We start from the raw sequence: 57671 nt of genomic DNA, 5'->3' as shown, positions 1-57671 counted from the left end.
GAAAGACAGCGGAACGCCGAGGATCGATTTTCTGACGCGCGAATACCCGCCGACGATCTACGGCGGCGCCGGCGTGCACGCCGAGGAACTGTCGAAGGCGCTGGCCGAGCGGATCGACGTGACGGTCCGCGCGTTCGACGGCCCCCGGCTGGCCGTCGACATTCCGCAGATTCCCGCCGAGGACCCCGCCGGCAGCCTGCGCGTCGTCGGCTATGACGTGCCCGAGGACTTCGCCGACGACAACACGGCGACGAAGACGTTCGCCGTCGACCTGCAGATGGCCGACGACGTCGACGGCGACCTCGTCCACGCCCACACCTGGTACACGTGCCTGGCCGGCCGACTGGCCCAGCAACTGCACGACGTGCCGCTCGTCGTCACCGCGCATTCGATCGAGCCGCAGCGACCGTGGAAGCGCGACCAGCTCGGCGGCGGCTACGAACTGAGCATGTGGGCCGAACGCGAGGCGTTCGAGCACGCCGACCGCATCATCGCCGTCTCCGACGTCATGCGCCGCGGCATCCTCGAGGCCTATCCGGCCGTCGATCCCGAACGCGTCGTCGTCATCCACAACGGCATCACGATCTCCGACTTCACGACGCCCGACGACGACGATCCGGGCTGGGACGTCTTCGACCGCCACGACATCGACCGGGACATGCCGACCGTGCTGTACGTCGGCAGGATGTCGCGCCAGAAGGGCCTGCCGTACCTGCTGGCGGCGCTGCGCTCGGTCAGCTCGGGCGTGCAGGTTGTGCTGTGCGGGGCGGCGCCGGACGCGCCGGAAGCGGCCCGCGACGTGCGCGAGTCGATCAAGCTGCTGCAGAAGGAACGCGGCAACGTCGTCTGGATCGACGAGGTGCCGCCGACCGACGAGCTCAACGCGCTCGAGCACGGCTGCGACGTCTTCGTCGCGCCGAGCCTGTACGAGCCGCTCGCCGTCGGCGTGCTCGAGGCGATGGCCTGCGGGCTGCCCGTCGTCGCCACGCAGGTCGGCAGCATTCCGGAAATCGTCGTCGACGGCGAGACCGGCTTCGTCGTGCCGATCGGCCAGCGCCTCGACGGCAGCTGCGAACCGGCCGACGCCGACACGTTCGTCACCGACCTGGCCACGGCGATCAACCGCATGGTCGAGAATCCGGCCCGGGCCGAGGCCATGGGCATTGCCGGCTACCAGCGCGCCCGCGACCATTTCAGCTGGGAACGCATTGCCGACCAGACCATCCAGGTCTACGAGGAAGTCATCGCCGAACACCGCGGCCTGTGAACCGGAAGAATCGTCCCTTCTACGTTGTGGTCGCCGCAAGCCGCGGGCATGCCCGATGTCGCTAGACTGACGGCATGAACGAAGACAAGGCAGCGGCGACGATTCCCGCGCTGCGGTTCTCCGGCGTCGAATTCCGGCGCCAGCGCCGCACCATCCTGACCGACGTGAACCTCGAGATCCAACCGGGGGAGAAGTGGGTGCTGTTCGGCCCCAACGGCATCGGCAAGTCGACGCTCGTGCAGATGATGGCCACGCGCGCGTTCCCGTCCGACGGCACCGTCGACATCCTCGGCCACCGGCTCGGCAAGGTGAACGTCTTCTCCTACCGCCACCGCATCGGCCTGGGCTCGGCCGAACTGCTGCGCGCGCTGCCCGACGTCGAGGATCCGCTCGACGCCGTCGTCACGGCGCTGACGGCGACGACTGGCCGATGGAAGGACACGTATGGCGACGACGACTACGACGCCGCCCGCGCACTGATGCGCCGGTTCGGCATCGCCTACCTCGAGGGACGCCAGATGTGGCGGCTGTCCGAAGGCGAACGCACGCGCGTGATGATCTGCCGCGCGCTGATGGCCGACCCCGACCTGCTCGTCCTCGACGAGCCGACGACCGGCCTCGACCTCGGCGGCCGCGAGATCGCGCTCAAGGCGCTGGCCGGGATCGGCGCCGAACATTCGGCGCGCGCCGTCGTCCTCGTCACGCACCGGCTCGAGGAAATCCCCGCCGGATTCGACCATGTCGCGATCATGGGACGGCTGTCCGGATCGGAAACGGACGCCGTCGCCGGCCGCGACCCGGCTCCCGGCACGATTCTCTATGCCGGCGACGCGGCAACGGGCTTCACGTCGGAACGACTGTCCGCCGTCTTCGGCCTGCCGCTGACCGTCGAGCATCGCAACGGCCGCTGGAGCGCCTTCGCGAACTGAACCGGCGACGTGCGATATAGTGGGGAAGGTTTGATTCACCGATGTGAAGCGATTCCGGCAGCGCCGGCGAGGGAGGTTCCATGCATCGCGGTCCGTTCAAGGCGGGGGAGAAGGTCCAGTTCACCGACCGGCGGTCGAACAAGATCACCGACCAGCTGGTGCCCGGAGGCCATACGCAGACGGCGCACGGCCTCATCCTCCACGACGACGTCATCGGCGCGGTCGAGGGATCGGTCGTCACGACGGTGACGGCGAAGCGCGAGGCGCAGTTCAACCCCGCCCATCCCGAACGCGACGCGAACAAGCCGTGGAAGGCGGCGCGAGCGATCGGCGGATGGGAATTCTGCGCCATGCGGCCGCGACTGGCCGACTACGTGCTGTCGATGCCGCGCGGCGCGCAGATCATGTATCCGAAGGACATCGCCCAGGTCATCCAGCTCGGCGACATCCGCACCGGCATGCGCGTGCTCGAATCCGGCGCCGGCTCCGGCGCGATGAGCATGAACCTGCTCGACGCCGTCGAGGGCCTTGACGTCGACGGAAACGCCGGCGAGGTGACGACGATCGAGCTGCGCCCCGAGTTCGCGAAGATCGCGATGGCGAACGCGACGCTGTATTTCGGCGCGCGACCCGGCTGGTGGAACCTGCTGACCGGCGATTTCGACTCGGTGGCGGCGACGCTGACCGAACACCATTACGACAGGATCGTCCTCGACATGCTCGACCCGTGGAACCGGCTCGAGCAGGCCCATCGCGTCATCGCGCCCGGCGGCGTGCTGACCTGCTACGTGACGACGACAACGCAGCTGAGCAAGCTGGCCGAGGCGCTGCGCGACAGCGGCCAGTGGACTGAACCCGACGTGCAGGAAACGCTGGAACGCAACTGGAAGGTGCAGGGGCTCGCCGTGCGTCCCGACCACCAGATGATTGGCCACACCGGCTACCTCGTCGTCAGCCGGGCGATGGCCGACGGCTTCGCCGCGCTCAGGAAGCGCGACCGGCCGGCGAAGGACACGACGACCGACATCGATTCGCTGAGCGACGAGGAACGCGCCGAGCAGTGGGACGACCTCGAGCTGCGGGACATTTCCGACCGCAAGCTCGGCAAGGTCCTGCGCGACCTGACACGCCAGATGGATTCGCTCGAGGCCGCCGGTGCCGACGGCGACGACGCCGAAGGCGACGCCGGAAACGGAAAGTGACGGAACGAGATGAACATCAAGAAACTGGCCAAGACCGCCAAGCAGTACCCGTACATCCTGCTCGTCATGCGGCATGCGAAGACCGAGCCGTTCTGTCCGACCGGTGACTTCGACCGCCCCCTGACCGACAAGGGACTCAAGCAGGCGAAGACCATGGCCAAGGGCCTCAGGGAGATGGATCTCGTGCCCGACCAGATGGACGTCTCGTCGGCGCTGCGCGCCCAGCAGACCTGCAACCGCATGCTCAAGGTCTTCGGCGACAAGCCGAAGGTCGACTTCCACAAGTCGCTGTACGAGGACGGCATGCAGTCGGTCTTCGACGACCTGGCCGGCTGCAAGGCGAAACGGCACACGCTGATGATCCTCGGCCACGAGCCGACCGTCTCGATGGCCTGCCAGTGGCTCGCCAATCCCGAATCCGACCAGTCACAGCTCGACCTGCTCAACCTCGGCCTGTCCCCGGCCACCGTCGTCATCTTCGGTTCCTCGATGCCCTTCAACAGCTGGCAACTCCACCAGGCCACCCTCCTCGGCGTCATCACTCCCCGCGACTTCAAGTAGGTGCCGTTTCGGCCTATAAATCGAATTTATGACGACATGCAGATGAGAATGATGGGGGTATAGCGGCGGATTTTTGGTAAGTTGGCCGAGTTGCAATGTTTCGCGTTTCGGAAGGGACAACAGCCATCATGACCGTGCTTACCTCAGTCTCCGGATTCCCCCGCATCGGGCAGAATCGTGAACTCAAGAAAGCCATCGAGGGATTCTGGAAGGGGACCGTGTCCCTTGACGAGATGCGCGGCGTGGCCAGGTCGCTGCGCGTGCGGCACTGGCAACTGCAGGCGTCCGCCGGCATCGACCTGATTCCGAGCAACGACTTCTCCTACTACGACCAGGTCCTCGACACGGCGCTGTTGCTCAACGCGGTGCCGAAGCGCTACCGCGACCTCGGCTTCGACGACTACGAGGAGACGCTGTTCGCGATGGCCCGCGGCTACCAGGGCGAACGCGGCGACGTCACGGCGCTGCCGATGAAGAAGTGGTTCACGACGAACTACCACTACCTCGTGCCGGAACTCGAACCCGGCGCCGACATCCGCCTGGCCGGCACGAAGCCGTTCGACTACTACCTCGAGGCGAAGTCGATCGGCATCCAGACCAAGCCGGTGCTGATCGGCCCGTACACGTTCCTCAAGCTCGCCCGCACGCCGGACGCCGCCGAAGTCGAGCCGACCGCGGAACTCGTCGGCAGGCTCGCCGACGCCTACGGCGAGGCGCTGGAGAAGTTCGCCGACCTCGGCGCCGACTGGGTGCAGCTCGACGAGCCGTTCCTCGTCCTCGACAAGGAGCCGGGCGACATCGCGCTGTTCGAATCGCTCTACAACCGCATCCTGCCGCGCCGCGACGGCACCGGCCTCAAGGTGCTGCTCAACACGTACTTCGGCCACGTCGCCGACGTCTACACGTCGCTGACGGCGCTCGGCTTCGACGGCCTGGGACTCGACCTCAACGAGGGCCGCGAGGAGAACCTCGCCGCCGTGTCCGAATTCGGCGCGCCGGAAAGCCTGACGCTGTTCGCCGGCGTCGTCAACGGCCGCAACATCTGGCGCAACGACTACGCCGAATCGATCGGCCTCGTCGAGGCGCTGCAGCAAGTCAACGGCAACGTCGCCGTCGCGACGGCCAGCTCGCTGCTGCACGTGCCGTTCAGCGCCGAGGGGGAAGACGGACTCGATCCTTCCGTGCTGAAGCATTTCGCGTTCGCCGTCGAGAAGCTGACGGAATTGCGCGACATCGCCGACCTCGTCGAACTCGACGACGGGGAAAAGGCCGCCAATGCCGTCCTCGCCGCCAACCAGGCGCTGTTCGACGGCACGCGCGTGGCCGCCGACGCCGACGTGGCGGCGCGCATCGCGGCCCTCGACGACGCCGACTTCGTCCGCCGTCCGGCCCGCGCCGAACGCCAGCGACTGCAACGCGAGGCGCTCGGGCTGCCGCTGCTGCCGACGACGACGATCGGATCGTTCCCGCAGACGAAGGAAGTACGCGCCGAGCGCGCGAAGCTGCGCAAGGGCGAGATCACCCGGGCCGAATACGACGATTTCATCCGCGGCCAGATCGACGACGTCGTGAAGAAGCAGGAGGAGATCGGCCTCGACGTGCTCGTCCACGGCGAATTCGAACGCAACGACATGGTCGAGTACTTCGGCCAGCACCTCAACGGCTTCCTGTTCACGAAGAACGCCTGGGTGCAGTCGTACGGCACCCGCTGCGTCAAGCCGCCGATCGTCTGGGGCGACGTGTCCCGCGCCGAACCGATCACCGTCGACTGGAGCTCGTACGCCCAGTCGCGCACCGACCATGTCATGAAGGGCATGCTCACCGGTCCGGTGACCATCCTCAACTGGTCGTGGCCGCGCGAGGACATCACGCACGAGGAACAGACGAAGCAGCTCGCCCTCGCCATCCGCGACGAGGTGCTCGACCTCGAGAAGGCCGGCATTCGGGTCATCCAGATCGACGAGGCCGCGTTACGCGAGAAGCTGCCGCTGCGCCGCTCCGACTGGCACAAGAAGTACCTCGACTGGGCCGTTCCGGCGTTCCGACTGGTCCATTCGGCTGTCCAGCCGACCACGCAGATCCACACGCACATGTGTTACTCCGAATTCAACGACATCATCCGCGACATCGACGCGATGGACGCCGACGTCATCTCGTTCGAGGCGTCCCGCGGCGACCTCGTCGTCCTCGACGCCATCCACGACGCGAACTTCGAGACCGAAGCCGGCCCCGGCGTCTACGACATCCACTCGCCGCGCGTGCCGTCCGAGGAGGAAATCGAGGGCCGCATCGGCGAGATCCTCGCCAAGATGGACGTGACGAAGGTCTGGATCAACCCCGACTGCGGCCTCAAGACCCGCGGCAACGAGGAAACCTGGGCGTCGCTGGAGAATCTCGTCGCGGCGACGAAGGCCGTCCGCGCGAAGCTCGGCGAGTAGGGAGGACGACGATGACGGCACCATTGTTCTCGCTCGAGGTTTTTCCGCCGCGGCGCAACGCGTCGATCGGCACGATCTACGACACGCTCGACGGCCTGCAGGGCCTGTCGCCGGCGTTCATCTCGGTGACGTACGGCACCGGCAGGAAGACCGACAAGACGGCGACGGCGAGGATCGCGAACACGATCCGCACCGAATACGGCATCGACGCCGTCGCCCACCTGACGGCCGTCTACCTGTCGAAGGCCGACGTCGACGAGGCGCTCGGGCTGTTCGACGAGGCGAAGGTCTCCGGCGTCCTCGCGCTGCGCGGCGACCGCGACACCGAGCGGCCGCCGGTCGGCGACTTCCGGCACGCCACCGACCTCGTCGCCTACATTCGCGAACGCCGTCCGGACCTGAAGATCTACGGCGCCTGCTATCCGGAGAAGCATCCGGAGGTGGAGACGATGGCGGAGGACGTGCGCCACCTCAGGGAGAAGGTCGACGCCGGCTGCTCGCATCTCGTCTCGCAGCTGTTCTACGACAATGACGACTTCTACCGGTTCCTTGAGATGACGGACGCCGCCGGCATCGACGTGCCGATCGAGGCCGGCGTCATGCCGGTCATGAATCCGAAGTCGGTCGTCAACATGTCGACGAAGTGCGGCAGCAGCCTGCCGCCGGCCGTGCGGCGCATGCTCGAGCGGTGGGGCGACGACCGCGAATCGCTGCGCGCCGCCGGCGTCTGCTACGCGTCGGAGCAGATCGCCGACCTCGTCGCGAACGGCGTCGACGGCGTCCACCTGTACACAATGAACCATCCGAGCGTGACGAGGCGCATCTGGAGCAACGTGCGTCCGCTGTTCTCATGACGCCGGAAGCCGTCGCCGGTGGACGGATACCGCGTTCGGCTGAACCGACGTTGGTAGGGTAGGCAGCATGAACGATTTCGGGGAGCGCGGCGCCGGGCGACCGGTGTCGACGATGGACTTGATCAGGGCGGGCCTGCAGGAGCTCGACGCCGCGAAGGCGCTGCTCGGCGAACTGCGTGACGACGCCGGCTACGGTGGAGCGGCGATCGGCACGTTGCTGGACGCGCTGGCGAAGGCGGACGATCCGGACGTCGCGTTGCGCAACTACGTCGACATCGGCCGCGACCTGGCCAACCAGGGCGTCCGCTTCGACGATCTCGTGCCGGACGATCGCGCTGTCGGACGTATTGTCCGCGTGCTCGGCGCGTCCGACGCGCTCGGCAAGCTGATGAGGTTCCGTCCGGAACTCGTCAGGGCCGCCGCGACCGACGACGACGATTCGGCGCTGTTCAACCGGCGCCAGCGCATCGAGGCGGTCCTTCATGCCATCGAATCCTCGCCGCGGCCCGTCAGCGACGGCGAGCAGCCGGTCGCCGGCCTGCCGCTGGCCGAGGCGGCGACGGCGCTGCGCCGCGAATATCGCCGGCAGCTCGCCGCGATCATGGCCCAGGATGTCTGTGCCGACGATCCGGTCGACTTGCAGCCGCGCGTCTCGCTCGAACTGTCCGACTTGGCCGACGCGGCGCTCGAGGGCGCGCTGGCGATCGCCCGGCGCGAAGTCGCCGGCGCCGACCGCGTGCGCTTCGCGATCATCGGCATGGGCAAGCTCGGCGCACGCGAACTCAACTACGTGTCCGACGTCGACCTGATCTACGTCGTCGAGCCCGCCGCCGGCGACGATCCTCTCGACAACACGGCGCTGACGCGCACCGGCACGAAGATGGCGACAATGCTGCAACGTGCCTGCCAGTCCGTCATCATGGGCGTCGCCGAACCGGTCCTCTGGCAGATCGACGGGGGATTGCGGCCCGAAGGCAAGGACGGCGCGCTGGTGCGCCGGCTTGCCTCGCACGAGGCGTACTACGAGCAGTGGGCCGAGAACTGGGAGTTCCAGGCGCTGCTCAAGGCGCGCGCCGTCGCCGGCGACGAGGCACTTGGCGCCGACTATGTCGCGATGACGCAGCCGTTCGTCTGGACCGCGTCGAAGCGCGAGAACTTCGTCAACGACTGCCAGAAGATGCGCGAACGCGTCGAAGACTTGATTCCGGCGCCGATGAAGGACCGGGAAATCAAGCTCGGTCGCGGCGGCCTGCGCGACGTCGAGTTCACCGTGCAGATCCTGCAGCTCGTCCACGGCCGGTCCGACGAGTCGTTGCGGGTGGCGTCGACGATGGACGCGCTCAAGGCGCTGTCCGAGGGCGGCTACATCTCCCGCGTCCATGCCCGGCAGCTGGCCGAGGACTACCGGTTCGAGCGCGTGCTCGAGCATCGCCAGCAGATGTGGGCGCTCAAGCGCACCCACCTGTTCCCGGACCTCGGCAAGGCCAATGCCGGCGGCCTCGAGAAACCGCGCGACGTCAACGCCGACGAATTGTCCCGCAACGTCGAGATGCACCGGCTGGCCCGCGCGTTCGGCCTGCTGCCCGACGGGCTGCTGGCCCGCTACGACGAGACGCGCCGCGAAGTGCGCCGCCTGCACAACGACATCTACTACCGGCCGATGCTGCCGATCAGCGCCGCCCCCGGCGTCGCCGACGCCATTCCCGGCCCCGACGGCACCGTCGGCAACGGGACGGACAGCGCCATGGCACCGTCCGGAGACCACGTCGCCACGCTGTCCCGCCAGGCCATTCTCGACCGCTACGAATCGATCGGCTTCGCCGACCCCGAATCCGCCATTCGCCATGTCGCCGCGCTGACCGAGGGCGTCACGCGCGCCGCGAAGATCAACAGGATCCTGCTGCCTGCCGTGCTTCGCTGGCTCGGCGAAGGACAGAATCCCGACATGGGCCTGCTGTACTGGCGCAAGCTCGAGGAGCATTTCGGCGGCAAGCACGAATACCTCGGCTTCCTGCGCGACTCGCCGTCAGCCGCCCAGCGCCTGTGCCATGTGCTGTCAAACTCGAGGTTTCTCGGCGACGCCCTCGACAAGTCGCTCGAGTCGATCACGTGGCTCGGCAACGACGACCTGCTGCGGCCACGCGGCCGGGACAGCCTGGACACGCAGTGCGGCGCGATCGTCGCCCGCTATCAGGAATCCGAACGCGAATGCGCGACGGCATTGCGCGCGCTGCGCCGCCACGAAGCCGAACGCATAGGCCTCGGCTGGATGAACGGCGTCGTCGACGAGGCCGACTCGCTGACCGGCATGACCGACGTCTACGACGCGATCATCGACGCCGCGCTGCGCTGGTCGGTCGACTTCCAGCTCGCCGACGACGGTCTCGACGAGGCTCCCGCCACGCTCGCCGTCATCGCGATGGGCCGCTACGGCGGACGCGAAGTCAACTTCAGCTCCGACGCCGACATCATCCTGATCTACCGGCCGACCGGCGACGTCTCGGCCGGCGGCGACGATCCGCACGGCGAAGCCGCCAACCGGTTCGCCCGCAAGGTCGTCGACCGGCTGCGCGCGCTACTGATGGGACCGGTCAGCCTCGAGCCGAAGATCGACCTCGACCTCGACCTGCGCCCCGAAGGCAAGAACGGCCCGCTGGTGCGGTCCTACGCCAGCTGCGAGGAGTACTACCGCTCGTGGTCGAGCACGTGGGAAAGCCAGGCGCTGCTGCGCGCCCGCTTCGCCGCCGGCGACAAGAGCCTCGGCAACGACTTCCTGACGAGGATCGCCAATCCGATGCGCTATCCGGTCGGCGAGCTGACCGACGGCGAACTCGCCGAGATTCGCAAGCTCAAGGCCCGCATGGAAGCCGAACGGCTGCCGCGCGGCGTGCGCCGCGAACGGCACCTGAAGCTCGGCAAGGGCGGCCTGTCCGACGTCGAATGGACAGTCCAGCTATTGCAGCTCGAGCACGCCGGCCACATCGCCGCCCTCAGGACGACGTCGACAATGGCCGCGCTCGACGAGCTCGAACGGCGCAAGATCATCGACGCGGGCGACGCCGTCGCGCTGCGCCGCGCCTGGCACATGTGCACGGCCGCCCGCAACGGCAACTACCTGTGGACCGGCCGCGTGCAGCAGGCCGACATCCTGCCGCACGACATCTACTCGCTCGGCGGCATCGCCGTCTACCTCGGCTACGACGCCAACCATGGCCAGCGATTCGAAAACGACATCATGGCCGTCATGCGCAAGTCCCGCGACGTGTGCGAGCGCCTCTTCTACGGCGACAAGACGGCATAGAAGCGGGAGAGGGAAATCACTTCCCCGGAATATCCGGAATCGTCGTCAGCCCGTTCTTCGGCGCCTCGGTATTCGGGAACCAGTACTTCCACTTCCCGTACGGTTCGGCACCCTCCGCGCCAATGATGTCCTCGAACGCGTCCTTCGGAATGATGGTGTGCAGATCCCGCCCGGAGATCGCCTCGAGCGTGACGCCGCCTTTCTTCAGTGCGTCCATCGCGAACGTCAGGCAGTTGTACTTGACGAGATCGTATTCGGGCGGGTTGGCGGTGGCCTTGTCCGCGTATGCCTTGATCGGCCTCATCGCGGCCGGCGGGACGGCGAACGACAGCGCCGCGTTCATGTGTTCGTTCCAGTAGTTGCCGGGGTTGCCCTGAATGAGCCAGCCGCTCGCCTGGTCGAGATCATCGAGCGTCTCCGGATGCTCCAGCTGCGCCATCAGTCCCGGCGCCCGCAGTTTGTTGCCGTGGCGGTAGAACGAGTACGTCGTCATCGGCCCGTTGAGCTTGTCGGTCAGGCCGAGCACCGTATGCCCCTCGGCGACGGCCGCCTCGAGATTGAACAGCAGGTAGACGTTGCAGTAGTCGTCGGGAATCTGTTCGTCCCGTTGCGTTTCGTCGGCGAGATCGTACGATTCCCGCTCCTGGTCCGCATGCTCCCTCTTGAGCTCCCTGCGTTCCCGACGTGTCAACAGCCTGCTCATGAATCCTCCCCAGCACATGGTCTACTGACGATTCAACCAGAGCAGGGGGTATTCCGCCCTCTGCGAGCGGTCCACCATGTGGCTCCCGCTGGCGGGAGCTGTCAGTGAAGCTGACTGAGGGTGGACCCCCGACGTCGCGAAGCGACGAGAGCGCGCTGGAACGCGAGATGAATTACCGGACGAGACACCGCTGGAACCCCTAATTCCCTCTTTAGAGGGAGTCGGCGAGAGCGCAGCTCGAGCCGGTGGGAGTTCGCAACTCCGCTGGAACGGCACCCTGTCGGATTACTTCACTTGAACGCCACAAGACAAACGTCGACGACGTCCTCATCGTGGAATGCCACTCCCCAGACAACGTTTGGACTTTCACCGCCCTGACTGGCAGCAGCCTGTTCCACCACTTCGACTTCGGCGAGGACGTCGGCCATGGACAGCCGACGGGGGATGGTGACAAAGAGCAGTACTCCCTGTGCGGAAGCGATGTCTTCCAATCCCTCGTCCAGCAGTTCCATGAGCGCGGCTACGGCCGCGAAGGTCTGGCCATGTACATCGAGGTTCCGTGTCCCGTTCCCGATGTACATGGAGGTCACAGGCCCATCCAATATGGCAGCCAAATCCTTAGGTCCAATGTATATGCCTCCGCCTTGTGCGGACATCGTCTGGCTGACGACATCGAAGACCTCCATGGCCGCGTCGATCATATTCGATGTCCGTTCTTCATCCCAGTCATCCAGAAACCGTCGTGCCATGTCGCACCGGAACTCCGCATAGTCCATCGCATGTTCTTTCCCTCGTTGAGTATGTCGTTTCACCATAAAAGGGAGGATTATCCTCGAACCATATCTTCCCGTTTTTTTCTCCACTGAGGAGCCGTAGTGGCACCGTCGCACCCCCATCTTGTCGAAACGTTCAATGCGCAACCGGATTCGTATTGCATGTCATGGCTTCTAGACCAAAAGTTCCTCGACTGGAACGCCGCGGGAAACAAGTTCCAGCAGTCTCCTTGCCTGCGCAAGGCCCTCCTGGCTCCATAATCTGTCGCGCCCATCACGGTACGACTCCAAAATGACCCGCGCATGGACCATGTCTTTGCACTCGGGGCACAGTGCCTTGCCAATGGTCTCCACGAGATCGTTGTATTCACTGATCGTCAGGGTGAAGACCACGTCGCTCGCCGACGAAATCCATGCCACTGCTGGACGGCACAGACTTGCCTGGTCACCCCGAATCTCGACGCTTTGAATGGGACGCCACCGTGGCTTGTCGCCCATAAAAGTCAACCGGCGTACTTCCCAAAAGGAATCGGTCTCCATCCAGGGGGCCAGTACAGCGAGGAAACAGATCTTCTCCGTCAACGATTGGTCCACATTGTCGGCGTGCGCACGAGCTTCCAACCGACTCTCCATCTGCAGCCTGCCGGGAAGGCAGTGGAGAAAGTAACAGAATTCATCGTTGGCAAAGACAGCCCGAGCCAAACCGGATACCGTCAGGGGAATGCCTTTGGCGGAACATTCCCCCTCTTCTGCACTGACTACATCGGCCAACGCGGAACATTGTCGGATTCTCTCAAGCATGGCGGTTTCTGCTCCAAGGCGTATGACGAGTCTGGTGAAGACGTGACCGAAATCGGCCAGTATGGGTTCTTCTCCCTCACATAGCTTGAGCAACTTTTCGCGTGGATAGCTCGGCATCGTCATGTTCCTCTCTAAGACTTCTCTATGGGCAATCTTTCTCCTGTCTTCGTCCCATCATGGCTATCAACGTTCCTTTCGTACCATATGGTTCGATTTCATTTCCGTCCGCATAGACTGTGTTCACTACGGTAACGGTGATGACATCGGCAACAGTCCATCGCCGAACGTTCGCCGCAATACGAGTAGAAAGCAGACAAGGAACATCATCATGCCCCATCGTGAACACGGTCCCGGCAGCGCCGAAGACGTTCTCACCCTGTTGTCGGTATGTGAAGCCACCCATCAGGTACCCGTCATCGTCGGCGCGCCCGGCGTCGGCAAGACGTCGCTGATTCGTCAATGGAGCCACGATCACGGCTACGGCGAGCCAATCTGCGTCGTCGGCGGCGATCTCGATCCGACCGACGTCACCGGCATTCCCTACCCGCAGGACGGGAACCTCACGTTGCTCCGTCCCGTCTTCCAACAGCGCGCAATGGACGACGAGCGCCACGTCCTCTTCTTCGACGAGTTCTCGAACACTCCCCGCGCCGTGCAGGCGAGCCTGCTGAAAATCCTCGGGGAACGGGTCTTCGCCGACGGGTCGCCCATTTCGGACAACGTCATGGTGATCGGTGCGATGAATGCGGACGATTCTGCCGTCGACTACACGCCCATCGGTCTGCCGATGGTCAACCGTCTCGTCTTCATGTCCTACTGGCCCGGTGACCGGTTCGTCTCCGAGGGCATCTCGAGCGGATGGGGACGGTACACGGCTCTTCCCGCCCAGGACGAATACGACGAGCAGGATTGCGAGCGCAACATAGCCGAGTATGGCGAACAATGGCACCAGTTGATCGGTCGGTTCCTGCGTGCGAACTCGGCGCAGATCCTGCGCTATCCCGACGTCATCGACCGGGGTCGTGCCGGCCAGGCGGAGGCTGTCTACCAGGTCGACAGCGAGCACGATCCCAACGAGTTGTGGGTCATGGCGAATTGCTGGGCGTCTCCGCGGTCGTGGACCAACGTCGCCGACATGCTGGCGGCTCTGGGCCCAACGGGTGAACTGGGGCCAATCCAACAGCGCATTCTGCGCGGCACCGTAGGTCTTCAGGGCGCCACGCTCTTTGCGGATTTCATTCATCAGGAAGATGCCGTCAAGCCGGAAGCTCTCCTCCGGAATCCCACGCTCATTGACTGGCAGAATGGCTCCCTCAACGAGATCACTGAAGCCGAAAACCACGTCGTTGCCTATCTGTCACAGTGCAACGGCAAGGACGGACGGCCCGGCATAAGCGACGTCATCAACTACTTCAACGCGGCCGCCGGCACTGGAGACTGGAAGGGACACAAAGTACCGGGCATGAGCCGCTACGTCGCCAAGGACATTAGCGCCAAGACCGCGTCGTATCGGACCATGGCGGATCTGGCGTCCAGTCAGGGACTGGACGCCGAATTCTCGAGCGCCAGAATAAGTTGGCTCGAAGCCTTCGCCATCGTCGACGGCACGATGGAAAACACGTTGCGCCAGTAGGAGAGTGGAATTGAACGCAGTTGAAGACACCGGCACGAAGAAGCCCGAAGAGAACGGCATTCCGTCTGTAATAGTCAAGGTCCACCGGCTACGCGCCCTGACGGAACGCGAAGGCAACCGCCTCGCGCAGGCACTCAACCTCATGGTGCGCGAGGAAGGCGCCGACTTTCATGGAGTTCCGGCGCTGCGCACCATTCTGGCCGCGCTCGTCGTCTTCGTCGACGAGGGATGCGGAACGGCCTACACCGACTGCCACTGCCGCATAGGCATCAGCCCCGAACTGCTCGACGAGAACAAGACGCCATTGGCCACGCTGGCATTTGCGCTCATGCACGAAACCCTCCACAACACCCAGCGCCATCACGCACGTCTTGACGAGAAGGGCTTCTCTCCCGAAGTGTCCAACGTCGCCGGCGACCTGGAGATCAACGGCATGATCGTGGAGGGTTGCATGGGCATCGAACTGGAGGCACCGGTAGCCGAGCAGTATGGCAAGTGGAGGCTGACGCCGTTCTTCCGCGATAACGGGACTCCCGGCCTCCTGTTCCCCGGCATCGGCCATTTCAGCGATTACGAGCTGTACGCCACGGCGGAACAGTACGCCGCCCAGCTCAAGGACGATCCCGTCATGGCCCTGTTCCATCACCGGGCCATCCGCATCGACGTCGCCGTAACCGGCAACGGCAACTGGATCGGCCCCATGGAAGACCTCGACGACGAGACCCGTCGCGCCCGGTTCGATGAAGCTGACCGGCTGGGCTTTCACCCGTTGCCTCCAGCCGAGGAAGCCCGCATCCGCGAACAGACACTCCACGACATCGAAGACACCCTCAACCGCCGCGGTTATGGCAGCACCCCAATGCGGAGTCTCCTCAGCTTCATGGCGGAGGGCCTCAAGCCTCCGGTCATTGACTGGCGACTCATTCTCGCACACACGGCGGCGCACAGCGTACAGACCATGACGAGGGGCCGCGCCGAGTACTCGTACCGGTTGCCCAATCTGCGCCGGGCCGCCATGTCGAACGCTATCTTTCCCGGATTCGTCAAGGCCGAACCCCGCCTCGTCATCGCTCTCGACACCTCGGGTTCCATGGGACGTCAACAGTGTTTGAATGCCCTTGCCGAAATCGAGGGGATCTGCAGAACCGTCGCCGACCCGTCGTTCTTCTGCATTGATGTCGAAGCCAAGGGCGAACCTAGGCTCTTCCATTCGGCCTACGAGCTCATGGACAAGCTTGAGGGTGGCGGCGGGACAGACATGGCGGCCGCCGTCGACGCCGCAGCCGCCATGCCACCCGACTCAAAACCCAATATCCTCGTCATCGTGACGGACGGTGAATTCGATTGGGCCAAGCTCCGTCATTCGCTGGAACAACGCGAGGCGCGCCGCATGGCCATCATCGTCGTCATCGTCAATTCATACTTTCCGGACCAAAGCACGATGCTCGCCAAGGAAGATGACCTGCGCCGCGTCCATCCACACACGTCCATCATCCAGACCCGGTTCTCTTAGTGGGAGAGAAATATGCCAATCACGACGTCGCCGCGTCCTCACCGCCATTCGTCGCGTACTTCCTCGCCAGCCATTCTCCCGTCCGCTTAAGTTTGTCCCGCAGCGAGCCGGGGGATATTACCTCGATCATGTCGCCTTCGTCGGCGTACTGCAGCAACCACCAGGACGCGGACGCCTCGTCAGCCGTAATCCACACGTCGTACGACCCGTCGTCGAGCCGTGTCACCTCGGGATGGTCGAACCAGCTGTACAGCGGCTCCAGCGTCGCCTGCATCCTCAAATGGATTCGGACGGCGCGGTCATTGTTGAAGTACGGATGTTCGTCGACGTGCCGGTTGAGATCGAACCGTCCGTCCGCCGTCGTACTGAAACTGTCGAGCGTGCGTTCCAGCTCATCGTCAAGTGCCTGAAGGGCACGGATGTGGTCGACGTGGTAGTAGCCCAGTCGGTCAGTTCCGCGCTGGTGCCCGATCAGATAGTAGATGTCGCGTTTGTAGACGAGAGCGTACGGATCGACGGTCACCGTCACGTCCGTCCCGTCCTCGTCGACGACGGGAACCATGCTGCCGTCGTCGGCATACGTGCAGTATGTGAACGATACGCCCCTCCGCAGGTTGATCGCCTCATTCAGCAACTCGACGGTGACCATGAATTCGGTGTTGTAGTGATGAGGCGTGACGATCGTCGGCAGGTCGGCATTCTGCATCAGGCGTCCGGAGTGGCCGGCCAGCGACAGGATGATGCCACGGAGGTCCTCCAGCATCTCCCCGTCGGCGTGGGACATGACGACGGCGTCCGCGAGCAGCCGCATCTGCGCGCTGTCTATGAGCGGGGCAATGTACCAGCCGGGCGTACTGTCGGCGCTGGCCGCATCCTTCAGCTCCTTGCGGGAGATCTTGGCAACGGTTCGTCCAAACGCCCCGGTCTGGCTCAGCGTCTTGAGATGCATCCTGACAGTTTTGTCGGTAACCCCGATCTCCCGCGCAATCTCAGCGGCACTGGCCCCATGCTCGCTATCCGTGTAGGCAATGAGATACTCCAGAATTCCAACCACAATCTCGCAAGTGTTCGGTACACCGTTCAGATGGTCTTCCATTTAGCCAAGTTTACCCGAAACCGGTAGAAACAGTACGGAACCAGATATCGACCGTAATATAGAAGTCAAGAACAAGCCACAACCATGGCTTGAAGCATTAACACCAAGGGAGCAGCCCTAATATAGGGGAGGGGAACAGATGGACGACAACACTCAGCAGGCCTCACCAATACGCTTTTTCGAAATGGTTGGGATCGGCCGTGACGAGATGAAGAACTATACCGTCAGACTAAATTCTAATAAATATATAGACGTTTTCAACCTTTATTACAGCAATAGACAAGAAGCGATGGAATGGATATTTACCAGAAAATGGTCTGGGAAAGATGCTTCGGGGAACATTTACGGAAAAGCCCTTCAATTCATTCAAACTCATGATGGACGTTGGCTTTTCGTCGGCGCTTTCAGCACGACGGGAGAGTACCGCAATGCCAAAGGCGACCAGGTTTACTACTATGAGGAAGATCTAAAATTCAAATCTTATGCAGACCGCACCATTGTCAGCTTCGCACGCAATGCAGGGCTCCGAGACCTACGCACCGTATATCAACTATCGTCTCCACGCACAGACTGGTGCACTCGCTTTTGGAATGACTTAACAGTCTCTGAAATCAGCGAGAGAGGGATGCCGCATGACCCCTTCCCCGGGTACAGCAATGTATCCCTCTCTCTTCCTGAATTGCAAACAGTGCTCTCTTTCGGAGAGTGGCAAGGAGCGCTTAGAGCGGTCAGTGCCATCTACTTGCAGACTGACAGAGCCAACGGCTGGCACTATGTCGGTTCGGCGTATGGCGACGGGGGATTGCTAGGTCGCTGGAACGACTATGCGTGGGGAGATCATACCGGCGGCAACAAGCTTCTCAAGGAACTGGTGGCGCAGGAAGGAGAGGAGTACATCTCCAACAACTTTCAGTACTCGATTCTGGAAGTCTTCAATCCTGCAATAGATGCATCCACTATCATCCGGCGTGAACATTGGTGGATGGAGACGTTGGGCTCGGTAAGAGACGAGAAAAGCACCAATCCTCACGGATACAATACTGGCAAGCAGTATAAGAACACCGGTGAGGGCAAGGACGCAGGAGCCTACTGATTTCATATGATCGCTTCATCGTGGACGCAGGCTGGCATAACGGAACTACCGGGACAGCAGTGGTGGAGTAGGCGTGCCATTCTGGATCAATACGTGGAGCTGATGAAGGACTGCCATCATTCTCGCCGCATGCCAATGAAGGTTCTCGACTATTATCGGTCTGCATCCATCAAGGGCATCGTCTGGCTGACAGTTATCGAAGATTGCCCGGCAGCCTTTGTCGAAGCGGTTGAGATGCTCCTGCTGCTATGGCTGACTGGTGATCGAAAGACGGCTGTGACCATTCTGCTTCACTATGTCATCTGTCCCTTTGACTTCGTTAAGAAGGAGATACAGTGCTGGCAGCCGAATCAATCCTATGCCGATTTACCACGTTTTGAGAGGACTGATTACCTCAGCAAAATCATTTTCTCTCAACTGCGTAGCGGAGAGACCTGCGACAAGGAGCACATGCTAGAAGCCACAGCGTTACACGCCCTGGCGCGAAAAGAGGTGGAGCCGATTAATGGTTCAGGCTCTCTGGATCTCACCGGAGCCTTAGCCGATTTGCAACTGATCTGCACGCTTGGGTGCGCCCTGGATGCTCGTTGTAACCGTGATCTGTACTGCGATGGGATTGACACCACGACGCAACAACCTCACTACGTCAAGACGATACCGAAAGATTACTGGAACGTTGATGGCACACATCCCGCGACACTCTTCGGCGAGGTAGTGACATTGGGGGATCTAGAGGAGCCGATATGCAATATGAAGCGACATCATCCCGACGACCAACTTTTCCGATATCTGGATCTGTGGATGCGGGGTATTCCCGAAGAAGAGCTGTTGGTTCAGTAGTTCATCACTATCTTTCCGGAATCCATCTCACCTTCTAGCGTGCCACGCGCCTACAGTGCAGTGACAGATCATCTCCGATCGGTATACAACCGACAGCCACGCCAGAGGATGGAGAAATGCGAACGTGAAGAAATTGTGCGCGGAAATGGACGCGGGCCGACCTCGCCGGACATTGTCGCCTATAGTGGCGGGGGTCGCGAAACGTGGCCGCCATGAGCGTGACAATCAGGAGGGGCGAGCGGTGAACCAACCATCCGCAGACGCAACGGCCAGCATGGTCGGCGACAGCGTCATCACACTGGATACGTTGTCGGTACCACAGATCAACGAGTTGCTGAACAAGGCACGGTATATCGAATCTCATCGTCGTCAAGTGGCGCGCACCTGCGAAGGCAGGGTGCTCGCCACTTTGTTTTATGAGCCGAGCACGCGCACGCGGCTGAGCTTCGAGACGGCGATGCTGCGCCTGGGCGGCCAGGTCATCGGCTTCGCCGGCGCCCAGCTCGCCAGCGTCTCGAAGGGCGAGTCGATCGCCGACACGATCAAGACCGTCTCGACCTACGCCGACTGCATTGCGTTGCGTCACCCGAAGGAAGGCGCCGCACTCGTCGCGTCCCGTGCCGCCGTCAACGCGGCGACCGGCGACCGCGTGCCGGTCATCAACGCCGGCGACGGCGGCCACATGCATCCGACGCAGACGCTCGCCGACCTGGCGACGATCGACCAGCGCTTCGGCAGGCTGACGAACCTGACGGTCGGACTGTGCGGCGACCTGACGTTCGGCCGCACCGTCCACTCGCTGATCGAGACGCTGTGCCGCTTCGGCAACATCCGGTTCGTGCTGATCTCGCCGGAAGAACTCAGGACGCCGCGCTACGTCGTCAACCGGATCGAGGCGTCGCCGACATGCTCGTACGAGGAGACGACCGACCTGGCTGCCGTCATCGGCCAGCTCGACGTGCTGTACATGACCCGCGTCCAGAAGGAACGATTCTTCAACGAGGACGACTACCTGCGCCTGCGCGACACCTACATCCTCGACGAGGCCAAGCTGTCGCACGCCCGGCCGGACATGGCCGTCCTGCATCCGCTGCCGCGCGTCAACGAGATCGCCGTCGACGTCGACGACGATCCGCGCGCCGCCTATTTCCAGCAGGTGCGCAACGGCATGCTGATGAGGATGGCGCTCGAGAGCTCCGTCCTCGGCGATGAGCTGCCCGGCTACGAGCCGCTCGGCGATGACGGCAACGACGATCACGACGACACGGAGGAGTGAACAGGATGGAAGTCACCAGTATCCAGAACGGCATCATCATCGACCACGTGCCGGCCGGCACGGCGCTCAAGGTGCTGCACTACCTGCACATCGACCCGGCGGCGACGAAGCTGGCGCTCATCATGAACGCCGATTCGCAGCAGTACGGCACGAAGGACATCATCAAGATCGAGGGGGAGAATCATGTCGATCTCGAGGCGCTCGGCCTGATCGCCCGGCAGGCGACCGTCGACGTCGTCGAGGGCGGCGTCATCGTCGCCAAGAAGCATCCGAAGCTGCCGCACCGTGTCGTCAACATCATCCGCTGCGTCAACCCGCGCTGCGTGACGACGACGGAACGCGGCATCGACCAGCTGTTCCATCTCGTCGACGACGGCGGGAACGGCAAGCCCGAATACCGCTGCGACTACTGCGACGAGGAGGCGAAGTTCTGATGGCCGTGACGCTGCGCGACATCCGCGTCTGGGATACCGGCGAACACATCGACCTCGTCGTGCCGACGACTGGCAGCCCGGTGTTCGGCCGCGGCGTCGACGCGCCCGACGTCGACGCGTCGAGACTGACCGTCGCCCCCGGCTTCGCCGACCCGCACGTCCATTTCCGCGATCCGGGCCAGACGGCCAAGGAGACGATGATCACCGGCTGTCGCGCGGCGGCTGCCGGCGGCTACACGAGCGTGCTGATCATGCCGAACACGGTGCCGGCGATCGACGGCGAACCGGTGCTGCCCGACGAGCTCGGCGCCGCCGAGGTCCTCGAGTCCGGATGCCGCACCGTCATCGACTACCTGCAGCACTACGAGGCCATCCACGACGTGACGCTGCCGGTGCGCTACGACCTGTGCGTGGCGGCAACGAAGGGGAGGGCCGGCGCCGTCGCCTCCGATCCGGAACGCTGGGGATGGTACGTGCGTGGCGTCGACGAGGAACACAAGGACGCCGCCCAGCTCGCCCATCCGGTGACGGCCGTCAGCGACGACGGCTCGGCCGTCCCGTCCGGCGCCGTGCTGCGCGAGGTCCTCGACAATTGCCGCAAGACCGGCCTCTATCTCATCGAGCACTGCGAACACCACGAGACCGGCGCCGTCAACGCCGGCCCGGTCGCGGACCGTCTCGGCGTGCCCGGCATTCCGGAGGAGACGGAGCTCGCCGTCGTCGCCCGCGACATCGAGCTGGTCCGCGAGACCGGCGTGCACGTCCACTTCCAGCATGTCTCGACGGCCATCGCGTTCGACGCCATTCGCGCCGCCAAGGCCGAGGGGCTGCCGGTCACCTGCGAGACGGCGCCGCACTACATTGCGCTGTGCGACGAGGACCTGCTGCGCTATGGCACGATGGCGAAGATGAACCCGCCGCTCAGGTCGGCGGCCGACCGGGACGCCGTCCTCGCCGCGATCGCCGACGGCACCGTCGACATGATCGCCACCGACCACGCGCCGCACACGCTCGGGGAAAAGCAGCTCGGCTTCCTCGACGCGCCCAACGGCATCATCGGCCTCGAATGCGCCTACGGCGTCTGCCACAAGACGCTCGTCGACGGCGGCATCGTCTCCGACGCACGGCTCATCGAACTGATGGGCGTCGCGCCGGCCGCGATGATGGGCCATCCGGCGCTGAACCTCACGACCGCCATCGACCTGCAGGACGACGGCCACGCCGGCGCGAACGGCCGCCGCGTCCTCGACCTCGGCAGGCTCGCCAGCCCCGATCTCGCCGACCTCGTCATCCTCGACACCGCCGAACAGTGGACCATCCGCGCCGACGATTTCAAGTCGAAGGCGCGCAACACGCCATTCGACGGCTGGAACGTCACCGGCCGCGCGAAGGCGACGATCGTCGGCGGCCAGTTCGCCGCGCTGAACAACTAGAGACGACGCGAAGGAAAGGACACCACGATGGACAGACTCATCGAACTCATCGACGAAAAGCAGAACCCGTCGGTCGTCGGACTCGACCCGACCGAACAGGTCGTGCCGCCGCAGCTCATGACGGCGTTCACGGCCGAGGCGCAGGCCGAACTCGACAGCCTCGCCGGCAGCGACGTCGACCCGGACGCCGTCGCCGAGGCCACCGAGGTCGTCGCTACCGGCAACGCCGCCGCCTACTTCGAATTCAACCGCGCCGTCATCGACGCCGTCGCCGATATCGTCCCGGCCGTCAAGCCGCAGATCGCGATGTACGAGGCGCTCGGCCCGGCCGGCCTCGACGCCTACGCGATGACCTGCGAATACGCGCAGCAGCGCGGCCTCTACGTCATCGGCGACATCAAGCGCGGCGACATCGGCTCGACCGCCACGGCCTACGCCGCCCACCTGACCGACGACCAGTGGCACGAGGACGCCGTCACCGTCAACCCGTACCTCGGCTCCGACGGCATCGAGCCGTTCCTCGCCGCCGCGACCGACCGCGACAAGGACCTCTTCGCGCTCGTGCGCACGTCGAACCCGTCCGGCTCCCAGGTCCAGGAACTCGAACTCGCCGGCGGCGAACGTGTCTACGAGAAGATTGCCGACCTCGTCGAGCAGTGGGGCGCCGGCTCGGCGGGCCGGTACGGCTACTCGCGCATCGGCGCCGTCGTCGGCGCCACGCACCGCGACGAGGGCCGCGCGCTGCGCGCACGCATGCCGCACACGTTCTTCCTCGTGCCGGGCTACGGCGCCCAGGGTGGCACGGCCGCCGACGTCGCCGGCATGTTCGACCGCGACGGTTCCGGCATCGTCGTCAACTCGTCGCGCGGCATCATCGGCGCCTGGACGACGAGCGATCACGCCGACGAGCTGCTCGGCGACGACTCGTCCGCCACTGTCGACGACGCCCTCGACGCCGTCATCACGTCGGCACGCCTCGCGGCCAAGGCCATGCGCGACGACCTGCGCGCCGTCATGCCGTAAATATCGCCACGTCGGCGCGATTCGCGCCGCCGGACTTCGCCCGCGCGAATCGTTCCCGCGGCCAGGACCCGCCCGCCAGCATCCACGAACCGAACAGCACAGCACAACCAGGAAGAAGAGAGACCATGACCGCACCGTTCACGCCGACCGTCGCCGAGGCGAAGGCCGCCGGATTCCAGCCGGGCCGCCGCACCGTCGAGGTCGTCGACCACCGGCAGCTCGCCGACGCCGTCCACCGGCTGACGTTCCGCGACACCTACATCGCGCAGAACGCGAGGCCGGCGCAATTCGTGAACCTGTACGCCGGCAACCCGCTGCACATCATGCCCCGCCCGTTCGGCGTCGCCGACGTCGACGGCGACCTCGTCTCCGTCGTCTTCGCCGTCGTCGGCGAGGGCACCCGCGAATTCGCGCGGCTGCGCGCCGGCGACCATGTCGATGTCCTCGGTCCGCTCGGCAGACCGTTCCGGCTCGAGCGGCCGTCGCACTACCTGCTCGTCGGCGGCGGTCTTGGCGTGCCGCCGCTGATCAACGCCGCCCAGAAGCTCGCCGCGCGCGACGACGCGGCCGTCACCGCCGTGCTCGGCTATCGCGACGTTCATTTCGCCGACGAATTCTTCACACAGTTCGGCATCGGCGTCCATTCGATCGACGAGACCGACGGCAACGTTGTCACCGTCCTCGAGCGGCTCGCCGCCGACGGCATGTTCGACGGCGGCACCGACGAGAACGGTCGCCGCTTCGAGATCCTCAGCTGCGGTCCGCTGCCGATGATGAAGGCCGTCGCCCAGTGGGCGGCGCGCCACGGCTTCGCCACGCAGTTCAGCATGGAGCAGCGCATGGGATGCGGCTACGGCACTTGCGTCGTGTGCACGATCGACACGGCCATCGGCCGGCTCAAGGTGTGCTCCGACGGCCCGGTCTTCACCGGTACCCAGCTCGGCTGGACCGACTGACACGAACAGCACCCGGATGGCGAACCGGCCACAAGACGAACGGCAAGACGACAACAGGAGAGGACAACCCCCGATGAACAATCAATACGACGCCACCGTCGACGAACTCGAACACGCGGCCGACGACGCCGGCACCACGCTCTACGGCGACCACGAATGGAAACACCCGACCGTCGTCGCCGGCGTGCCGTGGAAGAATCCGGTCGGCACCGCCTCCGGCACGTTCCAGCTCGCCGCCTGCCGGCATTTCTACGACGTCTCGCAGATGGGCGCCATCACGACGAAGGGCGTCTCGCCGGTGCCGTGGGACGGCAATCCCGGCGTGCGCACCGCCGAGTCGCCGGCCGGTACCGTCAACGCCGTCGGCCTGCAGAATCCCGGCGTCGACCACTATCTCGTCGACGAGCTGCCCAAGCTCAAGGAACTCGGCGCGACTGTCGTCACGAACGTCGCCGGCCACAGCGACGACGACTACGCCGACGTCGTCGCCAAGCTCGCCGACTCGCCGGCCGACATGCTCGAGATCAACGTGAGCTGCCCGAACGTCTCCGCCGGCGGCATGGCCGTCGGTACCGACCCGGTCGCGCTGTCCCGCTGCATCGGACGGCTGCGCAAGCTCACCGACAAGCCGATGATCGTCAAGCTGTCGCCGAACGTCACCGACATCGCGGCGATCGCGCGCGCCGCCGCCGAGGCCGGCGCCGACGCGCTGAGCCTGATCAACACGCTTGTCGGCATGCGCATCGACATCCGCACCGGCGAGCCGATCATCGGCAACGTCACCGGCGGCGTTTCCGGCCCGGCGATCTTCCCGATCGGCCTGGCCTGCGTGTGGAAAGTGCGACAGGCGCTGCCGGACATTCCGCTCATTGGCATCGGCGGCATCGACTCGGGCGAGAAGGCGCTCGAATACCTGTACGCCGGCGCCAACGCCGTCGAGGTCGGCGGTGCCGCGCTCGTCGACCCGACGGCGCCGCTGCGCGTGGCGCTCGAGCTCGAGGAACTGCTGGACGCCCGCCCCGAACTCGCCGAGAAGCTCGCCAAGGGCGACACCTGGCGCTGACGGCGCCCGGACCACGCCAAGGAGCCACCATGCTGACCGCGACCATCGCCGCCTGGCATCACGACCGCCACGACCACCAAGACCAGTATCACGACCATGTTCCCGCATCACGGACAGGGGGAGACGAGATGACCGACCACACCACCGACATCGACCGGCGCTTCACGAAGTTCCTGCTGGAATCCGGCGCCCTGAAATTCGGCCAGTTCACGTTGAAATCCGGACGCCAGTCGCCGTACTTCATCAACGCCGGCGCGTTCGACGACGGCGCCAAGGTCGCCCGGCTCGGCCAGTTCTACGCCGAAAAGATCCGCGCCGAAATCGCCGCCGGGCGACTGCCGGCCGACATCGGCACGGTGTTCGGGCCGGCATACAAGGGCATTCCGCTGTGCGTCTCGACGGCGATCGCGATGGCGAACGGCCGTCCGGCGGCGGCCGGCAAGCCGGCCGTGCCGCCGATGACGGTCGGCTACACGTTCGACCGCAAGGAACGCAAGGACCATGGCGACGGCGGCATGTTCGTCGGCACGCCGCTGACGGACGGCATGAAGGTGCTGCTCGTCGACGACGTCATGACGGCCGGCACCGCCGTGCGCGAGGTCGTCCCGAAGCTCAAGGCCGAGGCCGACGTCGACATTGTCGGGCTGGTCCTGAGCGTCGACCGCATGGAGAAGACCGGCGATTCGGACCGCTCGGCCGTCGCCGCCGTCGAGGACGAGTTCGGCTTCCCGGTGTTCGCCATCGCCAACGTCCTCGAGCTGTTCGCCGCCGGCCGCGTGCTGTGCGGGGCGGACGGCCAGCCGTATGTCGGCGACGAGATCGCCGATGCCGCCGAGGCCTACCTCGAACGGTACGGCGCCTGAGTCAGGAGATGATGCGGTAGCCCTGCCGCTCGACGACGTCGCGCAGCTTGTCGAGATAGATCTCGGCGGCGCGCGACAGTCTCGCGCGCTCGTTCGTGATCCAGCCGACGAGCATTGTCTCGTCGGTTTCCAGCGGCACCGTCACGATCTTCTCGTTGTTGAGGTCGCCGTTGTCGATGCCGGTGCACACCGTGTAGCCGTTGAGACCGATGATGTAGTTGAGGATCGTCGCGCGGTCGGTCACGTTGATCTGCTTGGGAGAGTAGTCGGGCCAGACGGCCTCCTCGGCGAAGAAGAAGCTGCCGTCCTCGCCCTGCTCGTACTGGATGAACGGGTAGGGCTTCAGGTCCTCCATCGTCACGACGTCCTTGCCGGCGAGCGGGTTCGTCCGCGAGATGAAGACGTGCAGCGGCGCGCGGAACAGCGGATGGAACTCGAGGTGCTTCTCGCGCAGCAGCTTCGTGATGACGTTGCGGTTGAAGTCGGACAGGTAGAGGATGCCGACATCGCTGCGCATGTTGGCGACCGAGTTGATGATGTCCTTCGTGCGCGTCTCGCGGATCGTGAACTCGTATTCGTCGGAGTCGAGCGACTCGATCATGTCGACGAACGCCTCGACGGCGAACATGTAGTGCTGCGTCGAGACGGTGCACAGCTGCTTGCGCGGTTTCGTGTGCTTGTAGCGTTCCTCGAGCAGCGCCGCCTGGTCGAGCACCTGGCGGGCGTACGTGAGGAACTCTGCGCCGTCGACCGTCAGCGCGATGCCCTGCGACGAGCGCTTGAAGATCTCGATGCCGAGCTCGTTCTCGAGTTCCTTGACCGACGAGCTCAGCGCCGGCTGGGAGACATAGAGCTCGTGGGACGCCTCGTTCATCGAGCCGCACTCCACGATCTTGACAATGTACTTGAGCTGCAGCAGCGTCATCTCCGGCTTCCTTCTCGGTATAAGTAAAATTTATCGGAACGATTCTTCCGGCAGAATCGATTTATACCCAAGATACGGCCGTGGAAGGCCTTCGCAAGAGAGCCATTTTGAAATATGAGAAGCCCGCGCGCTTTTGCCCGGACAGGAGGAAATTCGGCGAGAAAAGGCGCATTCCCGGCGAAAAGTGCGAGGTTCCTAGATCCTCACGCCCAACTCGGCAAGGTTCCGGCGTGCCTGGTCGGCATCCGTGAATTTCAGTCCGTGCCAGCCGGCCGCAATCGCGCCGTCGACGTTCTTCGCCGTGTCGTCGAGAAAGACGGTGGCGGCCGGATCGAGCGAGAACCGTTCCTCGGCGAGACGGTAGATGTCGGCGTTCGGCTTGCGTTTCTTCTCGACGCCAGAGACGACGGTGCCGCCGAGGTACCGCTCGAGCTGCGGAAACTTCTCGAAGGCGAAGTGGAACGTCTCGCACGACCAGTTCGTCAGGCCCCACAGCCGGTAACCGGCGCCGTCGAGATCGGCGAGCAGGTTCTCCATGCCCGGCACGAGCCGGGGGAGCGCGTCACCGTAGCGCTCGATGTAGTCGCGGAAGATGTCGGCGATGCCGTCGCCCTGCTCGGCCGCGACGACCGGCAGCACGTCGGCGAGCAGCGCGCCGCCGTCCATGTCGTCCTCGTAGCGAAAGAAGCCGAGCGGATCGTCGTCGGCGCAAATCCGTTCCACGAGATCGTCGGGATAGCGTCCCTCGAGCGCCGCGCGGCACTGCCAGTCGACGAGGACGCCGCAGAAGTCGAAGACGATGTCGGTAATCGGCCCGGTCATGATGGTCGCTTTCTCGAGGGGACGGAAACGCAAGCCAGTATAGAAAACGGGATGGCGCCCCGGCGGTGTCCGTCTCGTTTCCGGACAGTTCAGACGTCGAGTGACTGGAGCCAGTCGCGGACCTCGGCGTCGGTGGCGAGGGACTGGAAGCGGTGGCCCGGTTCCCACGCGCCGGTCGTCGTCTCGCCGGAGAGCTTCTCGGCGCTCAGCGCGAGCGGCGACGACGCCGACGTCGCGAACGGGACGACGGTCTTGCCGGAAAAATCGTTCATCGTCACGAACGTGTTGACCGGCCACGCCGCCACGCCCCACCAGATCGGGTAGCCGACGAAGACGAGCGAATAGCGGGCGAAATGTTCCGGCGCGCTGTCGAGCAGGCTGACGTGGCGCATCGACGGGTCGTCGTGTTCCCGGCAGACGCGACTCGACGGGTCGCGATAGTCGAGGTCGGCGGCCGTGTATTGAGGGTCGGGCACGATCTCGAACAGGTCGCCGCTCATGCGGTCGGCGATCGCCCGCGCCACGCGGGCGGTGTTGCCGCTCGCCGAATAATACGCCACGAGGACGTCGCTCATGTCGTCCATTGCTGTGCTCCTTTACACGGAAAAATGTCCGGATCGGACGGCCCGGACCGGTAAAAACCGATGGAAGAAAATCCACTGCCGATTCTAGTCACCGGAGCTTCGCTGGACGGTGAAAGCGGTGGCATCGTGGAGGTTGGTTCCCTATCGTAAGGCCATGCCGCTTCCGGTGGCCTTCTGGTTGGGGACAGGCCCGGACGCGGAGGAATCGTTCCGGCGACGACCGGAACCGAAGACAAGGAGAAGCATCATGACTTTGCTCCAGCATGACATCACCGACTTCACCGTGCAGGCGTATGCCAACGGCGAACTCAAGACCATCTCGAAGAAGGACATTCTCGGCCGCTGGTCGGTGTTCTTCTTCTATCCGGCCGACTTCAGCTTCGTCTGCCCGACGGAACTCGAGGATCTCGCCGACCACTACGACGATTTCCAGAAGATCGACTGCGACATCTACTCGGTGTCCACCGACTCGCAGTGGGTGCACAAGGCGTGGCACGACGCCAACGAGAAGATCGGCAAGATCCAGTTCCCGATGCTCGCCGACCCGACGGCGCTGCTCGCCCGCGACCTCGACACCTACAACGAGGAGACCGGCTTCGCGGAACGCGGCGACTTCATTGTCGATCCGGACGGCAAGGTCGTCGCCTACGAGGTCATCTCGTCGAACGTCGGTCGCGACGCCGCCGAGATCCTGCGCCGCGTGCAGGCCTCGCAGTTCGTCCGCGAGCACAGCGACATGGTCTGCCCGGCGAAGTGGCAGCCGGGCGAGGAGACGATCGAGCCGAGCCTCGACCTCGTGGGGCAGCTGTGATGGCCGGGGAAACCATGACGGACAGCACGGTGGCGGCGAACGATTCGTCCGCCATCGCCGCCGACGACGTCTACGATGTCGTCGTCGTGGGCGGCGGCCCGGCCGGCCTGACCGCCGGCATGTATCTCGGCCGCGCCCGCTACCGCGTCCTCGTCCTCGAGAAGGAGGAATTCGGTGGCAGGATCACGGCGACGGCGGAAGTCGTCAACTATCCGGGCGTCGCGTCGACCGACGGTGCGAAGCTGACGGCCGTCATGCGCGGCCAGGCCCGCGACTTCGGAGCCGAGCTGAAGGTCGCCGACGTCACCGGCATCACGCTGGACGATTCTTCCGGCCTGAAGACCGTGCGCACGTCGGCCGGCGACTTCCGGTGCTTCGGCATCGTGCTGGCGACCGGCGCGGCCCCGCGGCCGGCCGGCTTCGACGGCGAGCGCGAATACGCCGGCCGCGGCGTCGCGTACTGCGCCACCTGCGATGGCGAATTTTACTCCGGCAAGGAAGTCCTCGTCGTCGGCGGCGGCTACGCGGCGGCCGAGGAAGCCGTCTTCCTGGCCAGGTACGCCTCGCACGTCACCGTCGTCGTGCGCGAACCCGACTTCACCTGCGCGGCGTCCGCCGCCGAACGCACGAAGAACGATCCGAAGGTCTCGGTGCTCTACAACACGCGGGTCGTCTCCGTCTCCGGCGGCAGGGGAGGCCTGACCGAAGCCGTGCTGCATGACGACCGCACCGGCGAGACGACCGTGTTCAAGCCGGCCGACGGCGGCACGTTCGGCGTCTTCGTCTTCGCCGGCACGGCCCCGCAGACGGCGTTCGTCAAGGACATTGTCGAGCTTGACGCCCAGGGCTACGTCGTCACCGACGCCGAACTGAAGACGTCGGTCGACGGCATCTACGCGGCTGGCGATATCAGGATCAAGCCGCTGCGGCAAGTCGTCACGGCCGCCGCCGACGGCGCGCTGGCCGCGACCGAACTCGAACGGTACTGTTCGACGATGTCCCGGAAGACCGGCATCGTGCCCCGGCGCCCGACGGCCAGCGCCTACCGCAAGCGGGAGGAACCCGACGGACTGCCGGCGCGCACGTCTCCGGCGCCGGCCACGGCGCGGCCGTCCGACGACGCTGCCGCGGCGCGCATCTCCTCCGAGGCAAAGGCCGCGGCCGCCAATGGCGGCGTCGACGGCGCGTTCTTCGACGAGGCCACGCGCCGCCAGCTCGACGTCGTCTTCGCGAAGATGGCGAATCCGGTGACGCTCGAGCTGACGCTCGACAGGAGCATGGTCTCCGTCACGCTCGCCAACTTCGTCGACGAGCTCGCGTCGTTGAGCGGCGGCAAGATCGCCGTGCGCCGCCGCGAGGCGAAGGACGTCGATCCGTCCACCGGTCGCGCCGACATCGACCCGACCGTTCCGCTGCCGCAGGCGACGCCGATGGTCAGGATCATGACGCTCGACATGCAGGGCGAGCTCGAGCCGACGACGCTGGCGTTCCATGGCGTGCCGACCGGCCACGAATTCAACTCGTTCGTCCTCGGCATCTACAACGCCGCGGGCCCGGGCCAGCCGATCTCCGACGACGAGCGCGCCAGAATCGACGCGATCGGCACGCAGGTCGACATCATGATCCTCGTCTCGCTGAGCTGCACGATGTGTCCGGAAACGGTGCGCGCCGCACAGCGCATCGCCGCGCTCAACCCGAACGTGCGGGCCGAGGCCTACGACCTCGCGCACTTCCCGAAGCTCAAGCAGCTCTACGAGGTGATGAGCGTGCCGTGCATCGTCGTCACGAAGCACACCGCCGACGGCGACGTCGACGGCCAGCCCGTCATCGACTTCGGCCGCAAGTCCGTCTCGCAGATGCTGCAGCTGATCGGTGCCTGACCCCGTCGCCATCCGGACCGGACCGTCCATATCCCGGCGAAAACCGGAGGGACGGTTCCGGCCCGTCACCCTCCGGGGTAGGTTAGGATGGTCGGGAAGGGAACAGAGGACAAAGGACGGCGCCATGGTCATGTCGGAAACCTACGAGGGGCTGCACGGACTGACGTGCACGCACACGTATTCGAAGGTCAACGAGTTTCCGTACGAGAACCGCTGGGAATTCCGCTGCGGCGACAACACGGCGATCGTCATCGTCGACGACATGGGCCAGCCTGCCTCGCTGTGGACGCAGTCGGCGCCGGCCACGCTCGTCACCCGCCGCAGGGGCGAGGTCTCCAGTCGTCCGCGCAAGTTCACGGTGTTCGGCCAGGCCGAGCGGGAAGCGCTGAAATTCTGCCACGATTCGTCCTCGGACATGATCGCCGACCTCGAGCTGACCAATCTGACGTTCGCGAAGAATGTCGGCTACACGTCGCGCTTCCACGAGTTCATGGCCGGCCGGCTCGTCGACCAGGAACGCATGAACCGGCTCGTGAAGGAAGCCACCGGCATCGACCTCGAGGATCCGGACACCGAGGAACTCAACTTCAAGGTCGCCGGCGAATACGTCGACAGCATGGTCGTCGAGGAACTCCAGAAACTCGTCTGGGAGCGCACGTCGCTGCTCTCCTCGATCGACCGCTTCGTGCTGATCGGCGATCATGACGGCGTCGACCGCGCCAATGTCGAACTCGCCGAGCTCGACCACAAGATCGACGAAATGGAAGAGCGCGTCGTCCACGAACTCGGAGCCTTCCAGCAGCCGGCGTCTCCGGCCGGCGCGACCGCGCCCGCAGCCGGAGAGGCCGTCGCCGCCGGCGCGCAGTGAAGCCGTCCTGTTCCGCTGTGCCGGTATAGTGATCGGGGCCCGGAGCGCGAATCGTTCCGGTCCTTGATCTTTCCATGACGATGGCTTTCCGAGAAAAGACGGTGACGAATGGCGATTGACGCGCAGGGACTCGAGATTCAGATCGGCGCCCGCACGCTGCTCAACCCGACGAACTTCCATGTCGCGAAGGGCGACAAGATCGGCCTGACCGGCCGCAACGGCGCCGGCAAGACCACGCTGACGCGAGTCATCACCGGCGAGACGCTGCCGACGTCCGGTACCGTGCGCGTCACCGGCAAGCTCGGCTACCTGCCGCAGGATACCCACGCCGCCGACCCCGAGCAGACGGCGCTCGACCGCATGATGAGCGCCCGCGACATCGCCGCGATCATCACGCGCATGCGCAAGGCCGAAAAGGAAATGTCCGATCCGGATCCGGACGTCATGACGCGCGCGATGAACCGCTACGACAAGATCCTGCAGGAATTCGACAAGGCCGGCGGCTACGCCGCCCAGTCCGAGGCGACGGCGATGGCCGCGTCGCTCGGCCTGCCGCAGGACGTCATGAGCCAGCCGATCGGCACGCTGTCCGGTGGCCAGCGCCGCCGCATCGAGCTCGCCCGCATCCTGTTCTCCGACGCCGACACGCTCATCCTCGACGAGCCGACGAACCACCTCGACGCCGACTCGATCGAATGGTTGCGCGGCTACCTCAAGCGCTACGAGGGCGGCTTCCTCGTCATCTCCCACTCGGCCGAACTGCTCGACGAGGTCGTCAACAAGGTGTGGCACCTCGACGCCCAGCGCGGCGAGATCGACATGTATTCGATGGACTACAAGTCCTACCTGCACCAGCTCGTCGTCGACGAGGAACGCCGCCGCCGCGAACGCGAGGTCGCCGAGAAGAAGGCCGAACGCCTGATGCAGCAGGGCATCCGCCTGCACGCCAAGGCCACGAAGGCCGTCGCCGCGCAGAACATGATGCGCCGCGCCGAGAAGCTGCTCAGCGAGACGTCCGAGGCGCAGAAGAAGGAGAAGGTCGCCGACATCCGCTTCCCGGAGCCGGCGCCGTGCGGCCGCACGCCGATCATGGCGAAGGACATCTCGAAGATGTACGGCGACAACCTCGTGTTCGCCGGCGTCAACCTCGCCATCGACAAGGGCTCCCGCGTGGTCATCCTCGGCTACAACGGCGCCGGCAAGACGACGACGCTGCGCCTGCTCGCCCATCTCGAGGAGCCGGACACCGGCGTCGTCGAGTATGGCCACGGCTGCAAGGTCGGCTACTTCGCCCAGGAGCACGACACGCTCGACATGTCGATCACGGTTCTCGAGAACCTGCGCCGCGTGGCGCCGGAGCTCAACGACACGCAGGCCCGGTCCATCCTCGGCTCGTTCCTGTTCTCCGGCGACGACGCGTTCAAGCCGACGCACGTGCTGTCCGGCGGCGAGAAGACCAGGCTGGCGCTGGCCACGCTCGTCACGTCGCGCGCCAACGTGCTGCTGCTCGACGAGCCGACGAACAACCTCGACCCGGCCTCGCGAGACGAGATCCTCAAGGCCATCGCCAAGTACGAGGGCGCCATCGTCCTCGTCACCCACGACGAGGGCGCCGTCCGCGCGCTCAATCCGGAACGCGTGCTGCTGATGCCCGACGGCGACGAGGACATGTGGAACGACAGCTACTTCGACCTCGTCGCCGAGGAGTAGCGTTTCGCGAACCACGTGGCGCGCGAATCGTCAACTTCGTTCTTTCGCAGTGAACAAGCGCCGAAATTCGGCAAACTCCAAGCACTTCCTCCGTACAATCTGAATCGACAGGCACAGACAATCCACGCAATCAGGGGAGGACAATCATGTGCACAGGTGTTCGGTTCACCGATGCCGAAGGGGATATGTATTTCGGCCGCAATCTTGACTGGGAGTGCTCGTACGGCGAAACGATGAAGGTGACGCCGCGCAACTTCGACTACCAGCCGGAGTTCAACGCGACGTTCGGCAAGCGCGCCGTCTTCGGCCTGGCCATCACCGCCGAGGACAAGCCGCTGTACTACGACTGCGCCAACGAGAACGGCCTGGCGATCGCCGGCCTGAACTTCCCGGGCTACGCCAAGTACGAGGACGGTCCGGTCGACGGCAAGACGAACGTTGCCGCCTACGAGTTCCCGCTGTGGGTCACCCGCAACTTCGATTCGGTAGACGAGGTCGAGGCCGCGCTCGACGGCGTCGCCATCGTCGCCAAGCCGGTCAACGACAAGTGGCCGGTCGCTCTGCTGCACTGGATCGTCGCCGACAAGACCCGCTCGATCGTCGTCGAGTACATGGCCGACGGCATCCACGTCTACCACAACCCGATCGACGCGATGACGAACCAGCCGACGTTCGCCTATCACCTCGAGAACATGAAGAACTACATGAACGTCACCGTCGACTTCCCGCCGACGACCGACTGGGACAAGTACGAGATGACGGCATGGGGCTCCGGCGTCTCGATGCACGGCCTGCCGGGCGACTACAGCTCGCCGTCGCGCCTGGTGCGCGCCGCCTACACGAATTCGCACTATCCGCAGACCTCCGACGAGGCGCACGGCGTCAACCGCCTGTTCAAGACGCTGCAGGGCTCGTCGATGATCTACGGCGGCGCCAAGATGGAGAACGGCAACTACGAGTACACCGTGTACACGTCCTGCTTCTCCACCAAGACGATGACCTACTACCACACGTCCTACGAGGATCCGACGCCGAAGTCCTGGAAGCTGTCCGACTTCGACCTCGACGGCACCGCGCTGATTTCGGCCGCCTGATCCGCCGGCGCGAATCGTTGCCGCCATCCGCCTCGCCGGAGACATGGACGATTCGCGCGACAGGACATTGTTTCTTCCGACAGCGCTCCCGTCATGCGACGGGAGCGCTGTCGCGCTATCATGGTCGGCGCAAGCCTGCATGGCTCCGCATCGGGGCGGAAGGGAAAGGGGATCCACGACCATGTTCGAGGAACTGCACAGGAAGATGAACAAGTTCTGGAACGACGACAAGACGTTCGCCCAGACCGACCCGGAATACATCGCGATCGTCGAGCGGTTCCTGTTCGACGAAGTCGTCAACGAGCCCGCCGCCAACGCGCCGCAGCTCGACGACATGCACCGCTCGATGTGCATCGTCGCGGCGCTGATGGGCACCGGTTCGCTCAAGACGTTCACCGACATGCTGCCGGCGTTCTACCAGTCCGGTCTCACGTCGTCGCAGCTCAAGGAAATCGTCTACCAGGCCACGGCCTATCTCGGCTTCGGCCGCGCCGTCGAGTTCCTCGAGAAGCTCGACGACTATCTCAAGGCGATGGACGTCAAGATGCCGCTCGAGCCGCAGCGCACCGTCGAACCCGACGACGCCGAAGGGCGCCTCGCCGCCGGCGAGCGCAAGCAGGTGGAGATCTTCGGCGAGCGGATGCGGGACTTCGCCGGCGAATCCGGCGGTCCGGAGGAGTCGCGCCACATCCGCAAGTGGCTCGTCGACAACTGCTTCGGCGACTACTACACGCGCGGATGCCTGACCGTCGCCGAACGTGAGATGGTCACGATGTGCTTCCTCGCGTCGATGGGCGGCTGCGAACCGCAGTTGAGGAGCCACATCGCCGCCAACATCCGCGTCGGCAACGACGAACAGTGCTGCCGCGCGGCGATCTCGCAGATCATGCCGTACATCGGCTATCCGCGCACGCTCAACGCGCTGTCCTGCCTCGACGCCGTTACGCGCGCCGACTAGCGCGACGCCGCCTCCCGCCGCGCATACTAAGCTAGGGGGCAACATCCATTCACAGTGAAGGGGACTGGTCGCATGGCATTCACAGAGTCACAGGCCGATTCGGAACGCAACGGGGCGTCGTCGACGGCGGCGACCGAACGCATGCAGACGCTGCTGTACGCCGCCTGGGACACGGCGGCCGTGCGCTCGATGGAGCAGCCGCTGCTCGCCCAGGGCGTGCCGCTGATGACGATGGCCGCCCAGGCGGCGGCCCGCACCGTCCTCGGCGTGCTGGCCGACAAGGGCATCGACGGCGACGACCTTCGCGTCACCGTGCTCGCCGGCGCCGGAGACAACGGCGGCGACGGCCTGTACGCGGGCGCCTACCTCGCGGCCCGCGGCTACGAGGTGACGGCGATCGCCACCGGCCGCACATTGCACGCCAGTGCGCTCGACCGGTTCGTCCAGTCCGGCGGCCGCGTCTGGAACCTCGACCCGTCCTCGGATATCCCGGGTTGCCCGACCGGCTTCACGGCCGGCGAGGCCGGCCGGCGGCTCGAGGCCGCTGTCAACTACGCGCGCGAATCGCACGTCGTCCTCGACGCGATGACCGGCATTGGCGTGACCGGCGCGCTGCGTGGCATTCCGGCCGCGCTGGCGTCGTCGCTCGGCCTCGATGGCGAGCCGCCGGAAGACATCGCCGTGCCGGACGCGCAGCGGACGACCGAACTGCCGATCGTCGTCGCGATCGACACGCCGTCCGGCGTCGGCGTCGACGACGGTTCGCTGCCCGGCGCGTACATTCCCGCCGACTACACCGTCATGTTCGGCGCGATGAAGCCGTGCGCCATGCTGCCGCCGGCCGCCTATGCGCTCGGCCATGTCACGCTCGTCGACTTCGGCTTCGATCTCGACTCCGCCGATCCGGCCGTCGAGATGGTCAACGCGCCGTTCGCGGCCGAGGCCATCCGCCCGTGCCAGAAGGAAGACTCGAAGTACCGTCGGGGCGTCGTCGGCCTCGTGACCGGCTCCGACCAGTATCCGGGCGCCGCCGTGCTGACGTCGCTGGCCGCCGCCCATTCGAACATCGGCATGGTGCGCTACATGGGCCCGTCGCGACCGCAGGACCTCGTGCTGCACGCGCTGCCGGAAGCCGTCATCGGCAAGGGCCGCGTGGAGGCGTGGGGCGTCGGTTCCGGCGTCCCGTCGACGTTCGACGAGCACCAGGAACGCGACGAGGAGGACGCCGACGCCGTCCAGCGCGACCTGCAGACGTCGACGATCTCGGCGTTGCTGGCCCACTACGCGCTGTCCCGCGCGGAGGACGTGCTCGACGACGAGGAGCACGACTCCAGCCGTTCGCCGGAACGCTACGTCACCGGCCGCTTCGTCGACGGCGACGATCTCGCCGATGCCGAGCGGCGCGACGAGGCCGCGTTCGCGATGCCGCCGATCGTTGTCGACGCGGGCGCCCTCGACCTGTTGCCGGCCAACGTGCCGTCACAGGTCGTCCTCACGCCGCACGCCGGCGAGCTCGCCCGGCTGCTGACCAGGCTCGGCCATGCGATGGACGCCGACGACGTGACGGCGCGACCGCTGTACTGCGCGAAGCTTGCGGCCCGGCTGACCGGTGCCACCGTCCTGCTCAAGGGCGCCATCACGATCGTCGCCGGCTCGTTCGGCGGCGCGATGCGCGTGCTCGTGTCCGGCCGCGCGCCGGCCTGCCTGGCCACGGCCGGTGCCGGCGACGTGCTCACCGGCATCGTCGCCGCGCTGCTCGCCCAGCAGGACGACCAGATCTACGAGGATCCGGCCTGCGTGCCGGAAATCGCCGCGGCCGGCGCCTACCTGCACGGCCGTGCCGCCGCGATCGCCTCCGGTTCCGACCAGCGTGGCTGGGTGCGTCCGCGGCTCTATGGCGCCGAGGACGACTATCCGCTGCCGGTCACGTCGACCGGCCATCCGATCGTCGCCGGCGACGTCATCGACGCCATCCCGTTCGTCTTCGACGAGCTGGGCTGACCTCCCGTCGTGTTTTTTTCGTTCGCCGTCGCCGGCAGTTCCGCCGCCGACGGCGCATTGTCATGGGAAAGGATCGTACCGATGAAACTCAACGCCGTCATGCAGGTCGAGGAACCGGCTCCGGGAGCCGGTGACCGAGTCTTCCTGATGTTCCATGGCTATGGCAACTCGGAGAAGGAGATGGTCTCGATCCTCGACGCCGTCGCCGAACCGCTGCCGGCCGACGCCAAGCCGAGCTATTTCAGCTTCCAGGCGCCGTTCCGCCGGCCGTACATCGGCGGCTACAGCTGGTATTCGAAGAAGAGTGACGGCCTGACGCGCCGCGCGGCCTGCGACGAGGTCGGCAACGCGCTCGTCTCGCTGCTCGAGTCGCCGCTATTCGCCGGCCGCCGGCTGACATTGATGGGCTTCTCGCAGGGCGCCTTCCTGTCGTACCGGCTCGTCCAGCAGTGGCCCGACCTGTTCGACACGGCCGTGCTGCTGTCGCCATCGTTCAAGGAAGACGAGGACGATTCATCCGCCATCGCCGGACTCGGCTCCACGACGAAATTCATCCTCGCCTACGGCACCGCGGACACGCAGATCCCCGCCGAAGATCAGGCACGCTGTCGCCGGGTGCTGTCGGCCACCGGCCGCTGCACCGAGCTGACCTACGAAGGCATGGGGCACGCCGTTTGCAAGGACGAGATCGAGGACCTGCGCCGCCTCCTCTTCTAAAGTGCAACCGGTACAAGCTCCTTGGAAGGGGGCTGCCGTGCGAATCGCGACTGAGAGTTGATGCGTTTGGCATAGCCGAACGCATCAACTCATAAAGCGAGCTATTCTCGCCAGTTCCTTGACTTCTCGCGTCCCTGCCCTCACAAGCATTATTGAGTTGATCCAGAAATGCCACGTCAGGTTGCTCATGGCCAGATCTTCTGAGAGTTTCAGGTAGAATCATTGCATGCCACAAGGGGGGGGGTGGCGTCAACAAGGAACTTGGGGAAGTAGGAGCAATGATCCAATTAGAAGGCTACGAGTCCACGTTGACCTTAAAGAACGATGTGCTGATTATCAACCGCACGGGGACGTCGGTGGAAACATACGGAAAGCAGAGCATTGTCCCGCTGGAATCGGTCGTTGACTACGCGGTTACGAAATATAGTCTTCTGGGATTCGCGGGACTGACGTTCAACATGTGCGTTGATGTGACGCCCAGTTCCGTGATAGATGGCAACAGCGCAGAGCACCAGTATGGAACACTGCTAAAGAAAAACAGGTCGAACAACGACATATTGCTCAGGGCATTGGGACATAAAGTGAATGGAGGCGTTCCACCAGTACCATTCTTTGAACTACGTGCACGGAAGAAGCAGGAACTAAGGAACGCACCGCGCAAGCCGGGCAAGAACCATAGCCTGTCGGTTCGTGATGCGTTCTTCCTCGATGACCTGCCTGTCGCACAAGTCGTGGGCGTCAATCATGACCGCATCGTGCTGCATGAAGAGTCGATCCGCTGCGGCGGAGAGACGAGGCCGCTCAAGGACCTTGTAGCAACGGTGGAGGATGGAATGTCGGTCTTATCGCGTCCTACGGTGCCACGTCTGCTCACGCTTGGCGTATTTGCGTTTGCCCTGCCGAAATTAGAGGGTGGCGACAAGTACGTGGTCGTCGAGGGTGACGACTTTTCGTGGATGGTGCAGGTCGGTCCATGCCAACTGCCGGAGGCGCAGGATCTCGTGCATCGTATCCGTACCATGGCAAAGCAGCGCGGATGGCGAGACCCGAACAAGGGCGTACCACAACCCCTTCCACAGGACACGCAAGAATCTGCTGACAACGAGGCTGACGGTTTCATGGACAAACTGCGGGAACTCAACGCCATGAAGCAGAATGGCTTGCTGACCGAGGAGGAGTTCGCCGCGGCGAAGCAGAAGCTTCTGGACTATAGATGATGCGCTTTTTTAGCGGGACATCCAGATATTATCATCGGGTTCATCGTCGTACATGCTGTCAGTCGCAAACGGTTGTCAAAGACGACACCGAATACAGGCCACACCAAACCATTTCATCGGCAAAACCACTCCGGGGAGTGGAGAAGAAGACACATCATGTATTCATTAATCATTAATCACTACTGTGGTGCCCAAGACCGGTAACGTCAGTAGCTCTTCTCCGACTGCTTTAACAACGCCACCAGCAGGGAACGAGTGCCGCTTGTTAACAAGCGCTATGAGTTAAACTATATATGCCGCATATAGCTACATACAACTGCATATTACTGCATATAGTTGTATAATTCTTCATAGAACTTGAACTGCCGTGGCTGGATCTGCGTGAAGGAGGAAAACCATGGCTGAAGACTTCAACGTATCCATGCAAGCCTTGAACCCATTTGTTCCTGGTGCTGGTCGCGATCCGGTCAATCTCGCAGGACGCGAAGAGGAACTCGATGCCGTCAAGCGCATGATTGTCCGTGCCAAAAACGATTTGACGGATCAGGGACTGGTCTTCAGTGGCCTTCGGGGCGTTGGGAAGACTGTACTACTGCTCCGTTGTCTTTCCTTGGTCAGGGAAGCGGAATTACTCGGCGCCTATATCGAGTCCACTGGCAATAAAGAACGCGATATGCAGGCAATCGTGACGTCCATCCAGAAAGCCGTGGTACAGGAACGTGACCACGAACTGCGCACGGCACTCATCGAGACGCTCAAGCGCATCCAGAGCGTGGCGGTTGAACTAGCCGGGTTCAAGCTGTCCTTGTCTCCCTTAGCAAGCGAGGAATCCGATACTTCCGAGGAATTCCAGCTGGAACTGACCATCGAGGAATTGTGCAACGACCTCAAGGCCAGGCATTCGGCGTTCTTTCTCTTCGTCGACGAGCTCCAGGAGATGGACGAATCCCTGATGGGCACGCTCATCACCATCCAGCACCGGATGGGCCAGCAGGATCTGCCGTTCTATATCATCGCCGCTGGCTTGCCGGACCTTCCCGGCGCCCTTTCCAGGTCGCGTTCTTATGCCGAGCGTCTGTTCCGTTACTACGAGCTCGGTCGACTCACTGACGAACAGACCCGACAATGCTTGGTCACGACTACGCAGGACGTGGGTGCCTCATTCAGTCCGGATGCCCTCGATGAACTCGTCAAGCTGGCCCAAGGCTATCCGTTTTTCGTTCAGGCCTATGGGGATGCCACTTACAATGCCGCGACATCCAATCCGATCGGAATGGACGCCGTCAACGAAGGCAAGCCGCAGGCACAGGCTTTGCTTGACCGCGGGCTGTACGAGTCTCGCTGGCAACGGGCTACTAATGTGGCCCGGGAATACATGGAGGCGATGGCGCGGCTCGGCGGCGAATCGTGCAGCACCGGCGAAGTGGCGCAGTTGCTGGGACGCAAGCCGACGGAGATGACGCGGGCAAGGCAGTCGTTGATCGAACTCGGCTTGATCTATGCTCCCGGACGGGGAAGGGTGGCGTTCACTGTTCCCGCCATGGGTGACTTTATCCGTCGTACCAATCCCTCGGCGATCCAGCCGTATGACACCGCGCCATCGGGAGAATGATGGGGCGATGCCCAGGCGGCCATTTGCTATGATGGACAGTTGTTGAGATTCCGGCGAACAGGGGAGGGCCATTGGGCGACATCCGCGACGAGATGGAGCAGTTGCGGTCGGTGTATGACACCGGGGTGCTCCGGTTGCTCACCAGACCGAAGGCCCGCATCTACGTCGCGTTGCTCCGGTCGGCGTTCGATCCGCTGACATCGGAGTTGCCGAAGGAAGATCTGGAGGAACGATTCTCCCGCGGCGTCGCCACGCTCGCCAACATGGACGAGGTCGCGCTGAGGGACGACGAGGATGCTCAGGACTATGCCCGCCACACCATCGCCGAGCTCATGAAGGAAGGCAACGGCGACTATGCATGGCTGGCGAATTCGCTCGACCCGGCCAGCCACCGGTTCCTCTACCGCCTGACCGCACGCGCCCACCGCGCCATCGAGGCGCTCGACAAGCTGCAGGACGACACCCAGACGATGTCCGGCGCGCAGGCCAACTCGATCATCATGGAGATCGAGCACGCCCGCATGGAGCTCACCGCCGACCTTCCCGAACGCATCCGCTTGCTCGAACAGGAAATCGCCGACCGGCAGGAGCAGATCAGGACGATCGAGGAAGGCAACGGCGGCCGGTCGTTGTCCGACAAGGAAGTCGAGGATATCATCAACGTCGTGCATGGCACGCTGCGTGGCGTCCCCATCGACCTGCGCGAGCTGATGCTCACCGAACGTGACAACGGTGACGCACTGCGCCGGCGCATGCAGGCCGGCGCCATGTCCGTCGAAGAGATACTGAAAACCTACCACGACGAATATCGCAAGTCGTTCGCCGAATCTGACGCCGGACGCCGCTTCGAGGACGCGTTCCAGGTCATCGTCACCGACGAGGGCCGCGACCAGATCGATACCGCCATGCGGGCGATCGCCAGAACGCCGTATGTCGAGGGCGGGTCCGCCGTGCTGCTCGAACAGGTCAAGGAAGAGCTGGCCCATATCTATGACGGCATCGAGGGCGTGCGACGCCAGATGCGCGTCTCCGACGAGGCCGTCAGCCGCCTCGTCCGCCAGCAGACAGACACTCGCTTTCACACCATGCTCGTCAAGCTCAACAAGCTCTCCGAGAAGATCAACGCGGACGCCCGCGACCATCCGACGTCTACCGACCGGCCCTACGAGACGGGGATCTCCAGTCCGGAGCGGCTCGCGACGTTGCCGACGCGTCCGTCGCGTTCGATGGCCCGTGCTGCCGTGCCCTCCTTAAGTGAGTTGGGAAACTATGGCGCTGATGTGCCTGAGGTAAATCTCCGCGAACTCATCGAAAACGGGGGGCCGCGACTGATCCATATGGCCGCTCTTGTTCGTGAGAACCCAGTTATGAATGGTGGACTCGTCGATATTGCTGCAAGCTTCAACGAGTTACCGCCTGAGGAGCGGCGCGAAAGCGAGTTTGTCGGGTTCCTTGGAGCCCTTAGAGGTCCTGGTGAAGGAACGCCTACAGTGGTATGGAACTGCATCGACCAGAATGGCGAGGAACGGCAGTGGCTTACCACCGAGGTTTTAGCCGGAATGAGCGAACTTGAGGACATCATCGAGGAACGATAGAACCACCGGCGACGCTCCACCGGCCGGAACCAATACGACTCCGGCACGCCGACAGGACGACCAAACAAGTCAAGACACGTACAGACCAGCAACGAGAGGGACGGAACACGAGGCACATGGACGAGGACATCAACGGCATGGCCACCGACGATGAGGCCATCGAATTCGGCCACGGGGCCGGCGACGACGGCATGCCCGTCAACGATATCAACCCTAACGGCCGGTTCGAGGGGGATACCAGCCACATGACGGCGGACGCGCGCCGCGCCGCCATCGCCCTGAAACGCGAACGCTACATCGACGGCAAGCTCTACGACCTCGTCGAACGCAACCGTGACCAGGTCATCCAGTCGCTCAACAACGACATGCTCGACCTCGTCGTCAACGAACACTACCGGATCATGTATGCCACGCCGGCACCCGACGAGGAAGGAGAACTGCGCAGCCTCAAGACCCGGCAGAGCCTGCGTCGCGACGAGGCCGCGCTGCTCGCGTTCCTGCGCATTCATGTCCTCGAATGCGAGAATGTCCGGAAGCCGAAGTCCCAGTGGCTCGTCGGTTTCGAGGAAATCCGCGGAGCCCTCGCCAGCGGTGCCGGATATCTGGCCGGCCGCAACGACGAGGAGGGCGTCGTTGACGCCGTCACCCAGCTCGTCGGCCGCATGGAGACTTACGGATACTTGGAACCGACTGACGTCGACGACGTCTATCTCGTCACGCCCCTCGTGCCCGTCGTGCTCGACAGCGCCCTGGCCGACGAGTGGCTCGAGGTCGGGGAGGAGCCCGTGCAGCCGGCGAAGGAGATGGCAGGATTTCCGGACATGGGTGACGGCGCGGGAATCGTGCACGGTGAAGAAGCGGACGACGACGTCATTGAACTGTTTGAGGAAGGTGGACGGTGATGGCACGCAACGCCATGCAGATGGTGGCCGACCGGTGGATGATGGAAAGCCGGCAGCTCGTCAACTGGGGTACGTACGGCGGCTGGCACGAATTCAAGCCGTCGACTGATCCGACCCTGCCGGTAACGCTGCTGGCCGGCGCGAGCGAAAGCGGCAAGTCGACGCTCGTCGACGCGCAGATTTCCCTGCTGTATCCGAAGGGGACGCCGTTCAACAAGGCATCCAACACCGGCAAGTCGGAACGCAACGACTACACGTACCTGCGCGGCATGGTCGGGATGAGCGACTCGACGCTCGGCGAGAAACCCGTCTACCTGCGCGGCACGACCGACGACGGCAGGCCGACGGCGGTATGGGGAGCAATCGTGGACACGTACGTCAACGAGGCGAGCCACGACGTGCTGTCCTGCGCGAAGTTCCTGTACCTGCAGGCCGGCGACGGCCATACCGCCGTCAGGCGGCTGTTCGCGACGTGGGAGAAGAAGATCGACCCGCGCGTGATGAAGCGGTTCCGCAACACCCCGTTCACGGCCACGCAGATCAAGCAGGCGTACGACGGCGCCGTCGTCTACCAGTCCGCCGAGTCGTTCCACTCCTATATCTGGGAGGAAATGGGACTGTCCGCCGAAAGCTGCCGCCTGCTGCACAAGATCCAGTCTGCCGACACACCCAGCCGGCTCGACGATATCTTCAAGCAGGGCGTGCTCGGCGTCCCCGAGGCGCTCAGCTACGCACGCGAAGCCGTCCACCAATACGGCGAATACGACGAGAACTTCCGCAGCATGGCCGACAAGCAGGCAAGGATGACGCTCCTCGCCGACGTGAGGCGACGCCACGCACGCTACGAGGACGCGAGAAACCAGACGACGGCATTCGATGTCGTGGACCCGTCGACGGACACCGGCGCCGCCATTCTCCACTCGTGGACGACAGCGAACCTCGTCGCCGAAGTCGAGAGGCAGCTACCGCTCGACCAGGCCGAGCATGAACGCCGTCTGCGCGAAGGCAAGGATGCGGCACAGCTGTCCCGCGAACTCGGCGTCCACATCGCCGACGTCGACGCAAAGATGCGCGGCATCGACGGCGGATCCCTCGAACGGCTCGAAGGCGAACGCAAGCAGGCCGGCGAACTAGTGACCGAGACGCGGGCGAACAGCGCACGAATCGGCACCATGTTCGACAAGGTCGGCGAGGAGATGCCGGCCGACGAGGACGCATGGGAGACCAGGCGCGCGGCCGCCGCCGAATTCGAGGCGACCTACCGGCAGCGCATGGACGAACTCGAGGAAGCCAGCGGACAGGCGACGCTCGCCCTCAACCAGGCCCGCGAAACCAGGGCGCAGAGGCAGGCCGACTACGACCGCGCCGAGAAGATGCGCACCCGCATCTCCCAGCGCATGAACGGTGCCCGTGCACTGCTGTGCCAGGCGACCGGACTCGCCGAGGAACAGATGCCGTACATCGCCGAGTTGATGGACGTCAGGGAAGACGCTGAGGACTGGCGGCACGCCATGAACGCCGTCTACGGTTCGCTCGCCCAGACCATCCTCGTCGACCGGCGCCACGAAGACGGGTTTGCCGCCAAGGTGAGCACCATCGATCCCAAGGTGCTGCCCAGCCGTACCTGGCGGTTCATCGACGTCGAAGCCGGAGACGCCGACCCCGACAACGCATTCGCGGACAGTGCGTCCGCATCCGGCGCCCTGGGCGCCGACGGACGCCACGGCGAAGGCATGCTGTCCGGAAAACTCCGGTTCCGCGACGAATCCCCGTTCGCCGGCTGGCTACACGCGCGGGTGGAGGACGACGCCATCGACGCCTGGTGCGTGGACGCCATCGACGATCTCGACGAGACGCGGCGGCAGGTCCAGCGCGACGGCCAGGTCAAGTCAGGCAGACAGGGACGCTACGGCATGAAGGACCGCGACGAGGTCATCGGCTTCGTCACCCAGTCCTACCTCGACATGCTCAAGACCGCCGTCGACGGGGCACAGGCCGCACTTGACGAGGCGCGGGCAACGTTCAACGCCATCAGGTCACAGCGCGAGGGACTGTCGGACCAGCGGACGCTCGCCTCGCTCCTGGCCACGCTTGACTGGAAACACGTCGATGTACACGGCGCCGTGACGTGGCTCGCCAACGTCGAGCAACAGATCGAGGCGATCAGGACCAATCCGGAGCTCGAGGCGCTGCAGAAGCGGCGGGACTCGCTCGAACGCGACCGCGCCGACGCCGAGAAGAAGCGCGTGCTCGCCGAGCAGGATGCCGAGAACGCCGAGAAGGCAGTGACCGCGGCCAGGGCATGGCTGGAAGCCGTGCGCGGGAACGCCGGAGACGATGGCGCCATGGTGACCGGCGCTCCGGAACTCGACGCCGAGGCCGAGGAACTCCTCAACACGACATACATCGAGCGGATGACCTCGATCGGCAACTCCGCCGCCCGCGCGCACCGGATTGTCGGCAACGGCTCCGCCGGCTACCTCGAACGCATGGTCGCCATCATCCGGAACGCTGTCGCCAACCGGCTTGACGCGCTGGGCGCCGTGACCACCAGCGCCGAACACGACGTCGTCACCGCGATGGAAACGTACCGTACCCGCTTCGAACCGGACAACGATTCGGTCGGCATCGACATTGCCGACTACCCGTTCTACCGCGACGAGCTCGTCGCCCTCGAGAAGCTCTCGGCCGCCGCGGCCACCGCCGACGAGTACAGGCGCACGCTCAACCAGATGCTCATGTATCTGCTCACGCTCAACCGGGCAATCGGCACCGACCGGGGTGACATCTACGAGCAGCTCGACCGCATTAATCAGATGCTCAGGGGACAGGAATTCGGCCCCCGCCACGGCGAACTGTCGCTGGAGGTCGACGTGCGCGACCCCGACCGCGCATTCGTCCAGCAGCTGCGCGGCGCCATCAGCGCGCTCAACGAGTGGAAGAAGGGCGGCGGTACCGAAGGCGCCCCGGTTCCCAATGGCCAGCCGGATCCGGAACTGCCGGAGCTCAAGCAGCTGTTCGACGGGCTGCGCCCGCTCATCGGCATGCTCCAGGCCGAGCTTGATGCCGTCCACGATGTCAACGGCATCAAGAGCTACGGCGCCCTCAACCTGGACCCGCGCTGCCGTAGCTCGTTCTACGCCATCGTCCACCACGACGACATCGGCGAACCCGACGAACGCATCACGTCGACCGGCGGCCGTTCCGGCGGCGCCCTGCAGGAACTCACGTCGTTCGTCTACGGCGCCGCGCTGATCTACCTGCTCGGCAACGGCCTGACCACCGAGCCGAGCTACACCACGCTGTTCCTCGACGAGGCGCTCATCAAGGCGGACGGCCGCTATACGCAACGCGCCCTCAAGGTGCTGCCGAAGCTCGGCTTCCAGGTCATCGTCTCCGCCCCGGAGTCCAAGACCGGAGAGATCCTCGGCGTCTCGACGAAGGCCTACGTCACCTACAAGGACGACAGCGGTCACACGTCGCTGCGCGTTGCTGAACTCGATCCGGTCGGCAACGTATCCGCAAAGGATGAATTGACGGACGTCGACGGGCAGTAGGCGAGCCGGTGCCGGACAAGGTCAGAACAGGAGCATGACGATGAAGCGTTCGCCCGTCACGAGTCGCGACAGTCTCGTCGCGGCCATCTCCGACAGGCTGCGGCGAAGCACGTTCGAGACGGAGTCGCGTTGGCCGTATCCCCTCACCGTCTGCGGCCGCGCCAGCCGCACGTGGCTCGAGGACCATGCCATAGACGTCCTCGACAACGAACGTCAGGTGCGGCAGTGGGCCATGCGCATGGAACTGCCGTTCGACGAGGAGACGAAACTGATCGGCACGCCGACCGGCCTCGTCGTCCGCGTCGTCGTGCCCGACGAGCAGGCGGCGTTGCGCGCCGCCGATCGGGCAACGGCACGCGAGTTTCGCCGGCAGCGGGCCCGGATCGGCGCCATCGTCGACGCGGGCTTTCCGGACCGCGAGGCGGCGGCGGCCGCCGCCCGAATCATGCGCGACGACGGCGACGTCGACTTCGAACTGTTCATCCGCGCCGCATTGTGGTTCCGCGACCATGACTGTTCGGCGCTGACGCCGCGACAGGTACCGCTCGAGGGTTTCTCGGCGAAGTGGCTCGGCTCGCCGTCGTCGGCACACCGTCGCGCCATCGCCACGCTGGTCGGCACCGACCGGCTCGCCATGCGCGAACGGCCCGGCGAACTACGGTTCCGTTATCTCGACCCGTCGCTGGCCGTCCGTCCCGACCAGATCGTGACGTCGCCGTACCGGTTGCCGGCCGGCGACGTCATCCGCTTCGCCGTCATCGTCGAGAACAAGGACACGTACCAGGCCATGCCGCCGATCGCCCATGCAATCTGCATCTTCGGCAACGGCATGGCCGCCGCCGGCGAGCTCGGCTTGCTGCCGGAACTGCTCGGCGGTGGCGACGGCCCGGCTCCGGCCATCCGTTCGGCCTACTGGGGCGACCTGGACGCCGACGGTTTCGAGATCCTGTCGAAGGTGCGCAAAGCTGGCGTGCCATGCGAATCGTTCCTGATGGACGAAGCCGCCTACCGTCGTTTCAGCCGGTACGGCACGAATCTGCGGGAAGGAAAGAAGGGAACGATCCAGCCGCGGGAACCGCTGCCGACACCAGGCCTGAACCGGTCCGAACGCGACGTGTACGAGGCCCTGTGCACCGGAACCCGCGCGCCGGGCGGCGAACCGATGCCGGTCTTGCGCCTCGAGCAGGAACGCATCCCGCTGGCCGAAGCCATCACGGCACTGGAAGCTCTCGGTTTTCCGGTAGAGATGCCGTCATGACGTGTCCGGTCACCTGGCAGCTTGGTCGAGACGATGGCTCACCCGCTGCCACGGAATGTAGGTGACAGCCGCGGCGACGGTGCCGAGGATGACGAGGACGACGCCGGTGGCCTTCGAGACGTCCATCAGGTGCGTGGCGATGCCGAGCGTCGACCACAGGACGACGAGGTTGAAGATCCAGTCGTGCAGCTTGAGCTTGGCAAGGATGCCGAGGCCGAGCAGCAGCACGACGAGGACGACGGTCGACGCGGCCTGCGCCCCGCCGGAGATGGCGCCGTCCTTCGAGACGTAGTAGACGACGGCGCGGAAGATGTCCGAGACAGTCTCGACGAGCATCCACGAACCGAACAGCGAGAACGGCGCCCATCCCCAGACGGATGGATCGTGACGACGCGAGAAGAAGCCAAGGATGCCGACCAGCACCGTGCAGGCGAGCACGAACAGCACGGCAAGCGGATAGCTGACGGCCGTCCACGACAGGATCCATGCGATGTCGGCCAGGGCCGTCAGGCAGAACAGCAACCCCATGATGCCGAAGGGTGTCTTCGCGAGCCGCTTCGACTTGCGCTTCGTATTGCCCAGGCGCACGAGCCAGATCGCGAGCAGCGCGTAGACGGGAATCCAGACGAGCTGGACGTAGCTGTCCGGCGTGAACCAGCTGGAGACGGCGGTGCCGTCGTGCTTGGCAGCGGCGAGCACGCCGAACACGGCGAGCGTGTTGAGGACGATCATCGCGGCGAACAGCACCCAGCAGGCGACCATCTCGACGTCGCGGGCGGCGCCGGTCCGCCTTGCGGGAGCGGATTTCGCGTTGCCGGACGTTCTGGTCGACGTGGCCGCGTTGGCCGATGATCCGGACCGGGGCGCCGGGGTGGTCGCGGGCGATTCGCCGTTGCCGGTGCTGTCCGCGCCTGTCATTGTGCCGCTTTCCGCATGCTTCGTGGTCATGATTTCCCCCATCGTGTCGGCGTTTCCCTGCTACCGATTATGCAGCAGCGTCGCGGTGTTCGCATCCGGAATATCGGGAGAGCCGGGCCTGTTGGGCGCGACAGTGTCGTTGCCGACTGTTCGAACAGGTGTTCGACGTCTGGCCGGAAGTGTTGTATCCTGTAGGGCAGTAGCCGGCAACGGAAGCATCGTCAAGCGAAGGAAATGAATTTGGTCAATCGTGGCTCAGCAAGAAAGGGCGGGAAGAACGGCGAAGTCGTCGTCGAACGCGTCATGACGAGCGACACGTTCCTGTCCCGCGAACTGGCGAAGGCGCCGCTGAAGCAAACCGACGGCGCGCTTGTCGCCGATCTCGGTCACCTGCCGAACGACCTGAAGATCGTCGTGGAGGGCGCCCGCGAACACAACCTGAAGAATTGCAATATCGAGTTCCCGCGCAACCGCATGGTCGTCTTCACCGGCCTGTCCGGCTCGGGCAAGTCGTCGCTCGCGTTCGACACGCTGTTCGCCGAGGGACAGCGCCGCTATGTCGAGTCGTTGTCGGCGTACGCCCGCCAGTTCCTCGGCCAGATGGACAAGCCGGACGTCGACTTCATCGAGGGCCTGTCGCCGGCCGTTTCCATTGACCAGAAGACGACGAATCGCAACCCGCGTTCGACCGTCGGCACCATCACCGAAATCTACGATTACCTGCGCCTGCTGTTCGCGCGCACCGGCATTCCGCACTGTCCGGAGTGCGGCGCGCTCGTCAGCGCGCAGACGCCGCAGCAGATTGTCGACAGGCTGCTCTCGTACCCGGAGCGCACGCGTTTCCAGATCCTCGCGCCGGTTGTCACCGGCCGCAAGGGCGAGTTCGTCGAGATGCTCGAGCTGCTGCGCGGTGACGGCTACGCCCGCGCGCTCATCGACGGCGACATGCGCCAGCTGTCCGACGACATCAAGCTCGCCAAGCAGAAGAAGCACACGATCGAGGTCGTCGTCGACCGCCTCGTCGTCAAGGACGGCATCCGCCAGCGCCTGACCGACTCGGTCGAGACGGCCTTGCGACTGTCGCCGAACGGCGTCGTCGTCGCCGATTTCGTCGACCTCGACGAGAAGGATCCGGAGCGCCGCGTGCCGTTCTCCGAGCACCGCGCCTGCCCGAACGGCCACCAGCTCGAACTCGACGAGATCGAGCCGCGCACGTTCTCGTTCAACGCGCCGTACGGCGCCTGCCCGGAGTGCACCGGCATCGGCTATTCGCTCGAGCTCGACCCCGAGCTCATCGTGCCGGACCCGTCGAAGACGCTCAACGAGGGCGCCATCGAGCCGTGGAACCTGCAGAAGAGTTCGAACGACTGGTACCGCCATGTCCTCGAGGGCCTCGGCAAGCAGCTCGGCTTCGACCTGGACACCCCGTGGAAGGATCTTGGCGAGGACGTGCAGAACGCCATCCTGCGCGGCCACGACTTCAAGGTCGAGGTGTCCTACCGCAACCGCTGGGGACGCCTGCGCGAATACACGACCGGCTTCGAGGGCGTCGTGCGCTGGATCACGCGCCGCCACGACGAGACCGATTCCGAGCAGATGAAGGCCTATTACGAGTCGTACATGCGCGAGGTGCCGTGCCTCGCCTGCAACGGCAAGCGCCTCAAGCCCGAGGTCCTCGCCGTCACCGTCGGTGACAAGTCGATCGCCGACGTCTGCGACATGCCGGCCTCGAAGAGCCTCGAGTGGATCAACGGCCTCGATCTGAAGGGTTCGGCGGCCGAGATCGCGGCCGAGGTCGTCAAGGAAATCCGGGCCCGCCTCGGCTTCCTCAACGACGTCGGGCTCAATTATTTGACGCTGTCGCGCGCCGCCAAGACGCTGTCCGGCGGCGAGGCGCAGCGCATCCGCCTGGCCACGCAGATCGGCTCCGGTCTCGTCGGCGTCATGTACGTGCTCGACGAGCCGTCGATCGGCCTGCACCAGCGCGACAACGCGCGCCTCATCGACACGCTCCACCACCTGCGCGACCTCGGCAACACGCTCGTCGTCGTCGAGCACGACGAGGACACGATCCGGTCGGCCGACTGGGTCATCGACATCGGTCCGGGCGCCGGCGAGTATGGCGGCGAAGTGGTCTACTCCGGCCCGTCGAAGCACCTGATCGAGGCGAAGCGGTCCGTCACCGGCGACTACATTGCCGGCCGCCGCAAGATCGCCGTGCCGACGAAGCGCCGCAAGGTCGTCAAGTCGAGGCAGCTCAAGGTCGTCGGCGCCCGCGAGAACAACCTGAAGAACCTCGACGTCAAGTTCCCGCTCGGCGTGATGACGTGCGTGACCGGCGTCTCCGGCTCCGGCAAGTCGACGCTCGTCAACCAGATCCTGTATCCGGTGCTCGCCGACCGACTCAACGGCGCCCGCATCGTGCCCGGCAAGCACACGCGCGTGGAAGGTCTCGACCAGGTCGACAAGGTCATCCACGTCGACCAGAACCCGATCGGCCGCACGCCACGCTCGAATCCGGCGACGTACACCGGTGTCTGGGACAAGATCCGCCAGCTGTTCGCCAAGACGCCGGAGGCGCAGGTGCGCGGCTACGGACCGGGACGCTTCTCGTTCAACGTCAAGGGCGGCCGCTGCGAGGCCTGCCACGGCGACGGCACGCTGAAGATCGAGATGAACTTCCTGCCGGACGTCTACGTCGACTGCGAGGAATGCCACGGCAAGCGCTACAACCGCGAGACGCTCGAGGTCAAGTACAACGGCAAGACCGTCGCCGACATCCTCGACATGCCGATCAGCGAGGCCGCGGACTTCTTCCGCGCCTACACCGGCATCTCGCGCTACCTGGACACGCTCGTCGAGGTCGGCCTGGGCTACATCCGCCTCGGCCAGCCGGCGACGACGCTCTCGGGCGGCGAATCGCAGCGCGTCAAGCTCGCCACCGAGCTGCAGCGCCGTTCGACCGGCAAGACCGTCTACATCCTCGACGAGCCGACGACCGGCCTGCACTTCGAGGACGTCAACAAGCTGCTCAAGGTCCTGCAGGGCCTTGTCGACAAGGGCAACACCGTCATCGTCATCGAGCACAACCTCGACGTCGTCAAGTCGGCCGACTGGATCGTCGATCTCGGGCCGGAAGGCGGCGACGGCGGCGGCACGCTCGTCGCCGAGGGCACGCCGGAACAGGTCGCCGCCTGCGAGGAAAGCTGGACCGGCCAGTTCCTCAAGCCGATGCTGAAGCAATAGCAATAACGGAAAGGAGTGCCAGGTGGACATCTTCGAACGGCATGCGCCCGGAACATGGCGTAGGACCGCCGCGGCCCTCGCCGAGGACGTCGTCACCGACGTTCCCGAAGGGGGCGAGGGAAGCGGCGTCAACAGGAACGGCGCGCCGCTGCTCGGCGACAGCCGCGACCTGTTCCGTCCGAAGACGAGCGACATCCCCGCCGAGCCGGGCGTCTACAAGTGGCGCGACGGCGAGGGCCGCGTCATCTACGTCGGCAAGGCGAAGAACCTCAGGAACCGCCTGACGAACTACTTCCAGCCGCTATATCAATTGCATCCGCGCACGCAGACAATGGTACTGACGGCCCGCAGCCTCGAATGGACCGTCGTCGGCACCGAACTCGAGGCGCTGACGCTCGAATACACGTGGATCAAGGAGTTCGACCCGCGCTTCAACGTCGTCTTCCGCGACGACAAGACCTATCCGTACCTCGCGATCTCGGTCGGCGAGGAGATTCCGCGCGTCTGGATCACCCGCAATCGCAAGCGTCGCGACAGCCGCTATTACGGTCCCTACGCGAAGGTCTGGGATCTCAAGAAGTCGCTCGACAAGCTGCTGCGCACGTTCCCGGTGCGCACCTGTTCGCCCGGCGTCTTCAAGAAGGCGCAGCTGAGCGGCCGGCCATGCCTGCTCGCGTCGATAGGCAAGTGCTCCGCGCCGTGTGTCGGCCGGATCTCGGCGAAGGATCACCGGCGGCTGTGCGAGCAGCTCGTCGGCGTGCTGACCGGCCGCGTCGGCAAGGCGTACATCGCCCGGCTCACGAGGGAAATGAAGGAGGCGAGCGCCGAACTCGAGTTCGAGAAGGCCGCCCGCCTGCGCGACGACATCGAGATGTTCAGGAAGGTCAGTGAACAGAACGCCGTCGTCCTCGACCAGGACGTCGACGCCGACGTGTTCGGTCTCGAATCCGACGAGCTCGAGGCCTGCGTCCACGCGTTCTTCGTGCGCGACGGTTCCATACGCGGCGAGCGCAACTGGTCGGTCGAGCGCGTCGAGGACATCGACGACGGCGAACTGCTCGCCGACCTCATCGTCCAGGTGTATTCGGAGCTCGCCGGCGAGCGGATCGCCGCGGCCGCCGGCGACGATCCTGCCGTTGGCAGCGACAACAGCGCCGGCGACGTGCACGATTCTTCTGACAGCGCCGCGTCCCCGTCCTCTAGCGTCATCCATGAACGTCGCAACGCGATCGGCTCCACGCAGCGGATGACGGCGGCCGACGCCGCCGACCGCGCCCGGGCCACGCGCACGCGCAACGAACGGCTCGAACAGACCGGCCGCGCGGACCTGCTCGCGCCGATCTCGCCGGTGCCTCGCGAGGTGCTCGTGCCGGTCGAGCCGGCGCGCCGCGAGGAGCTCGAGACGTGGCTGGGCAGCCTGCGCGGCGGCAAGGTCTCGATCCGCGTGCCCGAGCGCGGCGCGAAGAAGCAGTTGCAGGAGCGTGCCTGGGAGAACGCCAGGCAGGCGCTGCAGCGCAGCAAGATGAGCCGTATCTCGGACATTGGCGCCCGCACCGACGCGATGAACGAGGTCGCCGACGCGCTCGGTCTCGACCAGGCGCCGCTGCGCATCGAATGCTACGACATTTCCAACACGATCGGCGGCGCGTTCCAGGTCGCGTCGATGGTCGTCTTCGAGGACGCCGTCGCGAAGAAGTCCGAATACCGCCGCTTCGCCATCCGCGGCGACGACGGCAACGGCGCCCTCGACGACCTGAGCGCGCTGTACGAGACGCTGACACGGCGGTTCCGCCACGGCAACATCGCCGGCGACCAGGGCGAGAGCATCGAGTCGGAGCGCCTCGCCGCGAAGGCGGCCGCCAGGACCGGCGCCGACGGCAACGACGTGACCGGCAATGACGACATTGGCGGTGCAAACGTTGTCACCAATGATGTCGCCCGGGACGACGACGCCATATCCGGTACCGGAAGCGCCGCCTCCGCGGAAATCGTCCAGCAGAACACCGATCGCCGGCACTTCGCGTACAAGCCGAACCTCGTCGTCGTCGACGGCGGCAAGCCGCAGGTCATGGCCGCGGCGAAGGCGCTGGCCGACTGCGGCGTCGACGACGTCGCGGTGTGCGGACTGGCGAAGAAGCTCGAGGAAGTGTGGGTGCCGGACGACGACTATCCGATCATCCTCAAGCGCAGTTCGGAAGGCATGTACCTGCTGCAGCGCGTGCGCGACGAATCGCACCGGTTCGCGATCACCTACCACCGCCAGACGCGCCGCAAGGGTGCGCTGCGCTCCGCGCTGGACGACATTCCGGGCATCGGGCCGTCCTATCAGAAGAAGCTGCTCGCCCATTTCGGCTCGGTGCGCGCCATGCGCGAGGCGACGCCGGAACAGCTGCAGGAGGTGAAGGGCATCGGCAAGGCCAAGGCCGAGTCCATCTACAATTCCCTCCACGCCGGCGATCACAAAGAATAAGGTCCGTCAACGAGTCCTCGCGTTCATGCTGGGCAGCGGCGTTGGTAGTGTCGGGTCGGGGGAGTACGCGACATTGCGGAAACAATGCGCCGGTACAACGGGAACGACGAATCCGAACGGCGGAAAGGACGGCATGACGATGGTCGATGACAGGCGGGAACAGGGTCGCAGGGCGGCGGTGCTGGGACATCCGATCGCCCATTCGCTTTCGCCGGTCCTGCACAACGCCGCCTACCGTGCACTGGGCCTGGATGACTGGACATACGGCCGCGACGACGTCGACGAGAATGGCCTCGCGGGCTTCCTCGCGTCGCTCGATCCGCAGTGGGCCGGACTGAGCCTGACGATGCCGCTCAAGAAGACCATCCAGCCATATGGCGAGCCTGCCAGCCGCTGGGCGAAGGAGCTCGGCGTTGCCAACACCGTCGTCTTCGACTGGAACGGCACGTCGCCGGCCGGCAGCGACCTGCCGGCAATGAAGCTGTACAACACCGACGTCTACGGCATCGCCCGCGCGTTCGCCGAACACGGACTCGACCATGCCGAATCGGCCGTCATCCTCGGCAACGGCAACACGGCGACGTCCGCGCTGGCCGCGTTCGCGATGATGAACGGAATGGCCGGATCGGACGAATCGTTCGCAAACGTTTGCATCAAACGGCTCACCGTCGGCGCCCGCCACCCCGACCGCAACCCGGAGCTGGCCGCCCTGGCGAAGCGGCTCGGCTTCGACGGCTTCCGCGTCGTCACGCTCGACGACGTCGTCGATCCGCTGCTGGAAGCCGACGTCGTCGTCTCGACGATTCCCGGTACCGGCGCCGATTCCGTCGCCGACAGCCTCGTCGTCCGCCAGCTCGACCGTCTCGCCGGCGAGAACGCGAACGTCGAGATTTCCGGCACATTGCTCGATGTCGTCTACGATCCGCGGCCCACACGGCTGATGAAGGCGTGGGAACGGCTCGGCGGCCGCGCGATCGGCGGCCAGTGGATGCTGCTGTACCAGGCCGTCGCGCAGGTCGAGCTGATGACCGGCGACGATCCGGACTTCGACTGCGACCGGTGCGGTAAGGTAGACGGTGACGTCGCGCGGACGGCGCGGCAGGCCGCGCTGGAAGCGGCGATGACGACGGCATTGGAGGAGGCACTGTGACGATGGTCGACTACGACGACAACGACGGTCCGCTGACAGCGGATACGGCGACATTCCTGCCGATCGTGACCGACGGAACGGACGAGGGAAGCGAGACGATGCAGATGGCCGCGCTCAGGCCGACGACGGTGACCGAAACGTTCGCGAACGCGAGCGCCCCGGCCGAGGGCTTCGAGGTCATGCTGATCACCGGCATGTCCGGCGCCGGACGTTCCCACGCCGCCCACGCGCTCGAGGACATGGGCTGGTACGTCGTCGACAACATGCCGCCGAAGCTGCTCGTGCCGCTTGTCGACATGATGACGGCGTCGCAGTCCACCGTCCACCGGCTCGCCGCCGTCATCGACGTGCGTTCCCGCGCCTACTTCGCCGACCTGTCCGCGGTGCTGAGCCATCTCGAGGATCTCGGCGTGCGCACGCGCATCCTGTTCCTCGACGCCTCCGACGACGTGCTCATCAAGCGCTTCGAGTCGGTGCGCCGTCCGCATCCGCTGCAGCACGGCGGCCGCCTGATCGACGGCATCGCCGCCGAACGCGAACTGCTCGGCAACCTGAAGGAGCGCGCCGACATCGTCATCGACACGTCGAAGCTGTCGATCCACCAGCTGTCGACGAAGCTGTACACGGCGATGATGGGATCGACGCAGGGCAGCGTCTCCGTGCACATCTTCAGCTTCGGTTTCAAGTACGGCCTGCCGATCGACGCCGACTTCGTCGCCGACGTGCGATTCCTGCCCAATCCGTTCTGGGTGCCGGAACTGCGCGAGATGACCGGACGCGACCGGCCGGTCGCCGACTACGTGCTCGCCAGCGACGGCGCCGGCGAATTCCTCGACGCCTACGAGAAGGCGATCGAGCTGGCCGTCCGCGGCTATGCGAAGGAGGACAAGCACTACGTGACAATCGCCGTCGGCTGCACCGGCGGGCAGCACCGTTCCGTCGCGATGAGCGAGGCCCTCGCCGAACGCCTGCGCCGTCACGGACTGTCGGTGACCGTTTCAGCTCGTGAGCTGGATAGGCAGGATAAGTGACGTTGCTGTAGGCTGAGAGGATCCAGTCAGCCGACCGGCGGCGCAGCCCGTCGACGATGTCCGAAAACAGCGTCCGTCGGGCCCGAATACTGGGCGGCACGCTGGACGATGTCCGAGTTATTGGGTATTACAGAGAGTCGGTGCCGTGCGCGACACGCCGTGGCACGGCGACACTCGAGTAATGACACAAGACACGGAAAGACGCGATCGGACAATCATGCCCGGTCGACGCATGAAAGCAACTGCGGGAGGTTCTTTGGCACTTCTGGATGATGTCAAGAGGGAGCTGTCCG

General features: G+C 64.8%; 44 protein-coding genes and 1 pseudogene (2 of these 45 only partly in view). 37 read left to right on the top strand and 8 right to left on the bottom strand.

What is annotated here, in order from left to right:
* The 7 genes from glgA to F6S87_RS00750 all read left to right on the top strand — a co-directional run.
* Positions 1-1267: the 3' portion of a glycogen synthase gene (gene glgA / locus F6S87_RS00780; RefSeq protein WP_163226781.1), read on the top strand. The gene continues 5 nt to the left of window position 1, outside the view; only the last 1267 of its 1272 coding nucleotides appear in the window; its start codon lies off the left edge, out of view; the stop codon is at positions 1265-1267.
* Positions 1268-1341: 74 nt separating this feature from the next.
* Positions 1342-2196 carry an ABC transporter ATP-binding protein gene (locus F6S87_RS00775; RefSeq protein WP_163226780.1) on the top strand — a complete coding sequence of 285 codons (855 nt, stop codon included), beginning with the start codon at positions 1342-1344 and terminating at the stop codon, positions 2194-2196.
* Positions 2197-2276: 80 nt separating this feature from the next.
* The gene (locus F6S87_RS00770; protein WP_163226779.1) at positions 2277-3398 is read left to right on the top strand and encodes a tRNA (adenine-N1)-methyltransferase; all 1122 of its coding nucleotides are present in this window, start codon (positions 2277-2279) and stop codon (positions 3396-3398) included.
* A 9-nt stretch (positions 3399-3407) separates the two neighbouring features.
* Complete coding sequence (locus tag F6S87_RS00765; RefSeq protein ID WP_163226778.1) at positions 3408-3959, top strand: SixA phosphatase family protein; 552 nt, start codon at positions 3408-3410, stop codon at positions 3957-3959.
* A 128-nt stretch (positions 3960-4087) separates the two neighbouring features.
* A complete protein-coding gene (gene metE / locus F6S87_RS00760) occupies positions 4088-6397 on the top strand; it encodes a 5-methyltetrahydropteroyltriglutamate--homocysteine S-methyltransferase (RefSeq protein WP_163226777.1) in 2310 nt (769 codons plus the stop codon).
* Positions 6398-6408: 11 nt separating this feature from the next.
* Positions 6409-7251 carry a methylenetetrahydrofolate reductase [NAD(P)H] gene (gene metF, locus F6S87_RS00755; protein WP_163226776.1) on the top strand — a complete coding sequence of 281 codons (843 nt, stop codon included), beginning with the start codon at positions 6409-6411 and terminating at the stop codon, positions 7249-7251.
* 67 nt (positions 7252-7318) lie between these two features.
* Positions 7319-10552 carry a bifunctional [glutamine synthetase] adenylyltransferase/[glutamine synthetase]-adenylyl-L-tyrosine phosphorylase gene (locus tag F6S87_RS00750; RefSeq protein ID WP_163226775.1) on the top strand — a complete coding sequence of 1078 codons (3234 nt, stop codon included), beginning with the start codon at positions 7319-7321 and terminating at the stop codon, positions 10550-10552.
* Positions 10553-10568: 16 nt separating this feature from the next.
* On the opposite strand, the gene F6S87_RS00745 is transcribed toward F6S87_RS00750, so the two are convergent.
* The 3 genes from F6S87_RS00745 to F6S87_RS00735 form a co-directional block, all read right to left on the bottom strand.
* Complete coding sequence (locus F6S87_RS00745) at positions 10569-11255, bottom strand: hypothetical protein (protein ID WP_163226774.1); 687 nt, start codon at positions 11253-11255, stop codon at positions 10569-10571.
* A gap of 290 nt (positions 11256-11545) precedes the next feature.
* On the bottom strand, positions 11546-12031 hold the full coding sequence (locus tag F6S87_RS00740) for an FtsZ/tubulin family protein (protein ID WP_163226773.1): 486 nt from the start codon (positions 12029-12031) through the stop codon (positions 11546-11548).
* Between the two features lie 171 nt (positions 12032-12202).
* Entirely contained in the window at positions 12203-12952 is a 750-nt protein-coding gene (locus F6S87_RS00735) for a hypothetical protein (protein WP_163226772.1), read from the bottom strand.
* Positions 12953-13157: 205 nt separating this feature from the next.
* Here F6S87_RS00735 and F6S87_RS00730 point away from each other — a divergent pair, with 205 nt between their 5' ends.
* Positions 13158-14462 (top strand): AAA family ATPase, encoded by a 1305-nt coding sequence (locus tag F6S87_RS00730; protein WP_163226771.1) that lies wholly within the window; start codon positions 13158-13160, stop codon positions 14460-14462.
* A 10-nt stretch (positions 14463-14472) separates the two neighbouring features.
* A complete protein-coding gene (locus tag F6S87_RS00725) occupies positions 14473-15975 on the top strand; it encodes a DUF2201 family putative metallopeptidase (RefSeq protein WP_163226770.1) in 1503 nt (500 codons plus the stop codon).
* Between the two features lie 19 nt (positions 15976-15994).
* Here the strand turns inward: F6S87_RS00725 and F6S87_RS00720 are convergent, their stop codons facing one another.
* Positions 15995-17071, bottom strand: a complete 1077-nt coding sequence (locus F6S87_RS00720) for a helix-turn-helix transcriptional regulator (RefSeq protein WP_163226769.1) — start codon at positions 17069-17071, stop codon at positions 15995-15997.
* 139 nt (positions 17072-17210) lie between these two features.
* Between F6S87_RS00720 and F6S87_RS00715 the strand changes: the two genes are divergently transcribed.
* From F6S87_RS00715 to pyrE, 9 genes are all read left to right on the top strand, one after another.
* Complete coding sequence (locus F6S87_RS00715) at positions 17211-18164, top strand: GIY-YIG nuclease family protein (RefSeq protein WP_163226768.1); 954 nt, start codon at positions 17211-17213, stop codon at positions 18162-18164.
* Positions 18165-18257: 93 nt separating this feature from the next.
* A complete protein-coding gene (locus F6S87_RS00710) occupies positions 18258-19004 on the top strand; it encodes a hypothetical protein (protein WP_163226767.1) in 747 nt (248 codons plus the stop codon).
* Positions 19005-19278: 274 nt separating this feature from the next.
* Positions 19279-20280 carry an aspartate carbamoyltransferase gene (gene pyrB / locus F6S87_RS00705; protein WP_163227513.1) on the top strand — a complete coding sequence of 334 codons (1002 nt, stop codon included), beginning with the start codon at positions 19279-19281 and terminating at the stop codon, positions 20278-20280.
* Between the two features lie 5 nt (positions 20281-20285).
* Positions 20286-20714: an aspartate carbamoyltransferase regulatory subunit gene (locus tag F6S87_RS00700; RefSeq protein WP_163226766.1), complete on the top strand. Its 429-nt coding sequence runs from the start codon at positions 20286-20288 to the stop codon at positions 20712-20714.
* The gene (locus tag F6S87_RS00695; RefSeq protein WP_163226765.1) at positions 20714-22147 is read left to right on the top strand and encodes a dihydroorotase; all 1434 of its coding nucleotides are present in this window, start codon (positions 20714-20716) and stop codon (positions 22145-22147) included. Before F6S87_RS00700 ends, F6S87_RS00695 begins: the two co-directional genes overlap by 1 nt.
* A gap of 27 nt (positions 22148-22174) precedes the next feature.
* On the top strand, positions 22175-23170 hold the full coding sequence (gene pyrF / locus F6S87_RS00690) for an orotidine-5'-phosphate decarboxylase (protein ID WP_163226764.1): 996 nt from the start codon (positions 22175-22177) through the stop codon (positions 23168-23170).
* Between the two features lie 125 nt (positions 23171-23295).
* Positions 23296-24126, top strand: coding sequence for a dihydroorotate dehydrogenase electron transfer subunit (locus F6S87_RS00685; RefSeq protein WP_163226763.1), 831 nt, complete (start codon positions 23296-23298; stop codon positions 24124-24126).
* A gap of 73 nt (positions 24127-24199) precedes the next feature.
* Positions 24200-25189: a dihydroorotate dehydrogenase gene (locus tag F6S87_RS00680; RefSeq protein WP_163226762.1), complete on the top strand. Its 990-nt coding sequence runs from the start codon at positions 24200-24202 to the stop codon at positions 25187-25189.
* Between the two features lie 128 nt (positions 25190-25317).
* On the top strand, positions 25318-26052 hold the full coding sequence (pyrE, locus tag F6S87_RS00675) for an orotate phosphoribosyltransferase (protein WP_163227512.1): 735 nt from the start codon (positions 25318-25320) through the stop codon (positions 26050-26052).
* A gap of 1 nt (position 26053) precedes the next feature.
* Here the strand turns inward: pyrE and F6S87_RS00670 are convergent, their stop codons facing one another.
* From F6S87_RS00670 to F6S87_RS00660, 3 genes are all read right to left on the bottom strand, one after another.
* Entirely contained in the window at positions 26054-26977 is a 924-nt protein-coding gene (locus F6S87_RS00670) for a LysR family transcriptional regulator (protein ID WP_163226761.1), read from the bottom strand.
* Positions 26978-27172: 195 nt separating this feature from the next.
* Positions 27173-27802 carry an HAD family hydrolase gene (locus F6S87_RS00665; protein WP_407925105.1) on the bottom strand — a complete coding sequence of 210 codons (630 nt, stop codon included), beginning with the start codon at positions 27800-27802 and terminating at the stop codon, positions 27173-27175.
* Positions 27803-27888: 86 nt separating this feature from the next.
* Positions 27889-28383, bottom strand: coding sequence for a flavodoxin (locus F6S87_RS00660; RefSeq protein WP_163226759.1), 495 nt, complete (start codon positions 28381-28383; stop codon positions 27889-27891).
* 247 nt (positions 28384-28630) lie between these two features.
* Here F6S87_RS00660 and F6S87_RS00655 point away from each other — a divergent pair, with 247 nt between their 5' ends.
* The 14 genes from F6S87_RS00655 to F6S87_RS00590 all read left to right on the top strand — a co-directional run bounded on the left by F6S87_RS00655 (position 28631) and on the right by F6S87_RS00590 (position 48563).
* Positions 28631-29194 carry a redoxin domain-containing protein gene (locus F6S87_RS00655; RefSeq protein ID WP_163226758.1) on the top strand — a complete coding sequence of 188 codons (564 nt, stop codon included), beginning with the start codon at positions 28631-28633 and terminating at the stop codon, positions 29192-29194.
* A gap of 14 nt (positions 29195-29208) precedes the next feature.
* The gene (locus F6S87_RS00650; protein ID WP_163226757.1) at positions 29209-31074 is read left to right on the top strand and encodes an FAD-dependent oxidoreductase; all 1866 of its coding nucleotides are present in this window, start codon (positions 29209-29211) and stop codon (positions 31072-31074) included.
* 124 nt (positions 31075-31198) lie between these two features.
* Positions 31199-31942, top strand: coding sequence for a hypothetical protein (locus F6S87_RS00645; RefSeq protein WP_163226756.1), 744 nt, complete (start codon positions 31199-31201; stop codon positions 31940-31942).
* A gap of 108 nt (positions 31943-32050) precedes the next feature.
* A complete protein-coding gene (locus F6S87_RS00640; protein WP_163226755.1) occupies positions 32051-33652 on the top strand; it encodes an ABC-F family ATP-binding cassette domain-containing protein in 1602 nt (533 codons plus the stop codon).
* 146 nt (positions 33653-33798) lie between these two features.
* Positions 33799-34746: a choloylglycine hydrolase gene (bsh, locus tag F6S87_RS00635; RefSeq protein WP_163226754.1), complete on the top strand. Its 948-nt coding sequence runs from the start codon at positions 33799-33801 to the stop codon at positions 34744-34746.
* A gap of 181 nt (positions 34747-34927) precedes the next feature.
* Positions 34928-35704: a carboxymuconolactone decarboxylase family protein gene (locus F6S87_RS00630; protein WP_163226753.1), complete on the top strand. Its 777-nt coding sequence runs from the start codon at positions 34928-34930 to the stop codon at positions 35702-35704.
* A 141-nt stretch (positions 35705-35845) separates the two neighbouring features.
* On the top strand, positions 35846-37705 hold the full coding sequence (locus tag F6S87_RS00625) for a bifunctional ADP-dependent NAD(P)H-hydrate dehydratase/NAD(P)H-hydrate epimerase (RefSeq protein WP_231129353.1): 1860 nt from the start codon (positions 35846-35848) through the stop codon (positions 37703-37705).
* An 81-nt stretch (positions 37706-37786) separates the two neighbouring features.
* Positions 37787-38422: an alpha/beta hydrolase gene (locus F6S87_RS00620; RefSeq protein ID WP_231129293.1), complete on the top strand. Its 636-nt coding sequence runs from the start codon at positions 37787-37789 to the stop codon at positions 38420-38422.
* A 278-nt stretch (positions 38423-38700) separates the two neighbouring features.
* Positions 38701-39639, top strand: a complete 939-nt coding sequence (locus tag F6S87_RS08560; RefSeq protein ID WP_196779053.1) for an SHOCT domain-containing protein — start codon at positions 38701-38703, stop codon at positions 39637-39639.
* A 397-nt stretch (positions 39640-40036) separates the two neighbouring features.
* Positions 40037-41251, top strand: coding sequence for an AAA family ATPase (locus F6S87_RS00610; protein WP_163226751.1), 1215 nt, complete (start codon positions 40037-40039; stop codon positions 41249-41251).
* 71 nt (positions 41252-41322) lie between these two features.
* Positions 41323-42846, top strand: a complete 1524-nt coding sequence (locus F6S87_RS00605; protein ID WP_196779052.1) for a DUF3375 family protein — start codon at positions 41323-41325, stop codon at positions 42844-42846.
* A gap of 191 nt (positions 42847-43037) precedes the next feature.
* The gene (locus F6S87_RS00600) at positions 43038-43748 is read left to right on the top strand and encodes a DUF4194 domain-containing protein (RefSeq protein WP_407925104.1); all 711 of its coding nucleotides are present in this window, start codon (positions 43038-43040) and stop codon (positions 43746-43748) included.
* Positions 43745-47305, top strand: coding sequence for an ATP-binding protein (locus F6S87_RS00595; protein ID WP_407925097.1), 3561 nt, complete (start codon positions 43745-43747; stop codon positions 47303-47305). The genes F6S87_RS00600 and F6S87_RS00595 overlap by 4 nt, the downstream gene beginning before the upstream one ends.
* Positions 47306-47339: 34 nt before the next feature.
* Positions 47340-48563, top strand: a complete 1224-nt coding sequence (locus F6S87_RS00590) for a DUF3322 and DUF2220 domain-containing protein (RefSeq protein ID WP_163226749.1) — start codon at positions 47340-47342, stop codon at positions 48561-48563.
* 9 nt (positions 48564-48572) lie between these two features.
* On the opposite strand, the gene F6S87_RS00585 is transcribed toward F6S87_RS00590, so the two are convergent.
* On the bottom strand, positions 48573-49511 hold the full coding sequence (locus F6S87_RS00585; RefSeq protein ID WP_163226748.1) for a hypothetical protein: 939 nt from the start codon (positions 49509-49511) through the stop codon (positions 48573-48575).
* A gap of 273 nt (positions 49512-49784) precedes the next feature.
* Here F6S87_RS00585 and uvrA point away from each other — a divergent pair, with 273 nt between their 5' ends.
* From uvrA to whiA, 5 genes and pseudogenes are all read left to right on the top strand, one after another.
* Positions 49785-52727, top strand: a complete 2943-nt coding sequence (uvrA, locus tag F6S87_RS00580; protein ID WP_231129352.1) for an excinuclease ABC subunit UvrA — start codon at positions 49785-49787, stop codon at positions 52725-52727.
* Between the two features lie 22 nt (positions 52728-52749).
* Positions 52750-55197, top strand: coding sequence for an excinuclease ABC subunit UvrC (gene uvrC / locus F6S87_RS00575; RefSeq protein ID WP_163226746.1), 2448 nt, complete (start codon positions 52750-52752; stop codon positions 55195-55197).
* Between the two features lie 133 nt (positions 55198-55330).
* The gene (locus F6S87_RS00570; RefSeq protein ID WP_231129292.1) at positions 55331-56347 is read left to right on the top strand and encodes a shikimate dehydrogenase; all 1017 of its coding nucleotides are present in this window, start codon (positions 55331-55333) and stop codon (positions 56345-56347) included.
* A gap of 104 nt (positions 56348-56451) precedes the next feature.
* The gene (gene rapZ / locus F6S87_RS00565; protein WP_163227506.1) at positions 56452-57378 is read left to right on the top strand and encodes an RNase adapter RapZ; all 927 of its coding nucleotides are present in this window, start codon (positions 56452-56454) and stop codon (positions 57376-57378) included.
* 256 nt (positions 57379-57634) lie between these two features.
* A pseudogene (whiA, locus tag F6S87_RS00560) lies at positions 57635-57671 on the top strand (DNA-binding protein WhiA); its annotated part runs 896 nt beyond the window's last position; the annotation flags it as partial.

It is taken from the genome of Bifidobacterium choloepi (assembly GCF_010667615.1).
GTDB classification, from domain to species: domain Bacteria; phylum Actinomycetota; class Actinomycetes; order Actinomycetales; family Bifidobacteriaceae; genus Bifidobacterium; species Bifidobacterium choloepi.
The sequence above is the reverse complement of the archived record's forward strand: the minus strand, read 5'-3'. Positions and strand labels throughout refer to the sequence as shown.

Bases quoted from the DNA above. Each gene is read 5' to 3' on its own strand.
- F6S87_RS00625 (WP_231129353.1), top strand. From the start codon at position 35,846: ATGCAGACGCTGCTGTACGCCGCCTGGGACACGGCGGCCGTGCGCTCG.
- F6S87_RS00650 (WP_163226757.1), top strand. From the start codon at position 29,209: ATGACGGACAGCACGGTGGCGGCGAACGATTCGTCCGCCATCGCCGCC.
- F6S87_RS00610 (WP_163226751.1), top strand. From the start codon at position 40,037: ATGGCTGAAGACTTCAACGTATCCATGCAAGCCTTGAACCCATTTGTT.
- F6S87_RS00700 (WP_163226766.1), top strand. From the start codon at position 20,286: ATGGAAGTCACCAGTATCCAGAACGGCATCATCATCGACCACGTGCCG.
- F6S87_RS00695 (WP_163226765.1), top strand. From the start codon at position 20,714: ATGGCCGTGACGCTGCGCGACATCCGCGTCTGGGATACCGGCGAACAC.
- pyrE (WP_163227512.1), top strand. From the start codon at position 25,318: ATGACCGACCACACCACCGACATCGACCGGCGCTTCACGAAGTTCCTG.
- F6S87_RS00745 (WP_163226774.1), bottom strand. From the start codon at position 11,255: ATGAGCAGGCTGTTGACACGTCGGGAACGCAGGGAGCTCAAGAGGGAG.
- F6S87_RS00740 (WP_163226773.1), bottom strand. From the start codon at position 12,031: ATGGACTATGCGGAGTTCCGGTGCGACATGGCACGACGGTTTCTGGAT.
- F6S87_RS00750 (WP_163226775.1), top strand. From the start codon at position 7,319: ATGAACGATTTCGGGGAGCGCGGCGCCGGGCGACCGGTGTCGACGATG.
- F6S87_RS00680 (WP_163226762.1), top strand. From the start codon at position 24,200: ATGAACAATCAATACGACGCCACCGTCGACGAACTCGAACACGCGGCC.
- F6S87_RS00765 (WP_163226778.1), top strand. From the start codon at position 3,408: ATGAACATCAAGAAACTGGCCAAGACCGCCAAGCAGTACCCGTACATC.
- F6S87_RS00645 (WP_163226756.1), top strand. From the start codon at position 31,199: ATGGTCATGTCGGAAACCTACGAGGGGCTGCACGGACTGACGTGCACG.
- F6S87_RS00620 (WP_231129293.1), top strand. From the start codon at position 37,787: ATGAAACTCAACGCCGTCATGCAGGTCGAGGAACCGGCTCCGGGAGCC.
- metE (WP_163226777.1), top strand. From the start codon at position 4,088: ATGACCGTGCTTACCTCAGTCTCCGGATTCCCCCGCATCGGGCAGAAT.
- F6S87_RS00630 (WP_163226753.1), top strand. From the start codon at position 34,928: ATGTTCGAGGAACTGCACAGGAAGATGAACAAGTTCTGGAACGACGAC.
- F6S87_RS00715 (WP_163226768.1), top strand. From the start codon at position 17,211: ATGGACGACAACACTCAGCAGGCCTCACCAATACGCTTTTTCGAAATG.
- bsh (WP_163226754.1), top strand. From the start codon at position 33,799: ATGTGCACAGGTGTTCGGTTCACCGATGCCGAAGGGGATATGTATTTC.
- F6S87_RS00770 (WP_163226779.1), top strand. From the start codon at position 2,277: ATGCATCGCGGTCCGTTCAAGGCGGGGGAGAAGGTCCAGTTCACCGAC.
- F6S87_RS00655 (WP_163226758.1), top strand. From the start codon at position 28,631: ATGACTTTGCTCCAGCATGACATCACCGACTTCACCGTGCAGGCGTAT.
- F6S87_RS00720 (WP_163226769.1), bottom strand. From the start codon at position 17,071: ATGGAAGACCATCTGAACGGTGTACCGAACACTTGCGAGATTGTGGTT.
- rapZ (WP_163227506.1), top strand. From the start codon at position 56,452: ATGGCCGCGCTCAGGCCGACGACGGTGACCGAAACGTTCGCGAACGCG.
- F6S87_RS00775 (WP_163226780.1), top strand. From the start codon at position 1,342: ATGAACGAAGACAAGGCAGCGGCGACGATTCCCGCGCTGCGGTTCTCC.
- F6S87_RS00660 (WP_163226759.1), bottom strand. From the start codon at position 28,383: ATGGACGACATGAGCGACGTCCTCGTGGCGTATTATTCGGCGAGCGGC.
- pyrB (WP_163227513.1), top strand. From the start codon at position 19,279: ATGGTCGGCGACAGCGTCATCACACTGGATACGTTGTCGGTACCACAG.
- metF (WP_163226776.1), top strand. From the start codon at position 6,409: ATGACGGCACCATTGTTCTCGCTCGAGGTTTTTCCGCCGCGGCGCAAC.
- F6S87_RS00640 (WP_163226755.1), top strand. From the start codon at position 32,051: ATGGCGATTGACGCGCAGGGACTCGAGATTCAGATCGGCGCCCGCACG.
- F6S87_RS00735 (WP_163226772.1), bottom strand. From the start codon at position 12,952: ATGACGATGCCGAGCTATCCACGCGAAAAGTTGCTCAAGCTATGTGAG.
- uvrA (WP_231129352.1), top strand. From the start codon at position 49,785: ATGACGAGCGACACGTTCCTGTCCCGCGAACTGGCGAAGGCGCCGCTG.
- F6S87_RS00570 (WP_231129292.1), top strand. From the start codon at position 55,331: ATGACGATGGTCGATGACAGGCGGGAACAGGGTCGCAGGGCGGCGGTG.
- F6S87_RS00585 (WP_163226748.1), bottom strand. From the start codon at position 49,511: ATGACCACGAAGCATGCGGAAAGCGGCACAATGACAGGCGCGGACAGC.
- F6S87_RS00590 (WP_163226749.1), top strand. From the start codon at position 47,340: ATGACGATGAAGCGTTCGCCCGTCACGAGTCGCGACAGTCTCGTCGCG.
- pyrF (WP_163226764.1), top strand. From the start codon at position 22,175: ATGGACAGACTCATCGAACTCATCGACGAAAAGCAGAACCCGTCGGTC.
- F6S87_RS00685 (WP_163226763.1), top strand. From the start codon at position 23,296: ATGACCGCACCGTTCACGCCGACCGTCGCCGAGGCGAAGGCCGCCGGA.
- F6S87_RS00600 (WP_407925104.1), top strand. From the start codon at position 43,038: ATGCCCGTCAACGATATCAACCCTAACGGCCGGTTCGAGGGGGATACC.
- F6S87_RS00670 (WP_163226761.1), bottom strand. From the start codon at position 26,977: ATGACGCTGCTGCAGCTCAAGTACATTGTCAAGATCGTGGAGTGCGGC.
- F6S87_RS08560 (WP_196779053.1), top strand. From the start codon at position 38,701: ATGATCCAATTAGAAGGCTACGAGTCCACGTTGACCTTAAAGAACGAT.
- F6S87_RS00730 (WP_163226771.1), top strand. From the start codon at position 13,158: ATGCCCCATCGTGAACACGGTCCCGGCAGCGCCGAAGACGTTCTCACC.